At 73.2% G+C, this 57,671-nt stretch carries 46 protein-coding genes and 1 pseudogene (2 of these 47 cut by a window edge); 15 read left to right on the top strand and 32 right to left on the bottom strand.

The window, feature by feature from the left end; translation table 11 throughout:
- Positions 1-232, top strand: partial view of a TY-Chap domain-containing protein gene (locus tag ACU610_RS21345; protein WP_446769698.1) — the 3' portion only. Its footprint begins 128 nt before the window's first position; the window shows 232 of its 360 coding nt (coding positions 129-360); the start codon falls outside the window, past its left edge; the stop codon is at positions 230-232.
- A gap of 163 nt (positions 233-395) precedes the next feature.
- Here the strand turns inward: ACU610_RS21345 and ACU610_RS21340 are convergent, their stop codons facing one another.
- From ACU610_RS21340 to ACU610_RS21330, 3 genes are all read right to left on the bottom strand, one after another.
- A complete protein-coding gene (locus ACU610_RS21340; RefSeq protein ID WP_446769697.1) occupies positions 396-695 on the bottom strand; it encodes a hypothetical protein in 300 nt (99 codons plus the stop codon).
- A 143-nt stretch (positions 696-838) separates the two neighbouring features.
- Positions 839-2,227 carry a hypothetical protein gene (locus ACU610_RS21335; RefSeq protein ID WP_446769696.1) on the bottom strand — a complete coding sequence of 463 codons (1,389 nt, stop codon included), beginning with the start codon at positions 2,225-2,227 and terminating at the stop codon, positions 839-841.
- Between the two features lie 34 nt (positions 2,228-2,261).
- A complete protein-coding gene (locus tag ACU610_RS21330) occupies positions 2,262-4,070 on the bottom strand; it encodes an AAA family ATPase (protein ID WP_446769695.1) in 1,809 nt (602 codons plus the stop codon).
- 186 nt (positions 4,071-4,256) lie between these two features.
- Here ACU610_RS21330 and ACU610_RS21325 point away from each other — a divergent pair, with 186 nt between their 5' ends.
- Together ACU610_RS21325 and ACU610_RS21320 are read left to right on the top strand one after the other, a co-directional pair.
- Positions 4,257-5,510, top strand: a complete 1,254-nt coding sequence (locus ACU610_RS21325) for a DNA cytosine methyltransferase (protein WP_446769694.1) — start codon at positions 4,257-4,259, stop codon at positions 5,508-5,510.
- A 27-nt stretch (positions 5,511-5,537) separates the two neighbouring features.
- The gene (locus tag ACU610_RS21320) at positions 5,538-5,999 is read left to right on the top strand and encodes a very short patch repair endonuclease (protein ID WP_446769693.1); all 462 of its coding nucleotides are present in this window, start codon (positions 5,538-5,540) and stop codon (positions 5,997-5,999) included.
- 26 nt (positions 6,000-6,025) lie between these two features.
- On the opposite strand, the gene ACU610_RS21315 is transcribed toward ACU610_RS21320, so the two are convergent.
- Genes ACU610_RS21315 through ACU610_RS21300 form a run of 4 tightly spaced genes read right to left on the bottom strand, consistent with a single transcriptional unit; the run spans position 6,026 to position 10,308 of the window.
- Positions 6,026-6,439: a hypothetical protein gene (locus tag ACU610_RS21315; RefSeq protein WP_446769692.1), complete on the bottom strand. Its 414-nt coding sequence runs from the start codon at positions 6,437-6,439 to the stop codon at positions 6,026-6,028.
- Positions 6,440-6,468: 29 nt separating this feature from the next.
- On the bottom strand, positions 6,469-8,214 hold the full coding sequence (locus ACU610_RS21310) for a DEAD/DEAH box helicase (protein WP_446769691.1): 1,746 nt from the start codon (positions 8,212-8,214) through the stop codon (positions 6,469-6,471).
- Complete coding sequence (locus tag ACU610_RS21305; RefSeq protein ID WP_446769690.1) at positions 8,207-9,712, bottom strand: hypothetical protein; 1,506 nt, start codon at positions 9,710-9,712, stop codon at positions 8,207-8,209. Before ACU610_RS21305 ends, ACU610_RS21310 begins: the two co-directional genes overlap by 8 nt.
- 2 nt (positions 9,713-9,714) lie before the next feature.
- Positions 9,715-10,308: a hypothetical protein gene (locus tag ACU610_RS21300; protein WP_446769689.1), complete on the bottom strand. Its 594-nt coding sequence runs from the start codon at positions 10,306-10,308 to the stop codon at positions 9,715-9,717.
- Between the two features lie 497 nt (positions 10,309-10,805).
- On the opposite strand from ACU610_RS21300, the gene ACU610_RS21295 reads away from it, so the two are divergent.
- A complete protein-coding gene (locus ACU610_RS21295) occupies positions 10,806-10,985 on the top strand; it encodes a hypothetical protein (protein ID WP_446769688.1) in 180 nt (59 codons plus the stop codon).
- 83 nt (positions 10,986-11,068) lie between these two features.
- Complete coding sequence (locus tag ACU610_RS21290) at positions 11,069-11,239, top strand: hypothetical protein (RefSeq protein WP_446769687.1); 171 nt, start codon at positions 11,069-11,071, stop codon at positions 11,237-11,239.
- 59 nt (positions 11,240-11,298) lie between these two features.
- Here the strand turns inward: ACU610_RS21290 and ACU610_RS21285 are convergent, their stop codons facing one another.
- Positions 11,299-13,518 (bottom strand): MBL fold metallo-hydrolase, encoded by a 2,220-nt coding sequence (locus ACU610_RS21285; RefSeq protein ID WP_446769686.1) that lies wholly within the window; start codon positions 13,516-13,518, stop codon positions 11,299-11,301.
- Positions 13,515-19,997 (bottom strand): hypothetical protein, encoded by a 6,483-nt coding sequence (locus ACU610_RS21280; protein WP_446769685.1) that lies wholly within the window; start codon positions 19,995-19,997, stop codon positions 13,515-13,517. Before ACU610_RS21280 ends, ACU610_RS21285 begins: the two co-directional genes overlap by 4 nt.
- Positions 19,998-20,281: 284 nt before the next feature.
- On the opposite strand from ACU610_RS21280, the gene ACU610_RS21275 reads away from it, so the two are divergent.
- Together ACU610_RS21275 and ACU610_RS21270 are read left to right on the top strand one after the other, a co-directional pair.
- Positions 20,282-23,149 (top strand): hypothetical protein, encoded by a 2,868-nt coding sequence (locus ACU610_RS21275; RefSeq protein WP_446769684.1) that lies wholly within the window; start codon positions 20,282-20,284, stop codon positions 23,147-23,149.
- Positions 23,150-23,296: 147 nt separating this feature from the next.
- Positions 23,297-23,683 carry a hypothetical protein gene (locus ACU610_RS21270; RefSeq protein ID WP_446769683.1) on the top strand — a complete coding sequence of 129 codons (387 nt, stop codon included), beginning with the start codon at positions 23,297-23,299 and terminating at the stop codon, positions 23,681-23,683.
- 166 nt (positions 23,684-23,849) lie between these two features.
- On the opposite strand, the gene ACU610_RS21265 is transcribed toward ACU610_RS21270, so the two are convergent.
- The 18 genes from ACU610_RS21265 to ACU610_RS21180 form a co-directional block, all read right to left on the bottom strand.
- The gene (locus tag ACU610_RS21265) at positions 23,850-24,104 is read right to left on the bottom strand and encodes a putative dsRNA-binding protein (protein ID WP_446769682.1); all 255 of its coding nucleotides are present in this window, start codon (positions 24,102-24,104) and stop codon (positions 23,850-23,852) included.
- Positions 24,086-24,895 (bottom strand): hypothetical protein, encoded by an 810-nt coding sequence (locus ACU610_RS21260; protein WP_446769681.1) that lies wholly within the window; start codon positions 24,893-24,895, stop codon positions 24,086-24,088. The genes ACU610_RS21265 and ACU610_RS21260 overlap by 19 nt, the downstream gene beginning before the upstream one ends.
- A gap of 131 nt (positions 24,896-25,026) precedes the next feature.
- Complete coding sequence (locus ACU610_RS21255) at positions 25,027-25,947, bottom strand: hypothetical protein (protein WP_446769680.1); 921 nt, start codon at positions 25,945-25,947, stop codon at positions 25,027-25,029.
- Between the two features lie 76 nt (positions 25,948-26,023).
- Positions 26,024-27,874, bottom strand: a complete 1,851-nt coding sequence (locus ACU610_RS21250; RefSeq protein WP_446769679.1) for a tyrosine-type recombinase/integrase — start codon at positions 27,872-27,874, stop codon at positions 26,024-26,026.
- A gap of 304 nt (positions 27,875-28,178) precedes the next feature.
- Positions 28,179-28,526 (bottom strand): hypothetical protein, encoded by a 348-nt coding sequence (locus tag ACU610_RS21245; protein ID WP_446769678.1) that lies wholly within the window; start codon positions 28,524-28,526, stop codon positions 28,179-28,181.
- A gap of 234 nt (positions 28,527-28,760) precedes the next feature.
- Positions 28,761-29,000, bottom strand: coding sequence for a hypothetical protein (locus tag ACU610_RS21240; protein ID WP_446769677.1), 240 nt, complete (start codon positions 28,998-29,000; stop codon positions 28,761-28,763).
- A gap of 194 nt (positions 29,001-29,194) precedes the next feature.
- Positions 29,195-29,824 carry a hypothetical protein gene (locus ACU610_RS21235; RefSeq protein ID WP_446769676.1) on the bottom strand — a complete coding sequence of 210 codons (630 nt, stop codon included), beginning with the start codon at positions 29,822-29,824 and terminating at the stop codon, positions 29,195-29,197.
- A gap of 293 nt (positions 29,825-30,117) precedes the next feature.
- Positions 30,118-30,846: a class I SAM-dependent methyltransferase gene (locus ACU610_RS21230; RefSeq protein ID WP_446769675.1), complete on the bottom strand. Its 729-nt coding sequence runs from the start codon at positions 30,844-30,846 to the stop codon at positions 30,118-30,120.
- Between the two features lie 45 nt (positions 30,847-30,891).
- Positions 30,892-31,374, bottom strand: coding sequence for an N-acetyltransferase family protein (locus tag ACU610_RS21225; protein WP_446769674.1), 483 nt, complete (start codon positions 31,372-31,374; stop codon positions 30,892-30,894).
- 212 nt (positions 31,375-31,586) lie between these two features.
- Positions 31,587-32,684 (bottom strand): ABC transporter ATP-binding protein, encoded by a 1,098-nt coding sequence (locus tag ACU610_RS21220; protein WP_446769673.1) that lies wholly within the window; start codon positions 32,682-32,684, stop codon positions 31,587-31,589.
- Entirely contained in the window at positions 32,681-33,694 is a 1,014-nt protein-coding gene (locus ACU610_RS21215; RefSeq protein WP_446769672.1) for an ABC transporter ATP-binding protein, read from the bottom strand. Before ACU610_RS21215 ends, ACU610_RS21220 begins: the two co-directional genes overlap by 4 nt.
- A 77-nt stretch (positions 33,695-33,771) precedes the next feature.
- The gene (locus ACU610_RS21210) at positions 33,772-34,713 is read right to left on the bottom strand and encodes an ABC transporter permease (protein WP_446769671.1); all 942 of its coding nucleotides are present in this window, start codon (positions 34,711-34,713) and stop codon (positions 33,772-33,774) included.
- 118 nt (positions 34,714-34,831) lie between these two features.
- A complete protein-coding gene (locus tag ACU610_RS21205) occupies positions 34,832-35,773 on the bottom strand; it encodes an ABC transporter permease (protein WP_446770740.1) in 942 nt (313 codons plus the stop codon).
- Positions 35,770-37,302, bottom strand: a complete 1,533-nt coding sequence (locus ACU610_RS21200; protein WP_446769670.1) for an ABC transporter substrate-binding protein — start codon at positions 37,300-37,302, stop codon at positions 35,770-35,772. The genes ACU610_RS21205 and ACU610_RS21200 overlap by 4 nt, the downstream gene beginning before the upstream one ends.
- A 140-nt stretch (positions 37,303-37,442) precedes the next feature.
- Positions 37,443-39,191, bottom strand: a complete 1,749-nt coding sequence (locus tag ACU610_RS21195; protein ID WP_446769669.1) for a glycoside hydrolase family 2 protein — start codon at positions 39,189-39,191, stop codon at positions 37,443-37,445.
- 55 nt (positions 39,192-39,246) lie between these two features.
- Positions 39,247-40,104: a MaoC family dehydratase gene (locus ACU610_RS21190; protein ID WP_446769668.1), complete on the bottom strand. Its 858-nt coding sequence runs from the start codon at positions 40,102-40,104 to the stop codon at positions 39,247-39,249.
- Positions 40,104-41,447: a 3-oxoacyl-ACP reductase gene (locus ACU610_RS21185; RefSeq protein WP_446769667.1), complete on the bottom strand. Its 1,344-nt coding sequence runs from the start codon at positions 41,445-41,447 to the stop codon at positions 40,104-40,106. The genes ACU610_RS21190 and ACU610_RS21185 overlap by 1 nt, the downstream gene beginning before the upstream one ends.
- A 14-nt stretch (positions 41,448-41,461) precedes the next feature.
- Positions 41,462-42,748, bottom strand: a complete 1,287-nt coding sequence (locus tag ACU610_RS21180; protein WP_446769666.1) for an acetyl-CoA C-acetyltransferase — start codon at positions 42,746-42,748, stop codon at positions 41,462-41,464.
- 90 nt (positions 42,749-42,838) lie between these two features.
- Here ACU610_RS21180 and ACU610_RS21175 point away from each other — a divergent pair, with 90 nt between their 5' ends.
- Together ACU610_RS21175 and ACU610_RS21170 are read left to right on the top strand one after the other, a co-directional pair.
- On the top strand, positions 42,839-43,480 hold the full coding sequence (locus tag ACU610_RS21175) for a TetR family transcriptional regulator (protein WP_446769665.1): 642 nt from the start codon (positions 42,839-42,841) through the stop codon (positions 43,478-43,480).
- Positions 43,477-45,519, top strand: coding sequence for an acyl-CoA dehydrogenase family protein (locus ACU610_RS21170; RefSeq protein ID WP_446769664.1), 2,043 nt, complete (start codon positions 43,477-43,479; stop codon positions 45,517-45,519). The genes ACU610_RS21175 and ACU610_RS21170 overlap by 4 nt, the downstream gene beginning before the upstream one ends.
- 54 nt (positions 45,520-45,573) lie before the next feature.
- On the opposite strand, the pseudogene ACU610_RS21165 reads toward ACU610_RS21170, so the two are convergent.
- Positions 45,574-47,051 (bottom strand): annotated as a pseudogene (locus ACU610_RS21165) (amidase).
- A gap of 246 nt (positions 47,052-47,297) precedes the next feature.
- Between ACU610_RS21165 and ACU610_RS21160 the strand changes: the two are divergent.
- Positions 47,298-48,014, top strand: a complete 717-nt coding sequence (locus tag ACU610_RS21160) for a trimeric intracellular cation channel family protein (protein WP_446769663.1) — start codon at positions 47,298-47,300, stop codon at positions 48,012-48,014.
- Positions 48,015-48,080: 66 nt separating this feature from the next.
- Here ACU610_RS21160 and ACU610_RS21155 read toward each other — a convergent pair whose 3' ends face one another.
- Entirely contained in the window at positions 48,081-50,909 is a 2,829-nt protein-coding gene (locus ACU610_RS21155) for a SpoIIE family protein phosphatase (RefSeq protein WP_446769662.1), read from the bottom strand.
- Positions 50,910-51,126: 217 nt separating this feature from the next.
- Here ACU610_RS21155 and ACU610_RS21150 point away from each other — a divergent pair, with 217 nt between their 5' ends.
- Positions 51,127-52,179 carry an EAL domain-containing protein gene (locus ACU610_RS21150; protein ID WP_446770739.1) on the top strand — a complete coding sequence of 351 codons (1,053 nt, stop codon included), beginning with the start codon at positions 51,127-51,129 and terminating at the stop codon, positions 52,177-52,179.
- A gap of 163 nt (positions 52,180-52,342) precedes the next feature.
- Here the strand turns inward: ACU610_RS21150 and ACU610_RS21145 are convergent, their stop codons facing one another.
- Positions 52,343-52,780, bottom strand: a complete 438-nt coding sequence (locus tag ACU610_RS21145; protein ID WP_446769661.1) for a VOC family protein — start codon at positions 52,778-52,780, stop codon at positions 52,343-52,345.
- 198 nt (positions 52,781-52,978) lie between these two features.
- Positions 52,979-53,902 (bottom strand): aldo/keto reductase, encoded by a 924-nt coding sequence (locus ACU610_RS21140; protein ID WP_446769660.1) that lies wholly within the window; start codon positions 53,900-53,902, stop codon positions 52,979-52,981.
- Positions 53,903-54,096: 194 nt separating this feature from the next.
- Between ACU610_RS21140 and ACU610_RS21135 the strand changes: the two genes are divergently transcribed.
- Together ACU610_RS21135 and ACU610_RS21130 are read left to right on the top strand one after the other, a co-directional pair.
- On the top strand, positions 54,097-54,381 hold the full coding sequence (locus ACU610_RS21135; RefSeq protein WP_091223132.1) for an HU family DNA-binding protein: 285 nt from the start codon (positions 54,097-54,099) through the stop codon (positions 54,379-54,381).
- A 172-nt stretch (positions 54,382-54,553) separates the two neighbouring features.
- Entirely contained in the window at positions 54,554-55,807 is a 1,254-nt protein-coding gene (locus tag ACU610_RS21130; protein ID WP_446769659.1) for a serine hydrolase domain-containing protein, read from the top strand.
- A 122-nt stretch (positions 55,808-55,929) separates the two neighbouring features.
- Here ACU610_RS21130 and ACU610_RS21125 read toward each other — a convergent pair whose 3' ends face one another.
- On the bottom strand, positions 55,930-56,391 hold the full coding sequence (locus ACU610_RS21125; protein ID WP_446769658.1) for a MaoC family dehydratase: 462 nt from the start codon (positions 56,389-56,391) through the stop codon (positions 55,930-55,932).
- Positions 56,392-56,463: 72 nt separating this feature from the next.
- Between ACU610_RS21125 and folP the strand changes: the two genes are divergently transcribed.
- Both folP and ACU610_RS21115 read left to right on the top strand, forming a co-directional pair.
- Complete coding sequence (folP, locus tag ACU610_RS21120) at positions 56,464-57,324, top strand: dihydropteroate synthase (protein ID WP_446769657.1); 861 nt, start codon at positions 56,464-56,466, stop codon at positions 57,322-57,324.
- A 131-nt stretch (positions 57,325-57,455) separates the two neighbouring features.
- Positions 57,456-57,671: the 5' portion of a PaaI family thioesterase gene (locus tag ACU610_RS21115; protein WP_446769656.1), read on the top strand. The gene runs 210 nt beyond the window's last position; only the first 216 of its 426 coding nucleotides appear in the window; the start codon lies at positions 57,456-57,458; the stop codon falls past the right edge of the window.

Raw genomic sequence — 57,671 nt, 5'->3', positions numbered from 1 at the left:
CATCGGCAAGCTGCGGGTGGAGGTCTCGAGCAACGAGGCGCTCGGCGAACGGGTCCACTCCCCCGAGGCGCTGGCGCAACTGCTTGCTCTGGGCGTCGACGTGACCGCCCCCGACCCGAACTACGTGTATGAACCGGCCACGGCCGAGGAGGCGACCGAACTGGTCGTTCGCATCGTCCGCGAGGTGTTCGGGATGCAGGCGTCCGAGGTCGAGGGCATCGAGCTGGGCTGACGATCCACCGCACACCCGGAACGGATCGGCGGCCGCCAACTTCGCCTACGGCCCGTTCCTCGGCGGGCACGCGAAGCTGTCGGACACGCGGAAGTTCGAGGACGCGGATTGATGGACGTCGAACCTCCCGGTTTCACCAAGCTTCCCGGGCGGTCGCCTCTAATCAGACCGCGTGGACGTGACGGCCGATTGCGGCGATCGCCCGGTCGCGCAATCGGGCGACGTCACACGAGCCCACGACTTCTTCGGCCTCATCGCAGCACCGCTCGCCGTTGCGATCCTCGGTCCACGCGACCCACCCGTTCGACGGCTCCGAATCCAGATCGAGAGCGAGGAGCAGGTAGGCGCCGTCGACATCCAACTGCACACCGAAGTAGCCGCCGGCGAGGGACACCACCTTCCCGCCGGTCGCATCCGCGGCCCGGTCAACCTGCTGCAAGTACTCCTGGTACTCCAACGCCATCTCGCCTTCTCGCGTTGAGGTGGATCCAGCCGTGCGTAGGCACTGCAGAATGTCCGCCCCTCGAGCTTCGCCCGCAGTCAGGAGGGGGTAGACAATCGCCCCGATGGTCTCGGCCGAAGAGAGCCCAGCATCTTGGCTGTCACCTATGAGCTCTCGCTGAGGCGTCTGCTCGCCCTCATCACCAGAGCCGCCAGCACGGAGAACGCCTCCCGGCTCCCTGGATCATCTGCCGGATCGACACCGACAGCTTCAAGTAGGCCGACTGTCCCCTGCCGGAGGGTGTAGCGCCGGGTATCCACAGCTCGAAAGCCGGCGGGGTCGTGGAAGACGATTCCGCCTAGACGCTCCGGTCCCGCCGATGTGGGCATGTTGGCGAAGTACCCCAGGACCTTGTAGATCTCCTCGCTGGGTGGCCCCTTGCGCTGCCGCAACTTTGCATCCAGCAGGACGGATACCGACTTCCCGGCGCGAACGCACCGCACAGCAAGGTCGGGGATTCCAGCGAGCGGTCTGTCGCCTGGTTCGTACACCCAGAGAGCATCTGCTCCAGTGAGCGCCTTGAGGCTGGCCTGGAAGTAGACCTCCGCCCGGCTCTCACCGGCCGCGAACACAAACACCGGCCGCTGGTCGCGTTGGCTGAAGTCGGTGGAGGCCTCGATCGGGTCCCCGAGAACCTCCGTCAGCGCTTCGGCGAGCTTGGCGAGGCACCACAACTCGAAGAGCCGGGTGTCGAACTCCTCGCCGTAGAACGCCGCGGCAACCTCCCCAGGCTGCACCACAGGCTCACCGGCCAGAGATTCCGTCACCCACTGTGTCAGCTCCGTGTAGGCGGCAGGCCTCCCGACGTGCCCGGCGGCGAGCCGGGCCTCCACACGTTCCAGTAGGCCGCCGAGGGACTCTCTGCCGCGCACGCGGTCTGCCGCGCTTACCGCATCTTGAACCAGCGGTAAACCATGCAGTCGGAGGAGATCACTCCGCAGGGCTGCGACATCACGCGCCTCCGCACTCCCGGGGGGCGGGGAAATCAGCCCGGTAGCAGCGTCCAGTTCGCGGAGCATCCAACGCAGGGTAAAGGCGACGAGGACATTCTCTGGGGTAGCACTGTCCCGCTGAATGACGTGCACCGGATACCTTCGCGGCACAGTTACCCGTCCACGCTCTCGGAGATACCGCACTACGTCGAGCCGCCCGCGGAGTTGCCCGACATGGTCCTCGGATGCACGTCGGTAGCGGAAGTTCGGGGTGACAGCCACGTTGCGAACAATCTGCGCGAGTTTACTTCCGGCGACGAGAGCAACGCGCAGCCGGATGGCAGCGACAACTCGGTCGGCACTCACGACGTCTGCGCCAAGCAGCCCGGACTGAGTGGCGACGCGCGGTGCGCCCGTCAACGAGAACGTCGTCCCACCAACGAAGTACGTGGCGACCAGCGGAAGGGCCGCACCCACTGCCGCTGAGCGGGCGACTTCGCCTAGTTGCCCGCTAGGCGGCCTGCGCGGCTCCTGGTTGGGAACCATCACGTTGCTACCCACCCCCGCACGGGGGCAGCTCTGGCGAGGAGCAGTCTCACGCGAAGTTGGTGCTTTGCGCATCAAGGAGGAGCCGCGTGGCGGCTGTGGCCCTCTGGAACTCTGGTTGGTCGCTCAGCCACTCGGCCATGCTGCGCACAACGCTTGGGGCTATCCCCATCATCTGCGGCACGATCAAATCCGCTACCGCGGCATCGAGCGTGTTGATCAGCTCAGACCCGCCAAAGGCGCGCAGACACACAACCCGAAGGACGTCGCGAAGTTGCGCCGTCCCCAGAGGCCAACCGCCAGCGGCTTCGTACCTGAAGTGAGCAGTCATCCGATGCAGGGCAGCAATGGACTTGGCGACTTCCGGGTTGGCCGCCAGTCGGGGCAGAACCGTCTCAACATCTGTCCCCGCCACTCCGGGGTAGTTGACGGCAAGCCACTCAGCCGCTTGATGAAGAGCAGCAGCGAGTTCGCCATCGAGCTGGTCCTGACGAGGCACTCCCAGATACACGAACTGAAACCTGCGACTGAGCCCCTGAGAAAAGCTGTAGACGAACGAAGCGTCGACGTTGTTCATCGTGCCGATGATCCGAAACCGGCGCGGAATGACGATCACGCTGCGCTTCGGATCGTCAGCAAACCACAGCGGCAGCTTCCGCTCACCGCCGAGAACACTGTAAAGACCCCCGATGGCCTTGTCGATCTCGGCGCGGCTGAACTCGTCAACAATCTGCCAGTGGGCCTGCGGGGCACCTTCCGGCGATTCCGGATCCTCAGCATGGCGCTGCACCTGCTCCGCGCAGCGGACCGCCGCTCGCGTGACGTGTCCCAGCCACGGACGGAGCACTTCCTCCCCGTCCTCCCCACGACCTGGCAGGAAGCCGCCGATAACGTCGAACGTCGACCAATCGGCCGTCGCAGTCTCCAACCAGTAGGTGCAGTTGAACGCTTGAGCGAGGATCTTGGCCAGCGTCGTCTTCGCCGTGCCGGGGGGCCCCTGGAGGACCAGATGCCCAGCGAGAAGGCCGAGCACGCACCGCTCAATGAGGTCATCAGGGTCCGGAAGAACGAGGTTTTCGCGGGCTACCAATGCACGCACGCGGAGTACTAGCGCGTCCACGTCTCCGCTTTCAAGGGGTAGATCCGCCCAGGCCTCGAGTGCGACGTAGTCGTCCCCCGGCTCTTGCGTGAGCGGACCGGGCGTGGGGTCCGGAGTCACCGTTCGAGGCTGGATTGGGAGGAGCCCGGCTAGGTCTTCGTCAGCCCAGTCATCGTCGGGAACTGTGGTCAGCTGACCTTCATCCGGCTCGAGGAACACCAGGGCCCGCTCCTCCGGCGTGAGGTGCAACTCGTCCGCGAGAATCTCAACGAGCTGGCGGTGCGACGTCGCACCCGGCGGCACAGCGGAGCGGTATCGCCACACCGCAAGCTCCAGCAGGGGAACCTTCTTCTCCGCCGGCACCACCGCCTGCAGTCCGGCGAAGTACCCAGGTGACCCTGCTCGGGTCGCGATCGCCATCGTCTGGACGCCGCCCACCCGACGATCGTTGGAGGTCTCCAAGATCGCCGAGAGCTTCGCGGACATGCGGTTGGGCTTGTTCTGAGTCCAGACTGTGCCGACCGGCCACCCACCGTTTCCCGCGTCGGCGCACCACTGCGGCGTGAAGGGGTCGTACCACTTGAACGGGCCCGGACCGGTCACGCCGAAGAACCGATCGGCGAACGACTTGTAGTCATCGCTGGTTACGTCCATCGGCGTAGCCGCGGCGCCTGCCCACTTCGCCGCCAGCCAACTGATGAAGGCGAAGCTAGGGCGTCCGAGCCGAAGGTCGCGCAGCCGCTCCGCGGACTGCGCCACACGATCCCTGCTGATCCTCAACGCATCCTCCCGTGCTGAGGCTAGGGCCCCGGCCGCCGACCCCGCCGGGGCGTGGGTTGTCGGTGGTCACCCGTACGGTCCGCTCGCCGAGGTCGGAGTCGTTACTCGACGAATCGGCTTCTGTCTCATAGAGTTACACCACTGTAAGATCACGAAGGGGAACCGATGGGGGACATGGCCGACGGCCCGCGGACGATCGATCTCTTTTCCGGTGCGGGAGGGCTGTCGGAGGGGTTCCGGCAGGCGGGCTTTCGAGTCGGTCTCGGCTTGGACTTCGACGAGGAGGCCTGCAACACCCATGCGGCGAACCACCCTGACGCGAAGGTGCTGTGCACTGACGTCAGAGGGGTGAGCGGGGCAGACCTGCTGTCGGAGACCGGCTTCGGCGAGGTCGACGTGATGATCGGCGGCCCGAGCTGCCAGGGCTTCTCGACGCAGGGGCGTCGAGGCGCCTGGGCATCCGAGGACGACCCCCGCAACCTCCTGTACCGAGAGTTCGCCCGGCTTGTCGGCGAACTGCGGCCCGAGTGGTTTCTCCTCGAGAACGTGCCAGGCCTGCTCTGGTTCGACCGCGGATCCTTCGGTCGTCGCGTCTTCGCAGCCTTCGAAGCGCACGGCTACCGCGTCGCTCACAAGATCGTGCTAGCGGCGGACTACGGCGTGCCGCAACTTCGCCGCCGACTCCTCGTCGTAGGAACCCGCACAGGTGCCGCGTTCCCGTGGCCGCGCCAGACCCACATGGGTGCCGTGCGTCGCGATGCGATCGAACTTTGGGAGCGGCGACGCCAGGAGAAGTTCCCGCACCTGGCTCCGCACCGCACGTTGTGGGACGCCATCAGCGATCTTCCCGTGCTCCCCGACGGCGGAGGTGAGGAGGAGAGTCGGTATCGCACCATGCCGCAGAGCGAGTATCAGGCCCTCATGCGGGGCGAGAACTCACTCCTCTTCGATCACCAGAGTCCGGTGCTGCCACAGGTGCACTACGACCTGATCCGGCACGTCCGTGAGGGGCAGACGTGGCGCGAGATCCCTGTCGAACTCCTCCCCGAGCGGTTCGCGAAGATCCGGCGCACCGACGGCACGAACTTGTTCGCTCGTCCGGAGCGCACCCGTCCGAGCTACACGATCATCACGCAGTTCGGCAATGTGACGACGGGGGCCTACACGCATCCGATCCAAGATCGTGCCTTCTCGGCTCGCGAGGGGGCGAGAATCCAGAGCTTTCCTGACTCCTACCGGTTTTACGGAAACCTGACGTCCAAGTACCGCCAGATCGGGAACGCCGTGCCGCCACTACTGGCGCGGACGATGGCTGAGGCGCTACTGCTTGCGATCAGGGGAGAGTCGGGCGAGGACGTGCTCGCTGCCAAGCGAGATCTCCTGATTCCGGAGCAGTTGGAGCTTCCGGCAGCCGTCTAGGGCAGCTCAGCCCTTACGCTCGAGGGCATGGGAGAACGGGCGCCGGCTCCGCCGAGCCGGCGCCCGTGGGCGTCCTCGGAGCATGCCCGCAAGGTCATGGTCGGCAACCGGGGCCGAGATACGCTGCCGGAACTGCGACTCAGACGGGCAGTCCACGCTCTCGGCCTGCGCTACCGCGTATGCGCGCGCCCTCTGCCTGAGTTGCGGCGCACTGCAGACCTTCTCTTTCCCCGCCAGCACGTCGCCGTGTTCGTTGATGGCTGCCACTGGCATGGCTGTCCTGACCACTGGGCTCCGCCTCGAACGAACGTCGCGTACTGGGTAGCGAAGGTTGACCGGAACCGTGCTCGGGACAAGGAAACCGACCGTCTACTCGCAGCGGCTGCGTGGGTCAGCGTCCGCGTCTGGGAGCACGAAGACCCTCAGACCGCTGCTCTTCGCGTACGAGACGTCGTGAAGCAACGGGGAACGACGGCTCAGTCCTCCTAGATCGCCTACTCGAGCACGCACACCGGTCAAGCTGTAGAGAAGCCCGAGCCTCCTGGCGTCCCACCGCGCCGGCGCAGGTGGACACAGCTAACGAACGTGGACGCATCGAACTCCGCGGATTGCGCGGATGATGTCAGTAGGGCGGCAGACTCCGCCGCGGAGACGAGGCACGTCAACCAGTCCCCCTGAGAGACGGGCCCGTGGCAGATCCAGAGGTGGACGTCGACGCCGGCCCGCAGCCAGGCCCGAGCCGCGGCCGCGTACGCGCCCAGGCGGATCCTCGTGGCGGCGTCGGTGGGGACCTCGGTGGCCTTACCGTCACCGACGAGCAGCGATGGCCGACGAGGGTGCAGGCGGACCAGGTCCGGCCGCTGGCCTTCGTAGAGCAGCGTCTCGATGGTGTAGCCGGCCAGCGTCGCGAGGTCCGCGAGGACCGCCACTCGCGCCTCGTGCAAGGCCGACGGGGCGCTCACCGCGGCACCGGCTGGGCCGTCGACTGCAGCAGCTCATCGAGCATCATCCGCCGGGTGGGCGGCGTGTCGAACGGGTCGCCGAGGAGGTCGGCCTGGGCCTCCGCCTTCGTCCGCAACCGCTGGTACTCCGACTCCTCGATGGTGCCGTTCGCCAGCAGCGTGATGTACCGCACCTCCCGCTCCTGCCCGCGCCGGTGGATCCGGTCGAGGCTCTGCAGGTAGTGGGCCGCCTGATTGGACAGCGACTCGTAGACGGCATACCGGGCGGAGTGCAGCGTCAGCCCGGCGCCGGCCGCTGCAGGGTTGCCCAGGAAGATCCGGACGTCGTCGTCCTCCTGGAAGCGCCGGACGGCCTCGCGGCGCTGCGCGGCCTCGGTGACCGATCCGTCTACACGGACGAGGCCGTAGCGCGCGAACCGCGCGGCGATGCGGTCGAGGCTCGAGCGGTAGAACGACCAGACGATCACCTTCTCGCCGTGCTCTGCGACGAGGTTCCCGAGCAGGGCGTCGAGCGCCTCGAGCTTGGCCGGCGTCTCGTCGTATCCGGGGACGACCGGAGCGGGGTCTGCACAGATCCGCAGGAGGGCCGTGCGTCGCTCGAGGAAGCTCTGCAACTGCCGGGTGTACGCCTCGTCGTCGGTGCTCTGCAGGTCGATGATCAGGTCGTTGAGCGCGGCCTCGTAGGCGGCCCTCTGCTGGGGGCCGAGCTCGACCGGGATCTCGGTGAACGTCCGCCCGGGGAGGTCGGTCAGGACCCACTGCTTGAGGTTCCTGACGAAGGTCCCGCGGTCGTGCAGCCGGGCCCGGATCTGCTCCCGGGCGCGCTCGCGGTCCGTGTCAAGCCGGAGGCCGGCGAACGTGTATCCGAAGTCGACCAGGTCGAACTGGGCAATGACGTCGCCCGCGGTGTTGGGTGCCGGGGTTCCGCAGAGGACGAAGGCATGAGTGCACCACTCCCGGACCCGCACTGCCGCGGCCGTGCGGCGGGCGTCGTGGTTCTTGACGTTGAAGGACTCGTCCACGGCCAGGGTCAGCCGCGTCCGCCGCGCCAGCCGCACCACCTCGTCCTCGAGGGCGACGAGGGTCTCGTAGTTCGCGACGACCACGTCGGCCCCGGCGAACAGCGCCCGCGCCTTCGCGCGCCGGTCGCCATCCGCGACGGCGACCCGGTACAGGTCACCGGTGAACCGCTCGAACTCCGTCTTCCACTCGGCGACCATGCTCTTGGGTGCGACGACGAGCAGGGTGTCGGTGAGCCCGCGTTCCACGAGCAGGTCGAACGCGGCGATCATGGTGACCGTCTTGCCGGTGCCCTGCTCATCGAACACGCAGCCGCCCCACCCCCCGTCGACGGTCAGCGCCGCGACGTTGCGGGCCTGGTGGTCGTCCAGCCGGTCGGCGAGGGCGGAGTCCGCGATCTGCGATCGGGCGGCCGCCGCGTCGCCGGCGGTGATCGCCTGCCACCGCCGGCGGACGTCCTGCGCGTGCCCCCAGATTCGCACGCGGTTCTCCGCCAGCCGTCGGGCCGCCTCGTCCCACTCCAGTCCGTGGCCGCCCTTCACGAGCGCGCTCGAGTGGCCCAGGTTGACCAGGACGGCTCCTTCCCGGACCCGGAGAGGGGCCGGTACGCCGGCCGCGGTGAGGAACGCCTTCGTTGTGACGGTGGAGGCGCCGGTCACCGCGAAGTGCTGACCGTCGTGACTCAGGCCGACACGCGGCGCGCGACCGCCGGAGTCAGTCATGCCCGGTCACTGCCCTCTCGCCACGGACGACGAGCTCGGCCTCGATCGTCCCCAAGCTCGCCCGGAAGACCCGCTCGAGGTCGATGAGCAGCTTGGTAGTCAGCGACCGCCAGTTGTCCGGCGGGGCGCCACCGAGCCGGTCCACGCACGAGATGAGGAAGCCCTCGAAACCGATCTTCTTCCGCGCGGCGGTCTTCCGGTCGGCCGTGATGACGGCCTCCCTGACCAGCTCCAGCGCGCCCTTCTTGTCCTGCTGCTCGAGCAGCTGGTGCGCGGTCTGAAGCTGCTCCATCGCCCCTTCGTCGGCGACGATCTTGTGCAGACTGCGCACCTGGACACCGGTGTCCATGACTTCGAACATCAGGTCGTAGACGATCTTCTTGAGCTCGTCGTCATCGTCGAGTTGGTCGGGAGTGATCTTGTCTCCGGCCTTGCCGGCGTCAATCTCGTAGAACCACTGGAAGATCTCGTCGGCCTTGTACCGCACCTCGGAAGCGTCCATCCCGCGCTGCGCGATGTGGTAGTCCTCGAACTCGTCGGCCCATCGGACCATCCGGATGTAGCGGGTCACCTCACGGACGGTGATCGCGTACTGGTGCGCGATCTTCTCCTTGAGCCGCTTCTCCTGGGCGGCCGTGATGCTGCCGCGGATGTCGTCGCGGTCCTTGCGGTAGTCGCGGACGACCAAGCGCGCCTTGACGTACTCGGGCCACTTCTCCTTGAGGTCGTCCTCGAAGTTCAGCGCGACGACGACCGCCTCGAACTGGTCGGGCGTGGTCTCCGGCGGCGCGACCCAGACCTTCACCCAACGTGCGCGTTCCTGCTCGTCGGTGGCGAAGCCGTCCTTCGTCAGGACGAACTTCGCAGCGGCCAACCGCCGGTTGCCGTCCTTCGGCTCGCCGTCGCTGGTGAGGATGGGAGGTCGTTCGACGCCCTTGCGGGCAATGCTGTTGGCGAGGGGCCTGATCTTGAAGGGGTCCTTCTTGTCGAGGCTCGGCAGGTAGAGCTCGCCGAACATCAACTGCAGGAGTTCCTCGTCTTCGGGCTCTCGGTGGTTGCGGTCGCGGAACTCCGCCACCTGGAGTTCGACACGGTGGTTCTCTCTCCACAGGTCGATCTCGCTGACATCCACGTACCCCTCCCACATCGGCACGGAGATGTTGTTGAACGTGGGCACCGGCTGGACGAGGTGCGGCTTGAGGCCATTCCGCTCGACGAGGTTCACCTTGCCCCACGGCTTCTCGTCGTCCGCCGTGCCGAGCAGCCGGCGCACCTCGTCGGCGACGTCCTCGTCGTTCCCGACCCCGGTGGCGTTGCGCAGCAGCACGAGGATCCGGGCGTACAGCCGCTCCGCGATGTCGGCCGAGATCTCCGCGTCGCGGGCGGCCTCCACCGCTTCCTGCACCTGCGGGCCGAAATCCGCGGACAGGACCTCGATCTCCGCGATGAGGTCTCGCATGGCCCGTCGGACACGCGTGTCGTCGATGTTGATCGTCACCTTCACTCCTTCTCGCCGACGGCGCGGCGACGTTCGGACAGCTCGGCGTCCTCGATGAACTCGCGGAGCTTGCGCATCCCGCGCGCCTTCCACGTGCGCACGGACAGGGGGTTGATGTCCTCGCCGAGGTTCTGGGAGACGATCTCGGCCACCTCGTCGGTCTCCAGCACGTCGCCGGCGACGATCATGTCGACGTACACCAGCATCACGTGCTTGATGTTGGCGTTCTCCCAGGTGCGGATCTCGGCCTTGACCAGCTCGATCGCCTGCTGGCGAAGGACCTTCTCATCGGGACCGTCCGTGGGAAGGTCCGCGTGGCTTTCGACGGGGATCTCCCGACGTCTGGTGGTGATCTTGCGCAGCTCGTTGAAGGCCGACTTGGCGAGGTACGACCTGACACTGCCCACCGGTCCGCGCTCGAGACGCTTGAGCAGCTTCTCGACCGCGGCGGCGACGGCGTCCTCGACCTCGGCCGAACCGACGTTGTCGAACTGCTTCCGGAACTGCTCGACGAGCCCGAGGAAGAAGCGGTCGCTCAACGCCCGCTGGAGGTCCTCGAGACCCTCCGCACTGTCGCCCCCCGTTGTCTCCGTCACGTGAGGAAGATCCGATTCACACCCGCCGCGTGACACGGCCGCCGAAGAAGTTCTGCCGCGTCGACCTGCGCAGCAGGCTCGTCAGACGGGCGGGGCTGCACCCCGGACGGTTCATGAACGAAGGCGTCTCGCACACCGCCTGTGTACTGAGGGGCACCGACGAGGACGGGCAACCATGCACGGCGTGTCGCTCCTCCGGGTGACGCAGTCAGGTAGGGGCCGGCGGGACCCCCGCCGTGAGGCGGACCGCCGGGTGCCGACCAGCCCCGGGCCCGCCCGGTCCACACATCTGTTCACCGGGCGCGCGTGGTGAAGATCGAGCCGATCGCTACCTCGACCGCGCGAAGCTCGTCGGTCGTCATGGACGCGAGGGACCGCACGAGACGACCCAGGAGCTCGGCCTCCGCGTCGTCGGGGGGGCCCGGTCGGCATGGAGGCGCCTACCCGTGGGGGTAGATCCACGCTGTCGCGCGAGTGCGGCGAGCGGAGGAGGCGTGATGTCGGTGAGCGAGGAGTCGCTGGAGCGCATGCGCGAGGCCGGCCGGACCACCCGACGCGCTGACGGCAAGACCGCCACGGAGCGGGGGCGGGACGACATGCTCGTCTGCGTCGCGAACTCGCGGCGGTGGGCCACAGGCGCAGCCATCGAGGAGTGCCGGCGCCAGCTGTGCAAGTAGCGACTTGCCCCGGGCAGGCGGGGTGGCGGCACGGTGATCGGCAGACCCGTGCCGCCACCGCCGGCCGCCGGACCGTGGCTGCCATGTCCACCCACCAGGGCGGGTTCGTCCGCCTGCCGACGCTGTCCGCCGAGCTGATGCGCATCCCGGATGCGACCAGGGCAGTCGAGCTGCTGGACCAGCCCAGCAGCCGACGCATCCGGGTCGAGCGGCTCGACTGCCGGTGCAGGCCGACGGAGGCCGCCGACGGCTGATCCGTCCGGAACGCCTCCCTGCTGCCGCGGCAGCAGAGAGCCGCGAGCAGCCGCTTTCGTCAGGCAGCGGGGACGGTGACTGGTGGCCGCCAGAGCCCGGCGGGGGTAGTCGCCTGCTGCCGCACCGCCAGCCGCTGCCTGAACGCCGCCTGCCCGGACGGCTCCCCGTGCACGAGCATCACCTCACCGGCGCCGACCTCGGCGGTGATCCCGACGAGCTCGTCGGCGGTGGCGTGCGCGCCGAGCCCGTACCGGGCCACGTGCGCGGCGACGGTCACCGGCGACGGGGGGCCGCCGGCGGCGGTGGGCAGCTCGAACTCCCCGCCGCCAGCCTCGGCGAGCGCCAGCAGCCGTCCCCCGGGGGACTCCTCGTCCTGGTAGCCGACGATCATCAGGCCGGCCGCCGGGTCGGGCAGCAGCTCGCGCGCCCAGGACACCGCCGGGCCCGCGGTGAGCATCCCCGACGTCGCGATGACCACCCCGGACCGCAGCGCCGCGATCGCCTGCTGCGTACCACCGACCGGCACCCGGCGGACCCGGGGGCCGAAGATGCGCAGCGGGCCGCCGTCGGGACCGGCATGCGACTCGTACACGGCGGTCACCTCGCGCGCGAGACCGTCGACGAGGACTTCGACGTCCGGGAGGTGTTCGGCGAGGACGGCGGCGACCTCCTGCGCGCGCCCGAGGGCGAACGCCGGGATGAGCACCCGTCCACCGGCTGAGGTCACCGTGGTCACGTCCCGCACCAGCTGGGCGACCTCGGCCTCCCGCGGCGTGCGGCGCCCGGATCCGGCGTAGGTCGACTCAAGCAGCAGAAGGTCCGCGCCCTTCGCGGAGTCGGGGATCTCGATGCCGCCCACGGTCTTCTGCCCGGGTCGGGACACGTCCCCGGAGACGACGACCCGCGCTTCACCGACGTGCACGACGACGCCGGCGGCGCCGACGATGTGCCCGGCGGCGAACAGCTCGATCTCGCAGTCCCCCACCCGCTGCCGCCTGCCGAACGCCGTCGGCACCAGCCGGGCCAGGGCGCGTTCGACGTCGCTTCGGTCGAACGGCGCGGCCGACGCCGTGCCACCGCGTCGGGCCAACACCTTCGCGGAGTCAAACCACATCGTGGCCAGCAGGTCCGCGGTCGGTGCAGTCACGTAGACGGGTGTGTCCGGGCGGCGGACGAGGACAGCCGGCACCCAGCCGGCGTGGTCGTTGTGCGCGTGCGTGACGACGATGCCGTGCAGCGGCCCGGCGAACGCCTCCTGGATCCGGCGCGGCGCGAGCGAATCGGCGTCGGTGCCGCCGGGCCAGGACCCGGCGTCGACGAGCAGTCGGGTGTCGCCGGCGGTGACCAGCACGCAGGAGCCGCCGACCTCGGCACCGCCGCCGAGGACGTCGACGCGCAGTTGCCGCTCGTGCACCACGGCGACCGGCTGCGGAGGGCGGACGAACGCCTCGAGCAGCCGCGGCAGCCACGCCGGGGCTGTGTCGGCGACGTCGGCGGGCAGCCCGGCGACGCGGGCGGCCACCGCGAGACGGGCCGGGTCGGCGGCCGGGCCGGCGACGTCGTGGCGGGTCGGGTCGACCCGCTCGGGTTCCCCGGAACCGACACCGCGGGAGTCGGCGGGCAGGCGGACCTCGGCCGGGGCGAGGGCCGCGGCCAGCTGCCCGGCAGCGCGGACCGGGTCGGCGGCGTCGCGGCGGGCGGCAGCCAACTGCGCCTCGGCGGCCGCCGCGCGTGCCTCCAGCGCGATCAGCTCTTCGGCCAGACCGGCGTTCTCGTCGCGGAGCCGGGCCGCATCTGCCTCGGCGGCGGCGGCCTGCGCTCGGGCCCGGTCGCGAGCAACGCGGAGCTCCGTGGCCCTGCGGTCGGCGCGGGCGGCCTCCCGCTCTTGAGGGACCACGCGGTCGGCGCGCCCCGCCTGCCTGGCGGCCCGGCCGCGGGCGCGGCGGGCGGCGGCGAGCATGCCGCGCACAGACTGCGCGCCGCGGGCGGCAACGGCTGCGTCGGCCGACAGCAGCTGGGCGACGACGTCACCACCCTCCTGCTCCGGTTCGGCGTGCCCGCGCAGCGCTGCGGCCGTGGCTGCACGCAGTGGCGCCACCTGCTCCAGCAGGCCGAGCAGCCGGGTGATGCCGTCGGCGTCGGTGACCACGGCCTCGGGCTCGATCGGCTGAGCGGACCGCTCGGCGACGATCACCGCGGCCGCGTGCAGTGCCGCGCGGACCGCGCCGGGCAGTGTGAGCCGGGCGGCGATCGGGGGGTCGCTCACCCCCCCGGTCACGCCCGTGCTCCCGCCTGCCGGGCCACCGCGGCGGCGAGTACCGGCTCGGCCTGCACCCGCCCATCGGCGGCGACGGCCAGGCAGCTCAGCGCCAGCAGCGTGTCGATGACCTCCCCGACGCCGGTGAACCCGGCGGAGGCGGCCAGCGCGGTCAGGTCGGCGTCGTCGGCGAGGACGGCGGCCAGCTCGTCGGGCTGCTCCCCGGTCTCCGCGGTCAGCTCGGCGGCGGCGTCGAACACCGCCCGCAGGGCCGGCGAGTTCTCCCCGATGCCGGCGTCGGCGATCAGACGCTGACCGGCGTCGCCGGCCAGCCACGCGGCGGTGTCCTCCAGCAGCCGGACGGCCCCGGGGGCGGGCCTGCCGGTGGTGGCTCGGGCGGCGGTGTGCGCGAGCACCCTCGGCCAGCCGCCGGTGACCGCCGCCAGCCGGAAACGGGAGGACTCGTCGGGGAAGGGCAGATTGTCCTGGTCGCACCACAGCCGCAGGCCGGGGATGTCCACGCGGGCCGAGTCGATCCGTTCGGTGCGCCGCACCCACGCCGGCGCGTTGCCCGGCGCGCACACGACGGCGACGGTCACCTCCACCGGTGCGGCCGCGACGGCGGTCTCCGCGGCGACGAACAGCACCGCCAGCGCCTCGGCCGAGCAGCCGGTGGCGTCGGCGAGGACGAGAGTCGCGTCGGTGGCGGCCCTGGCTACCTCGACGCGAATGCCGTCGGGCGTGACGGTGTGGCAGCGAGTCAGCGCCCCCAGCCACCGGCCGCCGGAGCGGGCGGCCTCCACGGCGGGGATGACCGCACCGACTCCGAGGGCGGCCGACCCGGTGACCGCGAGCACCTGCCGGCGGGCATCGAACAGCCGGCCCAGCTGCCGCTCGGTCAGCGGGCTTCGACCGGCCTCCCCGAACGGGCGGCGGTGGCTGCCGGCATCGGATACGGACGGCACCGTCAGCCGGTCGGGCGCGGACAGCAGCGTCTCCAGCACCTCCTCCTCCGTCCCCAGTAGCCGCAGGACGCTGGGCGTGCGGAGCCGGTAGCGGCCGCCGTCGGCGGCGAGCACGCCGAGGTCGACGCACTCTGTGACCAGGCCACGGAAGTCGTCGGCGCCGCAGGAGGCGAACCCTGCCGGCCAGTACGCGCGGCACTCCTCCGACAGCTCCGACAGGCTGAGGCTGGCGTCGATGCCGTGCTCGTGGGCGGCGGCGGCGACGGCGTAGGCGACGACCAGGTAGCGGTGGTCGAGGTTGAGGGTGAGGACGTACTTGTCCCGGTAGGCCGCGCGCAGGTCGGCGTCGGCGAAGACAACCTCGACGTCCTCGGCGGTCACCAGCTGCGGCGGCCCGTCGGCAGGCACCGGCTGGGCAGCCATGTGCCGCATCAGCGCCTCACCGAACAGCTGCAGCAGCGCGGGCATGTTGTTGGCCAGCGCGAGGATCCGCGCCGGCAGGGTGTCCGGGTCGGCGAAGCCGAACCCGAGCGCGCCAAGCGGCTCGGTCAGCAGTTCGTGGGCGTGCTGCGGGCGCAGCGGGCCGACGACGATCGGGCGGCCCAGATGCGCCAGTGGCTGGTTGGGCAGGGACTCGAAGCGGGCGGTGCGGTGCAGTCCGGCGAAGACGAACTTCACCCGCCGCTCGGACTCGAGCATGATCCGTCGGCACCGGTCGACGTTCGGGAACAGGGCGTCGACGGCGTCCGCCTCGAGGAAGGCGTCGGCCTCGTCGAGCAGTACGAGCAGCGCCCGGCTGGGGTTGCCCTCCAGCCAGCGCAGCACGGCGGCGTGCACCTCCTCGGCGACGTCCTGGCTCGCCGGCACCTCCCCGACGATCCCGGCGCGGTGCAGGTCGGGCCACAGGGTCTGCCACAGCCGCTCGGGGTGCCCGTCGCCGCCGACCGTGAACAGGCTGGCCATGACCGCGTGCCTGGCCGTGCCGGACTCGACGAACCGGCGAGCGGCCTCGCGCAGCAACGCCGACTTGCCCAGCTGGCGACCGCCGGAGACGAATGACGGCCCGGCGAGATCCTGCACCGCGGCGAGCTCCTCGGTGCGCCCGTAGAACATCTCCTTCGGAGTGTCCCCGGGGGTGTCGCGGTACGGGCTGGCCGCGCTGAACGGCAGCGCGATCGCCTCGAACGTCGTCCGCCGTGGCTCGGGCTGACACGCCAGATAGGCCAGAGCGCCGGCGTCGAGCCACAGCAGCGGCGGCTTCGCACGGCCGCGGGCGGCGTTGGCGATGGCCCGCCGCTGGGCGGCCGACAGGGCCGTGCCGGTCCACAGCACCAACACGGTCTGGTCGCCCGCCTCGCTGCTCATCCACTCCAGCACCGTGGTCGGGCTCGGGGCGCTCTTGACGAGCAGGACCCGCAGCGTCGTCCCGTCGGTGCTCATGCCCGACCCAAGTGCAGGGGTGAGGGCGTCGCCGTAGCCGGACACCCGGTGCAGCGTCAGCCACTGCCGACCGCCCTGCCCGGCCGGCGACGGGTGTTGGCGAACGTCACCGAACTCCAGACCAGCCTGGGACAGGACCAGCCGCAACGCCCCTGCGAGCTCGACCGACCGTTGCGTGCCGCGACCACCGGTCAGCGCCGACTGCCACGCGCCGATCGCCTTGCGGGCGGCGTCGCGCCGGACGTCGGGTAGCTCGGTCACGTCCAGCCCGGCGCCCACGAGCCCGGCCACGCCGCTGCTGGCCGGGCCACCCGACAGCGCGACGTGCAGTTCGGCGAGCAGGTTGGGGTGCCTGGCGGCCACGTCGGGGACGGCGGGGAAGAACCGCTGCAGGTGCCCGGGCTCGGTGCGTGCCTGCGGCAGACGGTGGCCGGCCAGGGTCGTCTGCAGGTGCTCCTCGGCGCTCGCCACGTGCCCCTCGCGGGCCCACGCCGACAGCTTCTCGGCGGCTTCGGCGACGAGGGTGCTGACCTGCGCGTGCTCGGCGATGCGGGCCAGAGTCGCGTCGATCTTGCGTTGCTGGTGCTGGTCGAGCTCCGCACGGATGCCGGCGGCCGCGGCGCGGATGCGGCCGTAGTCACGGCGGGCGTTGTCGTCCAGCGCCCGGGCCCGCGAGGCCAGCGTCGCCCAGGGCCCGTCATCGAGGGTGCCGGCCATCCGCCGGGCGTCGATGAGGCTGCTCAGCGCGCTCACCTCGTCTCCGACAACACCGGTCATCTCGGTGATGTCGGCGGCACGCTGCCGGTCGAGGGCGGCGGCGGTGGCCGGGTCCTCGGCGCGCAGTCCAGCGGCGAGGACGGCGGTCAGGTCGTGGTCGCCGCGAGCGGCGCGACCGGCGTAGACGGCCTCGACGTCGGGTGCCTCGGCGGCGACGGCGAGCAGCGCCGGCAGCGTGTCGGCGGTCAGCCCGGTGTCGGGCAGCAGCGTGTCCGCGGTCAGCGGCAGGTCGGTGGCCAGCAGCTCGGCGTGCGCGGTGTAGGCGACCGGCGGCTCGTCCCCGCCGGGAGCGTCACCGTCGCAGATCGCGAACGCGTCGGCGAGCAGCTGCCCGGCCGCGTCGACCGTCGCCGCGGTGACCGGGGTGTCGCCGGCCTGCGCGGCGAGCTCGGCGGCCGCGGCGACGCGGACGGCCGCCAGCCGCTGCCGCAGCTTGTTCAGCGGCGCGGCCTGCCATGCGCCGGCAGAGACGGCGGCCGCCTGCCCGACCTGCTCGGCGGCGTCGGCCCAGCGGACGGCGAGCTCCAGCGCCTCCTCCCAACGAGCCAGCAGGGTGGCGCGGGCACCGGCCTTGATCTGGCGCTTCTGCTGCCGGTTGATCTCGGTGAAGGTCGTGTCGATCGCCTTCGCGGCCTTGCCGCGCAGTGACACGACGGCATTACGCACGTCGAGGACGGCGGCCGGGTCGTTCGCCGCGACCATCCCGAGCAGCGTCCCCAGCGGACCGTCGGGGTTCAGCCAGGCGCCGTACACGCCGTTGGCCGGCACGTACTTGATCGGCCGGCGGCCGGCAGGGGTGAGCATGTTTGCGGCCGCGCGGGCGGCGTCGGCGGCGTCGTTCTCCGCGGCGGCCAGCGTGCCGACGGCGTCGGCGGTCTCGGCGACCACGACGATCCCGGCACGGCTGGCGTCGGCGAGCGCGTCGAGAGCCTCGGTCAGGGCCGACTGGTCGGAGACGCACGGCAGCAGGTCGGCCAGCACGCTCGCCGGGGAAGCCGACGGCGCCAGCAGCGCGACTCGGGCGGCGGCGGTCAGCGCGAGCAGTTGCCCGGCGCGGTCGTCGGCGAGCTTTTCGCGGGTGACCTCGCCGATCAGGTCGGCAAACGCCGACGCCAGCGGGCCGGTGGGCTCGGTGAGCGCGTCGGCGTAGGCGGCCAGGCGGCGCGCGGCGACTGCCGCGGGGGCGGCGCCTGCGGCCTCGAGGATGTCGGCGGCCAGCCCGAACCGCCGGTCGGTCAGCAGCGTTGAGACGACAGCGGCAACGTCCCCGTCGGCCCGGCCGTCGCTGGTCACGTCCGGTGCGGGCAGAGCCTCGGCCGGGACGTCGGGGGTCGAGGTGGCGCCGGCAACCGGTGCGGCCGCGGGGATGGGCCGCCGGCGCGGCGCCCCCACGGCGGCCAGCGCGGCACCGGCGCCGCCCAGCAGGGCCGCGTCGAGCTCGGTGAGGTCGATCTCGGCCAGACCGGCCCACTTGTCCAGGTCGGCGCTGGTCTCGGCGGTAGTCCCTGCCTCGCCGGCCGTCTCGTCCTGCACCGGGGTCGTCCGCTCGGCCGTGTGCGCGTCGGCGGGCACCGGCTCGTCGGCGGGAGGAATCTCGGCGGCGCCGGGGAGGGCCCCGCCGGTGGGGGACTCGGAGGGGGACGCCTCTTCGGCGGAGATCTCGGCGGTGGGCACCTCCTCGGCGGGGCCCTCATCGGTGAGCTCCGGCGCCACGGCGGCAGGTACCTCGGGGGCGACGGTGGCGCCCGTCGCGTCCGTCGTCGGCTCCTCGTCGGCGTCGATGACGTGGTCCGGAGGTGAGTCGTCCTCGACCGTCGCCTCGACCACAGCGGTGCCCTCGATCTTGGCGGCGACCTCGTCAGGAAGGGTCACGTATCCCATAGCGGCGGCGGTGAACAGCGCCGCAGTCTCCGGCCACAGCGTCGCTGCGGCGCCCTGCGCCTCGGCGACCGTGGCGAAGTCCGACAGCTCCCCGCGGCGCTGGGCGGCGATGAGGTCCAGGACGTGAAGCAGCGCGGCCAGCGGCTCCCGCGGCGCATCCGGGTCGCCGAGCGCTGCCGCGGCCGCGGCGCGGACCTGCCCGATCGTGGTCCGCACGCTCTCGTGGCCCTCCAGTGCCGCGAGGCGCCGCAGCCAGACAGCATCGGAGGCGGCCGCCAACTCGGCCCGCAGCGCCGCTATGCCCTCTTCGATCCCGGCCCGCGACTCGGGCAGCTGCTCTGCGTCGATCCGCTGCCGCAGTCCCCGCAGGGCGGCGAAGGCCGCCGTGACGTGGGTGGCGACCTGTCCCAGGGTCGCGTCGTCCGGCAGCCGGCCGGCGCGCATGTCGGCCGCCACCGAGTCGGCGGCGTCGGCGGCCGTCTCCCACTGCGCCAGCACCCGCTCGCTGCTGGCGATGAGCGCCTCGTCGTCGGCGGGGATGTCACCGCTCGCCACGTTGTCGCCTGCCGTCGCGGAGGCGGGTACCGCACCGTCGTCGTCGCCCTGTGAGTCGAGGTCTTCGAAGTCGTGGCCGTCCTCGGCCGCCTCGTCGTCGGATTCGATCACCGGGAAGCGGTCAGGCAGGGCGCGAATCTCCTCGAGGATCTGCTGGAGGTCGTCGCCGTCGAGGAGATCCCCGTCCGCCAGGCCCATCGAGTCCAGCCGGGCGGCCGGGGCCAGCTCCGCCAGCTTCGCCTGCGGGACCGGCGGCAGGTCGGGGAACTGGTCAGCGAGCTGAATGTGGGCCTGCCGGGCGGCCTCCTCGGCAGTCGCCATCACCGCGAGCGCTACCGCCGAGGCCGCGGTGTCCCAGGCGATCGCGCTGGCCAGTCCGGCGCGCAGCAGCGCTGGTGGCAGCTCCCGCAGCGCCAGGTTCAGGCTGATGGCCAGCTGCGGATGCTCGGCGAACACCGCCACCGCCGGCGCGTTGTCCTCACCGAGCAGTGCCGCCCACAGCTTGGGTCCGAGCGAGTGGTCCAGCGTCGCGGCAAGGGGCGCGGTCAGATCGCGTAGAACCTCGCCACGAGCCGCCGGCTGCTCCGCGCGGGCGCGGGCCAGCAACTGGGCGGCCATGCCCCGGTTCACCGTGGCCGCGCCGCGGAGTCCCAGGACGCTCAGCACGTACTGGCGGCTCCGCTGCGGCATCGAACGCAGCACCCGGAGCACGTCGTCGGGGCTGACCTCTGTCAACGCCTCGGTGACGACCGCGTCCAGGTCGTACACGTCCGCGATGTCGCGGCCAGACGGCCACTGCTCCGGCGTCTCCGGCACCGTCGCCGACGGGCGGGAGTGCAGATGCGGGCGGGACCGACCGGCCTTGCGCCGTGAATAGGCCACGCGCGACCTCCTGAAAGCGACGGGTGAGCGGACGAGGACGGACCGTATCTGGACGATCCGACAACTCCGGGTAGCGCCGCCATCGCGACCGCGCCATGTCGGAGCCGCCGTCTTCCCGCATCGAGGCACAGGGCGCCCTCGTGCCTTCGACGGTCAGCACCCGTAGCCCCCGCCGAGCAGTGAGGGCAACCCGACTCCCACACACCCGACTACGCGGTCAAGCCTCCATGACATCCCGCCTCGCCCCCGGACCAGTCAGGCACATGGACGAGAGCGGAGACACCGTGAACGAGCAGGATCTAGACCGGCCGACACACCGGCGGCCCAAGAAGACGAAGGGCCGCCGCCGGGCCGCGAAGCAGAGCGGCGGCATCGACACGCCCGTGACCGCCGGCAGCTTCGCGCACCGGGCCCCGGCCGTCTTCGTGGCCCGAGAGTCCGACCTGTACGGGCACATGCTGCTGAGCAAGATGGTCGAGCAGACCCTCGATCCCTTCATGCACATCCCGGCAGTCCAGGCCGCGGCCGCGCTCGGCGTGACGCCGCTGCTCCGGACTCCGGAGGGCGACCGTGTCCGTGAGGAACTCAACGCGCGACTGCTGTACCCGAGCGACGGTTCCGGCCGCCGGTTCTTCGGCGTCCGCTTCGAGATCGACGGCTACGCGTTCCAGTACGGCCTCACTACCGGCGCGGGAGCCACGCTGCAGGGCGACAACGACTGGGTCGAGTCGCTGGTCGAACTGCTCGAGGACTACCGGCCGGCCAAGCTGATCGCCGGGCCGGCGGCCCGGCTCGCCCGCATCGAGCCGCTGTTCGTCCGGCTGGAGGCACCGCTGAAGGCTGCGCGGACCGCGGTGGTGACCGCGGAGACGCCCGAGGGCGGCCTGGACCTTCGGACGCAGGCCGGTCTCGACAACTGGCGCACCCTCGCAAGAGCGGCCCAGGCCGACTACCACGCCTCCGTCCTGCGGATGTTCACCGGGGTTGTGTACGAGATCAAGAACAACCGCTACCCGCGATCGCCGATCGCCCTCTACCCCGGCTACCTGAAGCGCGGCGGCAAGAAGGACGACCGGAACGACGTCCTGCTCGACGACTCCCCCGAGACGAAGGCCTTCGTCCGGCGCTTCATCGAACTGGCCGCCAGCGACGCCACCGACGACGAGATCGTCGCGGACCTGACCCCGCTGGGCCTGCGCTCACGTCACCCGCAGCTCGTCGCCGAGGGCCGCAACGCCCCCGAGCACGTCGACGACCCCCGGAGGATGCTCCGCTCCCTCTACCCCGCCCTGCGCACCTACCGGGACGGCACCTACCTGTTCCAGCACGAGATGCCGCTCCCGGACTACGACAAAATCCACGGGTTCGACGTCTTCCGCACCAACCCGCACGACCCCGGCTTCATCCAGAAGGTCCTGCAGTTCCCGCTGCCGGACGGCGGCTGGCACGACTCGGCGTTGATCGAGGAAGCGATCCGCCTCCGCGACCCGGACCCGGACCCGAATGCCACGGTGGCCGCGCCGCTCACCCGCGACACGGTCAAGCCGCTCGCCGGGCTGTTCCGGTGGACCGACGCCGGGCACGAGTACTGCCTCCTGGCGAACGACGCCGAGAGCTACGAGCTGCGGCGCCGCCCGGCCCCGGGGGCCACGAAGGCGTCGGGTGGCCGCCGCAGGTTCGACCCGAACGACGGCGAGCTGGTGGGCCGCTTCGACGCCGGCCGTCTGCACCTTGCGGTGGCCCAGCTGCTGCGTCGGCTGGGCGAAGGCGTTCCCGCGGCGCTCCCGTGCCCCGCAGCGCCCCTCCCCTCCGACCGGCTCCTCACCGACCTCCGCCAGCAGCGCGACGACGCCCAGCGCCAGGCCGACGCGGCCCGACAGGAAGTGCTTCGGGCCAGCAACGAGGACGAGAAGGAGGAGTACCGGGAGCTCGGCAAGGAACAGCAGCAGGAGGTTCGCCGGCTGAACGCGGAGATCGCCCGGGAGGAGGCCAAGCGCCGCCCGGTGCCGCGGACGACACACGACGGGACGCGGATCGCAGCCCTGGTCAAGATCCTTGAAGACCTGCCCGGGGCGGCGGACACCGCGGTCGCGCGGGCGCTGCGCGGACTCGTGCGCGGCGCTCGCATCCTCGACGCTGGGCCGACGCGGCCCCTGGCGCGGGTGGAGATGACCCTCGCCATCCGCACCGACACTGGCTCGCTGAACGTCGGGCCGATCAGCGAGCCGGTGAAGAACCGCGCCGTCGGCGGCATGCCCGGCACCGACCCGCGCAGGCAGGGCTTCGCGCGGCGCAACGTCAACCTCCTCGAGGCGTTGCTGCTCGAGGGCGCGACCGAGGACGAGCGCAAGGAGCTCTGGGAGACCGAGGGATTCACCGCGCGTAGCTACACGCGCCGCATGTTCGCCGCCCTGGAACCGGTCGTGGGCGGCCAGGTCGCCTCGGCGCTCATCCACTGCCCGATCATCGACTCGCGGCGGGCCGCCCTCGAGCCGTACCTCCGGCACGGCATCCCGCTGGGCGACGGCTTCGCGCCCGAGCTGGCCGAGGAGCTCCCCCGAATCTACGTCCCAACCGGGTTCAGCTGGACCAACGGGTGGTGCCCCGGCGGCATGGCGCGCGAGCGGCAGGTGCTGGCCCTCATCGACCGGTACGCGACGGTCCCGGACGACGGCTTGGCGACCGCCGAGGTCAAGCAGGGGCTCGCGATCGATGACACGGCCTTGTACCGGATGGCCCACGAGGGGAACAGGCCCTACGGTCGCCCGAACGCCAAGCCGTCCCCGGCGCCCTGGTACGCCCGCGTGGAGATCCTTCCGGGCCCCGGTGGCCCGCGGAGCTTGGGGTCCCGAGTGCGCATCCGGCGGTGTCCGCACTGCGGTGAGCGCAAGCTCCTCCAACCGCTCCGCGTTCCCGAGGTCGCCGGCTACCTGCTGTGCGTGAACTGCCGTAGGTCGCTGCGCTCGGCGGTCCGGTACCCCGACGAGTTCTTCCTGCCGTGGGACGGGCCGCAGTCGCTGACGCGCCGACGCCCGGACGCGGGGACCGCCTCCGAGAAGGTCTGGTTCAGCACGTCGGGACGCATCATCGTCGGGACGAGCCTGTGCACGGTGCACGTCCCGAGCCTCCACGCGCCGCGCCGGCGTAAGTGACGCCGCGGTGCGGGTACCGTCCGGCCCGGATGTACCACCCGCACCGCAGGCCGAGGCGCATGGCCTCCGTAGGTTCCCCTCGGCGAGTGGGGACTTCTGCTCGCCTGCGGCCGGCCCGGTGTCGGTGTGGTGGCCTACGGTCGCGGCGTGAGGAGTGAGCGGAGGCCGCTGCCGGCTGGATGGCTGACGTTGAGCGAGGTCGCCGCCCGCCGCGGCGACGTGAACATCGCCGGGGTGGGTGCGTGGGTCTACCGGCAGATGCGGGACCGGACGCTGATCGCGGCAGAGGACGGCGACACCATCCGCGTGCCGGCGTTCCTGCTCACCGCCGACGGTGAACCGCGACCCGAGCTGCGGCCGCTGCTGGAGGTGCTCGGGAGCGCCCGGGCGGACGGCCTCAGCAGAGCCGCCTGGCTGACCACACCGACGGACGAGCTGGGGGGCGGCGTGCCCGAGCAGGTCGCCGTCACAGATCCGGCGCGTGCGCTATGGGCTGCCGCCCGGTTCGCCGCCGCCGGTGGAGCGGCCCGGTAGGTGGCCTGCTGGGCGCTCAGCGGTGGCGCGTCCTGCTGGCGCTGGCGGTGCGTGCGCGACCCGGCGGTGCCCGAGCAGGTCACGGGTGCAGCGCGGCGTCACGGTGCGGTCGAGCCGCGACGCAGCGGACCTGCGAGCCCGGCGGCCGTCGGAGGAGGCCGCCGACTCAGGCGGCGGCGGGGTCCTCCTCGGCCGCCAGCGCTCGATACGCGGCTTCGGCGACCTCCCGCTCGGCGGCCTTCTTAGTCCGCCCACCTCCTCGGCCGTAGACGGTTCCGGCCAGCGACAACGCCTCGGTGAACGTCTTGGCGTGGTCGGGACCGTCGTCCTCGACGGTGTAGCGGGGGCCCCAGGTGCCGGGCGGCGGGGCGCCCGGACCCTGACCGGCCGCACGCGTCCCGCCTACTCGATCCGCGGCCACGCGCGCCGGAAGTCCAGGGCGGTGCGGAGCTGCGGGCGCGGGACACCGGTGTTCGTCTCGACCACGGTCAGCAGCTCGTGGTCGGACAGCTCCGGGTCCGCCACCCGCGCCCCTTCCACGGCGCGGACGATCTCCCGGACGTCGGGTCCGCCGATGACGGCGGCCCTCCGCCCAGTCGGCCCGTCCCGGAACTCGATCCCTGGGAACAGCGGCTCCAGGCCGTCGGGCGGCAGCCAGGCCGGCACCGGGAGCTCCGGGGCGGAGTTGGACGCCCACGGCGTACCGCAGGTGCCCCACATGGCCAGCGCCCAGCGGCGGGCCTCCTCGGTACTCTCGATGGCCACCTCGACGATCTGCCGCTGCCGGACGACCGACTCCTCCGCGATCCGCAGCGACGTCCGCGCCTCGTCACGTTGCCGCTCGAGCTCGGACACGGCCGCGAACGTGCGGCTGCGCAGCGGCTCGGGGACGTCGCCGGCCAGCTGGTAGAGGGCACCGATGAGGAACGCGCCAGGGTCCGCGACCGGCTGCGAGACGGCAGAGGTGCCGCTGACAGCGGCGGCGCCGGCCGGGGGCACCGCGTCCCCCTGCGCCGCGAGGAACGCCTCCATTGCGGCCAGCCGGCGCTCGTGCGCGGCGGCCTGCTCGGCCTCGACGAGGGCATTCCGCAGGCAGTCGGCGCAGCGGTGCACGTAGTCGCCATCGGCTCCTTCGAGGCGGTACAGCGGCCGGTCGCGGCCGCAGGCGTCGCACACATCCGGCGGCTGTGAGGGCTCGGGGAGGCGCGGCATGGGCGGATCGTGCCGGGTGGGTGTGACGGGCGCATCCGACTTCTCGAGGCCGCCTGGACCGACTTCCGGATGGCAGACAGCCCGTGCTCGAGGTGCCAGCGCAGGACCACCTGAACCCGGGGTTTGCCGTGCTACTCGGCCAGCGCCTCGATGACCGGGTGGCCGATCGGGCGGACGACGCTGTCGGGGCCGGCCGGGTGGTTGGACAGCGCCCCGCCGCCCTCCTGATGTTGATCGGTCAGTCCATCAGAGGCGCAGGATCTCGTGTCCTCCCGCCCCGTGCGCGGCAGGCAGGCGGCGCACGAGAGGGTGGAGTCCGTGTGCCAGAGCCGGCGGACGGTGAACTGCGGCGGCCGGTGGCAGTGGCAGCAGACCCGGATCGGTTCCGGACATGCGACGCCGGCGGTGTCGGCCAGCAGCAGCCCGTACTCCCGCATCTTGGCCGCCAGAGTGAGGCGGTCGTCGCTGTCGGCGAACCTGTGCAGCTGGATGCCCAGCCGGCGCTCGTCCGCCGTGAACGCCTCGAGGTCCTCCAGCAGCCGCTGGTGCCGGTCGTGGTCCGCGAGGCTGCCCTCTCTGGCCTGGCGGACGACAGCGGTCGCCCTCATCGCGCCGGAGACGTCCCGACGGCAGTAGGGGTGCGCGACCCCGGCCGTGGCCAGCGAGGCCAGGACCGTGGCCACCGACGGCCCGTCGGTCCAGGTGACGCTGACCTCACCGGCGGAGGGTCGCACCCGGAACCGCGTGGCCGGGTAGCCGGAGGCCAGGCGAGCGTTGGCCAGGTCGGCCTCGACGACGGTGGGGACCGGGCGGCCGTCGAGCGTGCGGAACACGACCTCCGGCCGCACGGCCAGCAGGAAGCGCTTGCCGTCCCGGCGGGTCAGCGCGAGTCGGATGTTGTCCCGCCCGCGCTTACTGCCGCGGACCTCGCACCAGTCCATGCCGGAGCGCGCCAACGGGCGGGTGTAGACGCACTGGCCGGCGACGAGCCGCTCCGCGGTGACCAGTTCACCGACGGCCGCGGATCTCTGGGACGTGGTTGTGGTGGTCATGCCCGAACTGGTCCGCGCCGCCCGGTGCAGGTCAATCAGGCGCTACCTCCGGCAGGGGCTCCGCCGGGCGATCCGGTCAACCGGCCGGCAACTGCAGCGGCTCGATGCCGAACGAACCGTGCGACCCGGCCGGCCTGCCGACACCGAGCACCTCCCTGGGGACGTGCGGACCGTAGCCGCCGAGGTGCTGGAGCAGGAGCTGGAGCAGCCCAGGGCCGTCGTTGGGGGCCGCGAGCAGCGGCAGCCCCGCGCCGACGTCGGCGCCGGCTGCGCCGAACAGGGCGACCATGCGGGCCGCGATCGCGGCCGTGCCGATGTCGACCGGCTGCGGACCCGCCCCGCTGCGCCACTCCGGCGGCACGATGTCGTCGACGTGGGCCTTGAGCTCCTCGGCGTAGCCGATGCCGCGGAGGTCCCGGACGCCCCGGTAGATGTTGTTCAGCACCCAGGTCGAGTGGCCGAGCCAGCGCGCGACCTGCGCCTCGTCGAGGCCACTCGCCAGCAGATACGTGGCTCGTGTGTGCCGCAACCCGTATGGCACCAGGGCCGCGAAGTCGTCCTGCCCTGCGAGTGCGATGCCCTTCGCCGCACGCCAGACACTGCTGATCTTGTCGGCGTTGATCGGCTTGCCGTCCGCGCCGACGAACAGCCGGTCGTCGCCGGAGAGCCCCAACATCTCGATGTGCCGGTGCAGAAGCGCGACCAGCCGCGGCGGCAGGGGCACCGGTCGGGTGACGCCGAGCGGCTGCCACTTCAGCGCCCCGTCCTCGTCGCGGGCGCCGTCAGGAGTGAACCGCCGACCGGGCGCGGCAAGCCGACCCCCGAGGATCAAGCTGCCCCAGCCCTGTTCGGGCAGGTAGAGCCACGAGACGCGCACGGCCCGGGCCTCCGCCGGGCGCAGCCCGGCGAGCCCGAGCAGGGCGAAGTACGCCACCAGCCGCAGGGCCAGGTCGTTGCCCTGCTCCCCCAGCGCCCGCACCGTGGCGAGCAGCCGCAGCAGCAGCTCGAGCGGCAGCACCCGGCGAAGGTCCAGCGGAGTGACCGCGACTGTGGTGCTGGGGCGGTCGTCCCGGTCCATCCCGTGCACCGGGTTGGCGGCCAGCCGCCGGTTCTTCACGCCCCACTCGAACAGCTCGTTGAGCAGGACGAAGCGGCCGGTGAGGGTGATCTGCTCGACGTCGTCGCCGTCCACCGAGAGCGACAGCGCCTCCAGTGCCCGCTCCACCGCGGCGACGTCGACCTCCCACCAGCGCAGGCCGTAGCGCTCGAAGAATGCCTCCCACTGGCGGTTTCGGGCCTCAACGGTCTGCTGTCGCTCGGCCCGCTCCGCGTCCGCCCGACGCCACTGATAGCGCTGCTGCGCGGTCGGCGTGACAACCGCGGCCCGCCGGGTGGTCCGCCCCGCCGCCTCCTGCTCGGCCCGCCGGTGTCGGACCTCCGCCGGGGTGAACCGATCCCGCAGGTACGCCCGGGCGGCCTTCCGCTGCTCCGCGGTCAACTCCGGCGCGTCGGCGCGCAGCAGGGCCATCGCGTTGTCGACGGCGCCGTCCAGCCGGTCCTTCGTGGTGGATCCGGAGACGGTGCCGCGCCGGCTGGGCTTGTCCCACCGGGCCTGAGTGCGCGTCCCGATGTCGACCAACAGCGGGCGCGTGGGGTCGTATCCGGCAGGGTCCGTGTTGCGGCCGGTGCGGCGACCTCCGGGCCGCTCAACGCCCGGGGGGAGACCGGTGGTCTGGTCGAAGGGCATCTCGGCGGCGCGGGCCTCGAGCATCCGGGCGCGGAAGATGTCCAGGATGTCCTTGTCCGCGTGGGTGATCGTCTTGCCGCGCTTGGACCCGTCGGGGTTCAACAGCGTCCACTGGAGGCGCCACCCCTTACCGACCTCCCGCACCTCGCCGATGGAGATGCGGACCGTCCTGGCGGTCACGAAGCCGCCCCGGCCCGGGCGTCGTCGTCCGGCCTGGTGTGGCGGCCACAGCCGTGGAGGAGACGGTGGCCGCTACGGCCGAACGTGTGCACCGGGGAGGTCCTCTTGCGGATGGGAACGCTGTCGGCAGCCAGCCTCCGTCGACACGGCGGGTTCGCGCGTCGCCCGCAGACCCGATTTCCCGTTCCCCCAAACGCCCTACAGCCCCGCCGGTCGTGACGGCCACCGGCCACGCCCCATCCCCGTCGACCGAGGTGCACGCGCCCCCCGGCCTCGCACGTGAGAAGCCCGACCCCGGCCGTGCTCAGGCCGCCCGCGGGACGGGCGGGGTGGCGAGGACCGCGAGCACTTCGGCCGGGTCGACCAGGACCGGTCCGTCCGCCAGCTGGTACGTGGTGACGGCGCTGGCCAGCGAGTGCTGCGCCGCGCCGGACGCGCCGAGGGCGGCGACCACCTCCTCCAGCGGGCGCAGCCGAGTCACCACCTCCCACGCATCGGGCACCGGCGGCGTCGGGGCGGTCGGCGCCGGCCGCGGCGGCACGGCGGCCGGCGCCGGGGAGGACGGCTTGCTCCGCCGGGGAGCGCGCTTCGTCGGCGCGGCGGAGGGCGCCGGCGGTAGCGGCGGCGGGGCCTTCGGGTCGTCCTGGGTCACGGGTCGACCGGTCCGCGACTGCGGAGGCTCGGCACTCGCCGGACCCCCCGTGTCCGTAGGGCGTCCGTACGGAGGACCTTTCGTGGCGCCGATCAGGCCGCTGACCTGGCCATCCACCGCCCACGACGGAGGGTTTCAAGACCGCCGCCATCGGCCACTAGGCGAGCCCTCCTGGCGGGTCGAGGCTATCCCCTCGGTGCCCGCACTCGAGCGCGGTCCACGCCAGGCCGCGGGTCAGTCACCCTGGTCCGCCGGCTCGTCCCGGGCGGCGTCCTGCTCGCGGCGGAAGCGGAGCGACTCGACCAGCACGTAGCCGAACAGGACGCTCCAGGCGAAGTAGAGGAACGTCTCCCCCCACGCGCCGTCGACGAGCTGTCCCACCAGCTGCACCAGGCTGTAGGCGAGCGCACCGGCGGCCAATACCTGCACGCCCCGATTGCCGAACCAGGGCGGGCGGAACGGAGCGGGAGCCACGGCGCAACGCTAGCCCGGCAGGTGAGGGCTGCCCCGACGCCCGGCCGGGCCGCCACCCGAACTGGTGTTGATCATGGGGTCGTCGTCGGCCGCCACGCCGGGCCACGGCGTGTCCTCCGGCAACAACCCCATGATCATCGGCGACGAGCGAGAGGCGACAGGCTCGTCGTCGCCGGGGAGAACGAGCTGAGCGACTACTCGGCGAGCTCCCCCACGCGGACGACGCACGCCCCACCGAGCGGCTCCACCGCAAAGCCGCGCACCGCGAGCACCTCGGCCAGCGCCCGGTTCATCACCTGCTGCACCAGCGCGTCGGCGGCGGCGCCGTGCACCTGGTCCAGGCTCATCCGGTCGTGCTGCCGCCAGCTGACGACGACGCCGTCCAGCGCCGCCTCCGGGGTCAGGCACACGCCACCGAGCTCCCCGTCGCCCCCCGAGGAGTCGTAGAGGAACAACCCCGCCTCGGCCAGCACTGCGACCACTTCGACGACGAGGCCGGGCAGCGGGTGCTCGTCGTCCATGTCGGCGTCCCAGCCCGCGGGCAGCCGGTCGACCTGCTCGCCCAGGAACGACCACCAGGCCCGGTCCTGCGGGGAGGAACGGCGGCGCAGCAGGCCGTCGGCCCGGCGGACGCCGTACACGGGGTGGGCGCCGGCCGGGGCGTCCTCGAGGTCGTCGAGGGCCCACACGGCCTCGTCGCGGTCCCCGAACGGACCGTCGAGCACGAACCCGGGGCCGTCCTCCTCGTCGACGACCAGCCACCAGCCCTGGCGGACGACGCCGCCCAGGACCACCTCGCTGAACCGGGTGCCCACGATGCTCACCAGGTCACCAACCTCCCCCGACAACGGGCCGCCACCGGGGAAGGGCGACGGTCCCCGTGCGCCGTCGACGGTGCGGACGGCGGTGCGGAAACCATAGGTCTCCCAGCACGTTTCCCCGGGACGCGCGCGACGAGGCCCGACGCCTGCGACGCCGAATCGTTGCCAATCGCCCCAGCGACCACGGTGACCCGCCTCGGCACGCACCCACATGTCGACCGTTCCGGCGTCCGGCGAGCGGAGCGGCGCCTCCGGGACGGTCGGTCACCCTCGGACGCGGCGCGCGCCCCGGCGTGTCAGACCGCGACGGCGGTGACGAACGTGCAGATGCCCTCGCCGTGCTGCGCGCGCCGTCGCAGTCCGACGAGCGCGAGCAGGGCCATCTCCACGCGGTAGGCCGCGCGGGTCAGGCCGGTGTAGAAGGTGTCGCCACCGCGCGTGACCCGGATGTCGCCGAAGCCGGCGAGCCGGATGTGCTCGGTGAGCATCCAGTCTGGGAGGATCGTGATGTGCCCGGGCTCGTGGTAGTGCCGGGGGCCGAAGATGAACGGCGCGCCGCGGAGGAACATCTTCAGCCGCGAGTGCGGGTGGGTGATGTTCGGCGTGCTGACCAGCAGCTTGTCGCCGGGCCGCAGCAGTGAGCGGATCGAGCGCAGCACCTGCCGCGGGTTCTCCACGTGCTCGAGCGTCTCGACGCACACCACCATGTCGAACGGGCCGCGGGTCTCCGCGGTCCACTGCGGGTCGTCCAGGTCGAGCCGGTGGATCCAGTCGTGCGGTGGGTCCAGGTCGGTGGGGACGACGTCGAAGCCGGCCTCGCGCAGCCGCACCGCGAGCGCCCCGCAACCGGCGCCGACCTCGAGCACCCGCCCGCCGCCCGGCAGCGCCGCCCGCACCAGCTCCACGGCGTACTCGTGCACTCCCGGCGCGGCGTGGACGCTGTGCCCCTGGTAGGACCCGTGGGCCGCCGTCCGCCGCCCGCTGCGGTGCCCGTTCGCCGACGTCTCCCCCTCGGTCGCCACCATCGGGCCAGCCTGGCACACGGGTCGTCGTCCGTGCAGGACGGCCCGTCAGCCGCGGAGGTCCTTGCGCATCTGCTGGCTGACGACCCGGTACCCGGAGGACGTGTACAGCCCGATGGCCCGGGCGTTGTCCCCGAACACGTTGAGCTCGACAGCCGGGACGCCGTGCTCGCGGACGACGTCCTCCCCCGCCGCCAGCAGGGCCCGCCCGAGCCCGCCGCCGCGGTGGGCCTCGACGACCTCGATGTCGTGGACGAAGGCGCAGTCCGGGACCCCGCGGGGGTGGGTGAGCCCGAGCCACAGCCGGCCGACCGGCGTCCCGTCGTCCCGGAGGGCGGTGAACAGCAGCATCCCCGGCGTCGCCGTCCCCCGGGGCAGCAGCTCGGCGCTGCCCTGCAGGGCCCGCTCGAGGGCCTGCTCGGGCGGCCAGCCACCCGTCGCGACCAGCTCGTCGGCGAAGGCCCGCGCCGTGGCCTGCCGGAACTCCGCGAACTCCGCCTCGGTCATCGGCCGCAGCGTCACCGTGCTCACCGCGCGATCGTGGCACCGTCCGCGGGCTCGACGGGGCGGCCGACGACGCCCCGACGTCCTCGTCCTCCCCCGGTGATCATGGGGTCGTTGCTGCCGGACACGCCGCACACGGCGGGTCGTCGAGCAACAGCCCCATGTTCGACTTGAAGGGGCGCGGGAGGGGCGGCGGCGGGCAGGGGCGGCGCGGGCGGAATCCCGACGCCGCCGGTCGGTCAGTCCGCGGGTGCCGGCACGGCCTCCTCGCGCTCGACCGGGCGGCCGACGACGCCGTGCAGGTGGCAGGCGGCGAGCTGCCCCGGAGCGCCGACCGGCTGCAGCGCCGGGTCGACGTCCGGACACGGCTCGAAGGCGTACGGGCAGCGGGTGCGGAACCGGCAGCCGCTGGGGACGGCGGACGGCGAGGGGACGTCGCCGCGCAGCACGATCCGCTGCCGGGTCCGCTCCAGCGACGGGTGCGGGACGGGCACCGCCGAGAGCAGCGCCTGGGTGTAGGGCATCTTCGGGTCCGAGCCGACCGCCGCCGCGGGGCCCACCTCGACGACCCGTCCCAGGTACATCACCGCGATCCGGTCGGAGACGTGCCGGACGGCGGACAGGTCGTGCGAGATGAACAGCAGCGTGAGCCCGAGCCGCCGCTGCAGCCGGCGCAGCAGGTTGAGCACCTGGGCCTGGACGCTGACGTCCAGCGAGGCGATCGCCTCGTCGCAGACCAGGAAGTCCGGTTCGCCGGCCAGTGCGCGGGCGATGCCGACCCGCTGCCGCTGGCCGCCGGAGAACTCGTGCGGGTAGCGGTCGGCCACCGCCGGGTCCAGGCCCACCAGCTCCAGCAGCTCGGCGACCCGCTCCGCGCGCTCGCGCCGTCCGGCCCGCAGACCGTGCACCTCCAGCGGCTCGGACACCGTCTGCCGCACGGTCCGCCGCGGGTCGAGCGAGGCGAAGGGGTCCTGGAAGACCATCCCCGCCCGCCGGCGCAGCGCCCGCATCGCGCGGCGGTCGAGGCCGGTGACGTCGGTGCCGTCGAAGGTGACCGTCCCGCCGGTCGGCTCGACCAGCCGCAGCAGCGCGTTGCCCAGCGTCGACTTCCCGCAGCCGGACTCCCCGACCAGTCCGAGGGTCTCCCCGCGCCGGATGTCGAGGTCCACGCCGTCGACCGCGCGCAGCACGCCGGTCGTCCGCCGCAGCGCGCCGCCGGAACGGATGGGGAAGTGCACCTCCAGCCCGCGCGCCGAGACGAGGACGTCGGACGCCGGGACCTCGGAGGCCGGGACGCCCACGGCGTGTGCGGTGGGCCCCTGCGGCAGGTCGGTCATCGAGGGCTCCCCTCACGACACCACGTCGCGGCCCGGTGCGGCAGGCCGTCCGTCGACGCGCCGACCACTGCCAGCGGCGGCTGCTCGGTCGCGCAGCGCGGGTCGGAGCGCACCGGGCAGCGCGGCCAGAACACGCAGCCCGGCGGCAGGTCGGTCGGCGCGGGCGGCACACCGGGCACGGTCGCGAGCTCACCGTCGTCCGTCGAGGCGAGGTCGGGCAGCGCGCCGAGCAGGCCGCGCGTGTACGGGTGCGCGGGCCGCTCCAGGACGTCGTCCACCGTGCCGTCCTCCACGCAGCGCCCGCCGTACATGACCAGCACCCGGTCGGCGATCCCGGCGACGACGCCGAGGTCGTGGGTGATCCAGATGACCCCGGTGCCGTGCTCGTTCTGCAGTTCGGCGACCAGGTCGAGGATCTGGGCCTGCACGGTGACGTCGAGCGCCGTGGTGGCCTCGTCGGCGATCAGCAGCGAGGGGTTGTTGGAGAGCGCGATCGCGATGACCACCCGCTGGCGCATGCCGCCGGAGAGCTCGTGCGGGTAGCGGTCCAGCGCGCGCCGCGGGTCGGGCAGGCCCACCTCGGCCAGCAGCCCGGCCGCCCGCTCCCGCGCCTCGGCCTTGGACACCTCGCCGTGGGCGCGGATCCCCTCGACCAGTTGCCGGCCGATGGTCAGGACCGGGTTCAGCGAGGTCATCGGGTCCTGGAAGACCATCCCGACGCCGGGGCCGCGCACCTCGCGCAGCCGCTCGGGGGACATGGTGAGCAGGTCCTCGCCATCCAGCCGCGCCGAGCCGGTGACCGTCGCCGTCCGCGCGGGGAGCAGCCCGAGCAGGGCGAGCACCGACACGCTCTTCCCGCTGCCGGACTCCCCCACCACCGCGACGGTCTCGCCGCGGCCGACGGTGTAGCTCAGCCCGTTGACGACCTCGGCCGGGCCGCGCGGCGTGCGCAGCCGCACCCGGAGGTCCGCCACCTCCAGCAGGGCGGCGCCGTCCCCCTGTCCGCTCACCGACTGCACTGGTTCGCTCCCGCGGGGCGCTCCGCTCCTCGCTCGTTCCTCGCTGCGATGCTCACGCCCCTGTCCGCTCACCGACCGCTCCCGGCCATCAGCGTGCGCTGGCGTGGGTCGAGGACGTCGCGCAGCCCGTCGCCGAGCAGGTTGAAGCAGAGCACGGTCAGGAAGATCGCCATCCCGGGGAAGAAGGCCAGCCACCAGGCCAGGTCGATGAAGCCGCGCCCCTCGGCCAGCATGAGCCCCCACGACGGGTTCGGCGGCTGGGTGCCCAGCCCGAGGAACGACAGCGCCGCCTCGGCCAGGACGGCGAAGGCCAGGCTGATCGAGGTCTGCACGATGATCGGCGGCGCCGCGTTGGGCAGCACGTGCCGGGTGAGCAGCCGGAGGTCCGACGCCCCCACCGACCGCGAGGCCCGCACGTACACCTCCTCCCGGACGCCGAGCACGCTGGCGCGGGTCACCCGGGCGAAGACGGGGATGTAGACGATGCCGATGGCCAGGGCGGTGTTGCCGGCTCCCGGGCCGCGGACGGCGAGCACCGCGATGGCCAGCAGCACCGCCGGGAAGGCGAACAGGACGTCCATGAACCGCATCAGGACGTCGTCGACCCAGCGGCCGTAGTAGCCGGCCAGCAGGCCGATGAGGGACCCGACGACCAGCGCGAAGGCGACCGCGAGGAACCCCACGCGCAGCGAGACGGCGGCTCCCAGGACCACCCGGCTGAGGATGTCCCGGCCGAGGTCGTCGGTGCCGAACGGGTGCGCCGGGCTGGGCGGCTGCAGACGGTCCTCGACCGCGATCTCGTTGGGGCCGGTGGGCGCGATGGCCTCGTCGAAGACCGCCATGAGGACGATGAGCAGCAGCACCGTCGCCGCGATCGCCGCGGTGGGGTTGCGGGCGAGCAGGGCGAGCGTCTGCTGCCAGCGCGGGCGCGGGGGCCGCGCTGTCGAGGGGACGCCGGCCTCGGTGGCCGTCGGAGAGGCTGCCGGCTCGGGCAGCGGCGCGCCGGTCATCGCAGCAGACCTCGGCTGGGTGTCATCAGCAGGCCTCGGCTGGATGTCATCAGCAGGCCTCGGCTGGATGTCACCAGCGGGACTCGGCTGGGTGTCACCAGCAGGACTCGGCTGGGTGTCATCGGCGGATCCGCGGGTCGATGGCGGTGTAGAGCAGGTCGACCACCAGGTTGATCAGCAGGAACACCACGGCGAACAGCAGGATCGCCCCCTGGAGGACCGGGTAGTCCCGGGACTGGACGGCCTGCAGGGCGAGCTGTCCGAGGCCCGGCCAGGCGAAGACGATCTCCACCACCACCACTCCCGACAGCAGGTAGGCCAGCTGCACGCCGGTGACGGTGACCAGGGGCAGCAGCGCGTTGCGCAGCACGTGCCAGGTGAAGACCTGCCGGCCGGGGAGCCCCTTGGCCTGCGCCGTCCGGACGTGGTCGGCGCCCAGGGCCTCCAGGACGCTCGACCGCACGAACCGGGTGATCACCGAGCCGGACACCACCCCGGTGACCACCGCCGGCATCAGCAACCGCTGCGCCCAGCCGGCCGGGTCCTGCGTGAGCGGGACGTACCCGCCCGAGGGCAGCCAGCCCAGCGTCCCGGCGAAGACCAGGATGAGCACGATCGCCATCCAGAACTCCGGCACGGAGATGCCGATCTGGCTGAGCACCGTGGCGACCCGGTCGACGACCGACCGCGGCCGCAGTGCCGACAGGGTGCCCAGCGGGACGGCGATGAGCAGCGCCACGAGGATCGAGGCGAACGCCAGGGTGAGCGTCGCGGGGAGCCGCTCGGCGATGAGCGAGGTGACCGTCTCCCCGGTCCGGAAGCTCACCCCGAGGTCACCGGCGAGGGCCCGGCCCGACCAGCCGAAGAACTGCTCGAACAGCGGCTGGTCCAGGCCGGCCCGCGCCCGAAGCGCGTCATAGGTCTCCTGGTCGAACCGCGTGCCGAGGGCCAGCCGGATCGGGTCGCCCGGCACCAGGTGGACCAGGCCGAACACGATGACGCTCACCCCCACCAGGACGACGAGCGACTGGCCGACCCGGCGGAGGAGGTAGCCGGTCAGGGCAGCTCCACGGACTCGAAGTTGATCGCCTTGTCCGCCCGGATCCGGTAGCCCGACAGGCCGGGCGCCCACGCCTGCACCACGTCGGGGTTGTAGAGGTACAGGTAGGAGACGTCGTCGACGATGATCTGCGCGGCCTGGTCGTAGATCTGCTTGCGGGCCGCCTCGTCGGTCTCCGTCGCCCCGGCCTGCAGCAGCTGGTCCACCTGCGGGTTGCTGTAGCCCTGGTAGTTGTTCGGCCCGTCGGTCTGGTGCTGCTCCTGGTAGTAGGCCGCCGGGTCGAGGTTGCCCAGCCAGCCGAGGTAGAAGGCGTCGAAGTCGCCCTGGCCCTGCCGGTCGAGCCAGGTGGCGAAGTCGAGCGTCTCGATCTGCACGTCGATCCCGATCGGCTCGAGCTGGCTGGCGATCACCTGCGCGGCGGTGACCGTCTCGGGGAACTCGTCGGTGACCATCAGCCCCATGGTCAGCGGCGTCTGGACCCCGGCCTGCTGGAGCAGCTGACGGGCCTGGTCGGGGTCGGGCCGGAACGGCGCGTAGTCGTAGTAGAAGAAGCTGTCCTCGGGGATCGCCGTCTGGTTCGGCTGGGCCGCCCCGAACCACGCCGCCTCGGCCACCGCCTCGCGGTCGATGGCGAAGGAGATCGCGCGCCGCACGTCGCGGTTGTCGAAGGGCGCCCGCGCGTAGTTCATGGACAGGTACCAGTAGTCGACGCTGGGCGTCGTTTGGAGCTCGACGGTGTCGTCACCCTGCAGCGACTCGATCTGCTGCGGCGGGACGTTGTCGGTCCACTGCACCTCGCCGTTCTGCAGCGCGGTCAGCGCCGCCGCGGGCTCGGTGATGTAGCGGAACTCGACCCCGCCGACGCTCGGCGCCCCGCCCCAGTAGTCCTCGTACGCGGTCAGCACGGTGCTGCTGGCGTCGGAGCTCTCCAGCCGGAAGGGGCCGGTGCCGTTGGCCTCGGTGGTGAGGTCGAGGTCCTCCGCGGCGTTCTCCGGCAGGATGGCCATCCCCTTGAAGGAGCCGATCCGCTCCAGGAGGTTCGGCGTCGGCTGGCTGAGCCGGATCACCACGGTCCGCGGGTCGGGTGCCTCGACCGCGGTGACGTTCTGGAACCGGAACGAGTTGCTCAGCTGCTCGTCGATGATGCGCCGGTAGGAGTAGACGACGTCGGCCGAGTCGAAGGTGCTGCCGTCGTGGAACGTCACGCCGTCCCGCAGCGTGAAGGTCCAGGTCAGCTGGTCCTCGCTGGTCTCCCAGCTCTCGGCCAGGCTCGGCTCCATCGTGAGGTCCTCGGCGTTCGGGACCACGAGGGTGTCGTAGACGTTCTCCAGCACCTGGAAGCTCGGGTAGGCCGTGGTGACGTGCGGGTCGAACTGGTCGGGCTGGGCGGACACCGCCGCGACCAGGGTGGTGCCCCCGCCGCCACCTCCGCCACCGCCGACGTCGACGCTCTCGCCACCGCCGCCGCCACAGGCGCTGAGCACCACGGCGCCGGCGGCGATCAGGGGCAGGAGTCGGTTGCTGCGCACGGGGACCTCCGGCGGCTGGACTGTCGCGGTCTGTGCCCGACCCTGGCCCGGGCCGTCCTGGCTCGCAGTCCGGGACGGTGATCGTTGCCGAGCCGTGACCGAAGCGGAACGACACCGCACGCTCGACGATGGCGGCGCGCTCAGTCCTCGCCGAGGGTGGCCCGGCGCAGCGCGTCGAGGTCTACCTTGGGCACCCGGTCCATGCCCAGCAGCCCGTTGACCTCCTGGTACGTGTCGGTCAGCTGCGTCCAGCAGGCGCCGGCGAGCGCGGTGCTGCCGTGCACCGCGGCCCACTGGGCGCGGTAGCGGGCCAGCAGGTCCTCCGGCGAGGTGGCGTCGGCGTAGCCCCAGCCGTCGTCCTCCGGGGAGCGCAGCGCCACGCCGCCGAACTCGGAGAGGACGACGGCCCGGCCGGCGACCCCCGCGCGGTCGAGGTCGGCCAGGTACCCGTCGGGACGGCGTCCGGTGGCCACGCGCTCGAGGTCCTCGGCCGTGGCGTAGCGCTCGCCGAGCACCGCGGGGTCCTGCTCGTAGTCGTGGACGCCCAGGAGGTCGCCGCCGAGGGTCTCCCAGCCGTCGTTGGCCGAGACCGGGCGGGTGCCGTCGAGCGCGTCCGCCGTCGCTGCCAGCGCCCGGATCAGCCCGCGCTGCCGCTCGTCGACGGCTGCCTCCTGCACGCCCCACGACTCGTTGAGCGGCACCCAGGCCACCACGCTCGGGTACCCGCGGTGGGCGACCACCACGTCGGCCCACTCCCGCAGCAGCCGGGCACCGGCCGTGGGGCCGGGCCGGTACGCCGAGGGCATCTCCGCCCACACCATCAGGCCCATCCGGTCGGCGAGGGCGAGGTACCGCGGGTCCTCGGTCTTCTGGTGCTTGCGGGCGCCGGTGAAGCCCAGCGCCCGGGTGAGCTCGAGGTCGCGGCGCAGCGCCGCGACCTCGGGCGGGGTGGCGCCGGTGTCGGGCCAGTAGCCCTGGTCGAGCACCAGCCGCAGCGGCACGGGCCGGCCGTCGACCAGGAGGCGCCCGTCGCCGACCTCGACCGAGCGCAGCGCGGTGTAGCTCTCGACCTCGTCGAGCACCTCGCCGTCGTCGGCGACCAGCGCCAGCTCGGCGTCCAGCAGCACCGGGTCGGGGCCGGGCCGCCACAGGAGCCGGCTGCGGTCGTCGATGCCGCCGTCCCCCACCTGGACGGTGCGCTCGACGACGGTGCCGTCCACCCGCACCGCGTCGTCCACCAGCAGCCGGTCGCCGGCGCGCAGCCGCAGGTGCAGCCGGGCACCGGACACGGGGACGGCGAGCTGCACGCGGACGTCGACCCGCATCCGGCGCGGGTCCCCGCGCCACTGGACGTCGGCGATGTGCCGCGGCGCGACCTGCTCCAGCCAGACCGTGCGCCAGATGCCGGTCGTGCGCGGGTACCAGATCTCGTGCGGCTCGTCGCGCCAGTCCTGCTTGCCGCGCGGCGCCTCGAGGTCCAGCGGGTCGTCGTCGGCGCGGACCACCAGCTCGGCGCCGTCGTCGGCCAGGTGGTCGGTGACGTCGACGCTGAACGGGGTGTAGCCGCCCTCGTGCGAGGCGACGTGCGCGCCGTCGACCCAGACGTCGCAGACGCGGTCGACGGCGCCGAAGTGGAGGACGGTGCGCCGGTCGCCGGCGCGGCCGGGCAGCCGGCGGCGGTACCAGGCGCGGTTGAGCCGGCCGGTCCACTGCACGCCGCTGGCCGGGGTCTCCGGGGCGTAGGGCACCCGGATGGGGCGGTCGAAGGCGACCCCGCCCACGGTGCCGGCGAGGTCGGGGTCGGCGGCGAACTCCCACTCGCCGTCGAGCGAGGTCCAGGGACGGCGCAGCAGCGGCCGGGGGTGTTCGGTCGGGTCCGTGTGCTCCACGGACCCACCTCACCCGAGGAGGGCCCCGCCCTTCCAGTCGATCACCGGCCGGGTGTCACAGCGGGCGGACGGTCCCCAGCAGGTGGTCGGCGCCGGTCTGCGCGTTGCGGACGGCGAGGTCCCAGCCGCCGCCGTCCACCGGAGCGGTCGCGAGGGTGACCGTCGAGGGCAGGAACAGCGGCTTCTTGAACACCACGTCGGCCGTCATCGCGTGGGGCAGCCGTCCCGTCAGCGCCGCCAGCGCGCGGGCCTCGACCCACATGCCGTGCGCGATCGCCCGCTTGAAGCCGAACGCCTTCGCGGTCAGCCCGGAGAGGTGGATGGGGTTCACGTCGCCGGAGACCCGGGCGTAGCGGCGTCCGGCGTCGTCCGGGACCCGCCAGGTGGCGACGGGACGCTCCAGGTCACCGACGGCCAGGTCCAGGTCGGACGCCGGCGCGCCCTCCGGGGCCTGCGCGCCGCGGGACAGGTAGGTCGACCGCGACCGCCACACCTCGGCGCCGCCGGCCGAGACCGACGCGCACAGGTCGACCGTCGCCCCGCTGCGGTGCCGGGCGAACCGCTCGGCCCAGACCTCGAGGTCCAGCGCCTCCTCGGCCCGGACCGGCCGCAGCACGTCGATCCGGTTGCGCACGTGCACCAGGCCGGGCAGCGCGAGCGGGAACGCCCGGTCGCCCATCAGCGCCAGCTGCAGCGGGAAGGTCAGCACGTGCGGGTACGTGGCGGGGAGCGTGTCGGCCAGCGGGAGGCCGCAGACCCGGTCGTAGGCGGCCAGGTCGGCGGCCTCGACGCGGACGCCGGTGCGGGCCAGCCGGGTGTCGGGCAGGTCGCCACCGCGGCCGCGCGCGGTGACCACGGCCCGGGCGAACAGCGCCGGCATCGACGGTGCCGCCTGCAGCACGGTGCGGGCCATCACGCCCCCAGGAACGACTGGCCGCACACGCGCACGACCTGGCCGTTCACCCCGGCGGCGCTGGGCTGGGACAGCCAGGCGATCGTCTCGGCGACGTCGACGGGCAGGCCGCCCTGCTGCAGCGAGTTGATCCGCGAGCCGATCTCGCGGGTGCCGAACGGCATCCGCGCCGTCATCTCGGTGACGATGAACCCGGGCGCGACCGCGTTGATCGTCGCGCCGCGCTCGGCGAACGCCGGCGCCCACGCCCGCACCATGCCGATGACGCCGGCCTTGGACGCCGCGTAGTTCGTCTGGCCGCGGTTGCCGGCGATGCCGGACTGCGAGCTCACGCAGACCACCCGGGCGCCGGACCCCAGCAGGCCCTCGGCATCGAGCAGCGCCTGGGTGGTGTCCAGCTGCGCCTGCAGGTTCACCGCCATCACGGAGTCCCAGCGGGTGGCGTCCATGTTCACCAGCAGCTTGTCGCGGGTGATCCCCGCGTTGTGGACGACGACGTCCACCCTGCCGTGCCGCTCCCGCAGGTGGGCGATCAGCCGCTGCGGGGCGTCGGGCGCGGTGATGTCGAGCTGGAACGCCGTCCCGCCGATCTCGTTGGCCACCTCGGCCAGCGACTGCCCGGCGGCGGGGACGTCGACGGCGACCACGTGCGCGCCGTCCCGGGCCAGGACCCGGGCGATCGCGGCGCCGATGCCGCGGGCGGCTCCGGTCACGACGGCGACCTTCCCGGCCAGCGGACGCTCCTCGTCCTCGCCCGCCGGGACGTCGGCAGCCGTCAGGGTGACCACCTGGCCGTCGACGTAGGCCGACCGGCCGGAGAGGAGGAAGCGGACCGGTCCCGGCACCGAGGCCTCGGCCCCGGCCGGCACGACGAGCAGGTTCGCCGTCGCGCCGTTGCGCAGCTCCTTGGCGACCGAGCGGACCAGCCCCTCCAGCGCCTGCCGGGCGGCGGCCTGCGCCGGGGAGTCGGCGTCCGACGGCGGCTCGGCCAGGACCAGCACCCGGCCGGAGGGGCCGAGCCGCTCGACCGCCGGGGCGAGGAGGCCGTGCACCGCGGCGAGGTCGCCCGGGGAGGTCACGCCGGTGGCGTCGAGCAGCACGGCGCCCAGCCGTTGGCCGTCCGCGTCGACCGAGGGGAGCACGGGGACGCCGGCGCCCTCGAGCACGCGGGTCAGGGTCTCGAGCAGCCGGCCCTCGCCGGCGGAGCCGACCACGGCCGGGCCGGTCAGCAGCGGTGCGCCCGGCTCGTAGCGGCGCAGCACGGCCGGGCGGGGCAGGCCGAGCTGCCCGACCAGGGTCGAGCCGACGCCGGAGTTGGCGAAGTCGCGGTACCAGTCACTCACGGGGTGCGTCTCCTTCAGGACTCGAGGATCGCGACGACGCCCTGGCCGCCGGCCGCGCAGATGGAGATGAGGCCGCGCTTGCCGGGACCCGCCTCGTGCAGCTGCTTGGCCAGCGAGGCGACGATCCGGCCCCCGGTCGCGGCGAACGGGTGCCCGGCCGCCAGCGACGAGCCGTTCACGTTGAGCCTGGACCGGTCGACGGCGCCCAGCGGGGCGTCCAGGCCCAGCCGCTCCTTGCAGAACGCCGGGTCCTCCCAGGCCTTCAGGGTGGCGAGCACCGTCGAGGCGAACGCCTCGTGGATCTCGTAGTAGTCGAAGTCCTGCAGCGTCAGGCCGTTGCGGGCCAGCAGCACCGGGGCGGCGTAGGCCGGGGCCATCAGCAGGCCCTCGCCACCGTGCACGTAGTCGACGGCGGCGGTCTGGGCGTCGACGAGGTGGGCGAGCACGGGGAGCCCCCGCGCCGCGGCCCACTCGTCGGAGGCCAGCAGGACGGCGGAGGCGCCGTCGGACAGCGGCGTCGAGTTGCCCGCGGTCATCGTGGCGTCGGGGTCGCCCTTGCCGAACACCGGCGGGAGCCCGCTCAGCTTCTCGAGGGACGTGTCCGGGCGCAGGTTCTCGTCGCGGGCCAGGCCCAGGTAGGGGGTGACCAGGTCGTCGAAGAAGCCGCGCTCGTAGGCGGCGGCGAGGTTGTGGTGCGAGCGGACGGTCAGCTCGTCCTGCTCCTCCCGGCCGATCTGCCACTCCTTGGTCGTGACCGCCTGGTGCTCGCCCATCGCCAGCCCGGTGCGCGGCTCGGCGTTGCGCGGCGCCTCGGGCACGAACATCCCGGGTCGCACACCGGCGAGGGCCTTCAGCCGCTGCTGCACCGTCCTGGCGCTGCTCAGCGCGATCAGCACGCGGCGCATCTCGTCGTGGATGGCCAGCGGGGCGTCGGAGGTGGTGTCGACGCCGCCCGCGATGCCGGACTCGACCTGACCCAGCGCGATCTTGTTGGCGACGAGGATCGCGGCCTCGAGCCCGGTGCCGCAGGCCTGCTGCACGTCGTAGGCGGGGGTGGCCGCCGACAGCCGCGAGCCGAGGACCGCCTCGCGGGTCAGGTTGAAGTCGCGCGAGTGCTTGAGGACGGCGCCGGCGACGACCTCGCCGACCCGCTGACCCTGCAGCCCGAAGCGGGCGACCAGCCCGTCCAGCGTCGCGGTGAGCATGTCCTGGTTGGACGCCTGCGCGTACGCGGAGTTCGAGCGGGCGAAGGGGATGCGGTTGCCGCCGACGATCGCGGCCTTCCGGGTCTGCGGAGCCATCGGGACCCTCCGGATCACTGGATGGGGGCCGGGGTGGCGTGCCACCCCGGCCAGTGTCTGAAACCCACGGTATCAGGTACTGTCGGTGTCGTGAAAGCCGAGAGGCCGAGGCGTGACCGCCGCGACTCGCGCTGGGACGAGCACCGTCGCGCCCGTCGCGAGCAGCTGGTCGACGCCACCATCGCCGCGGTCGGCCGGCACGGCGCGGGGGTGGGCATGGAGGAGATCGCCACCGCCGCCGGCACCAGCAAGACGGTCGTCTACCGGCACTTCGCCGACCGCACCGAACTGCACGTCGCCGTCTGCGCCCGGGTGGCCACGTCCCTCACCGCTCGCCTGCGCGAGGCGATGGAGCGCAGCGGCGAGCCGCGGCAGATGGTGGCCGCCGCCGTCGAGACCTACCTGGCGTTCCTCGAGGCCGATCCCGAGCTGTACCGGTTCGTCGTCCAGGCGCCGGACCGCCCGGCCGACAGCGACCCGATCGCCAACCTCTCCCACCTCGTCGGCGACCAGGCGGCCGCGCTGGTCGCCGTGGCCCTGGAGCAGGGCGGCCGCGACCCCGCGGCCGCCCTCCCGTGGGGCCACGGCCTGGTCGGCCTCGTCCGCTCGGCCGCCGACTGGTGGCTGCAGGCCGATCGTCCGATGCCCCGGGTGGAACTCGCCGCCCACCTGACCGATCTCGCCTGGGCCGGACTCTCCGGCGTCGTGTTCCGCAAGGAGGAAGAACAGTGACCACGCTCCTGCCGCACGCGGTGGACCCCAGAGCGCTCACCGAGGTGCTCGACGGCCGCTGGGGCCACGTGCGCCGCGACGCCCGCGAGAACCTGCACGACCCGGACCTGCTGCCCACGTACGGGGAGAACGTGCAGGAGGCCCGCGAGCGGGTCACCCGGACGGCGGAGAAGATCGCCCGGTCCGGCCGGGTCACCCTCGGCTTCCCGAAGGAGTACGGCGGCGAGGGCGACGCCGGCGGCTCGGTCACCTCGATCGAGATGCTGGCGTTCACCGACCTGTCGCTGATGGTCAAGGCCGGCGTCCAGTGGGGGCTGTTCGGTGGCGCCGTGCAGGCGCTGGGCACCGAGCGACACCACGAGGCCTACCTGCGCGACATCATGAGCTTCGACCTGCCCGGCTGCTTCGCCATGACCGAGACCGGGCACGGCTCCGACGTCCAGCAGCTGCGGACGACGTGCACCTACGACCCCGGGACGCAGACCTTCGACCTGCACACGCCGCACGAGGCCGCCCGGAAGGACTACATCGGCAACGCGGCGAAGGACGGCCGGATGGCGGTGGTGTTCGCCCAGCTGGTGACGAGGGGCCGGCGGCACGGCGTGCACGCCTGGCTGGTGCCGATCCGCGACGAGCAGGGCAACCCGGTGCCGGGCGTCACCATCGGGGACGACGGCCCCAAGGCCGGGCTGCTCGGCGTCGACAACGGCCGGCTGACCTTCGACCACGTGACCGTGCCGCGCGACATGCTGCTCGACCGGTTCGGCTCGGTCGCGCCCGACGGCACGTACACCAGCTCGATCGAGAACGAGACCCGCCGCTTCTTCACCATGCTGGGCACCCTGGTGCGCGGCCGGGTGAGCGTCGGCGGCTCCGCGTCGTCGGCGACCAAGCTCGCCCTCGACATCGCCGTCCGCTACGGCGAGACCCGCCGGCAGTTCTCCGCGCCGGGCGCCGACCGCGAGATCCTGCTCAACGACTACCTCGTGCACCAGCGCAAGCTGCTGCCCGCCCTGGCCGCCACCTACGCGTACTCCTTCGCGCAGGAGGAGCTGGTCGGCACCATGCACGACGTCCAGGGCGGGGACGGCGTGGACGAGGCCGCGCAGCGCGAGCTGGAGTCGCGGGCCGCCGGGCTCAAGGCCGCCCAGACCTGGCACGCCACGCGCACCATCCAGATGTGCCGCGAGGCCTGCGGGGGTGCCGGCTACCTGCAGGAGAACCGGCTGCCGCACCTGAAGGCCGACACCGACGTCTTCACCACCTTCGAGGGCGACAACACCGTCCTGCTGCAGCTGGTCGCCAAGGGCCTGCTCACCGGCTACCGCGACGCCTTCGGCTCGCTCGACGGCTGGGGCAAGGTCGGGTTCATCGCCGACATGGTCCGCGAGACCGTGCTCGAGCGGACGGCGGCCCGCGGCCTGATCGCCCGGCTCGTCGACGCCGTCCCCGGCCGGGAGGACGAGGTGCCGCTGCTCGACCGCGGCTGGCAGCTCAAGATGCTCGAGGACCGCGAGAAGCACCTGCTCGACGGCGCGATCCGGCGGCTGCGGCGCGGCGCGGAGGCTGCGTCCTCCCCCGCCCGCCCGGTCCGGCCCTTCGACGTCTTCAACGACGTCCAGGACCACGTGCTGCGGACGGCGCAGGCGCACATCGACCGCATCGTGCTGGAGGCCTTCGTCGCCGGCATCGAGCGGACGACCGACGTCGACGCGCGGGCCCTGCTCGAGCGCGTCTGCGACCTGTACGCGCTCACGACCATCGAGGCCGACCGGGCCTGGTTCCTCGAGCACGGCCGGCTCACGCCGAACCGCTCCAAGGCGCTCACCGCCACGGTGAACACGCTGCTGAAGGACGTGCGCCCGCACATGGTCACGCTGGTCGACGCCTTCGCCATCCCGGAGGACTGGAAGGGCGCGGCGATCCTGCGCGAGGAGGCCGACCGCCAGGAGGCCATGTGCACTCATGACGGGGCGACCCGGGACGCCGCGCTGCGCCGCGGGACGGCGACCTCGGTGGAGGTCCCGCCCGGCCAGTGAGAGGACCCCGGGCCCTCGGGTCGGGGGAGGAACGGCGGGGTCAGCGCGACCGCGTCAGCGGGCGGGTGGGCTCGGGAAGCCGCCGACCAGCTGCTCGAAGGCGTGCGCGACCCGGAGTGGGGTGGTGTCCTCGAACCGGCGGCCGACCAGCATCATCCCGACCGGCAGCCCCTGCGAGAGCCCGGCCGGCACGCTGGTGGCCGGGTGGCCGCTGACGTCGAACGGCGCGCAGTTGACGATCATCTCCAGCGCGCGGGCCACCCGGGTCTCCAGCGGGTCGTCCGGGGCCGGGATCTCCGGGGCCACCATCGGCACGGTGGGCATGACCAGCAGGTCGACGTCGGCCAGCGCGGCGTCGTACTGCCGGCGCACCTCGGTCGCCAGGTTCTGCGCCATCGCGTAGTGCCGGGTCTGCTCCCGCTCGTACGACCAGCGGCCGGCCAGCGCCACCGCCGTCACCGTCGGCGACCACCGGTCGACCACCTCGCGGCGCTGGCGGCCGTAGTGGGCGACCAGCTCGGGGTCGTAGCGACCCTCGTAGTTCCAGCCGTAGCCGTTGCCCTCGATCATCTGCACCGTGGCGCCGTCGGTGGCGATGACGTTCCAGACGTGCAGCGCGTGCCGGTGCCAGGGCAGGTCGAGGTCCACCACCTCGATGCCCAGCTCCCGCAGCCGCTCCGCGGCCGCCCGGACGGTGTCGTCGACGCCGGCCTCGGAGAGCTCCGCCCAGCCGAAGCCCTGGGCGACGACCCCCACCCGCAGCCCCGCGACGTCCCCGCCCAGCGCGGCGGCGTACTGCTCGGGCGCCAGGTCGGCGGGCTGGCGCGGGTCGTTGCCGTCCCGGCCGGCGAGGACGTCGAGCATGAGTGCGGCGTCGGCGACCGTGCGGGTCATCGGGCCGAGGTGGTCGAGGGTCAGCTCGATGGGGAACGCGCCGGTGTAGGGCACCAGCCCGTGCGTGGGCTTGTGGCCGACGATGCCGGAGAAGGCCGCGGGCATGCGGATCGAGCCACCCTGGTCCCCGCCGACCGCGAGGTCGACCTCCCCGGACGCACCAGCGCGGCGCTGCCGCTGGAGCTCCCACCGGTCGTCCGCGACGGGTCCCACGGGTTGCGCACGGGGCCGGTGACGGAGGTGTGGCTGCCGCCGGAGAAGCAGAGGTCCTCGCAGACGGACTTGCCGGTGATCGTCGCGCCGGCCTCGAGCAGCCGGGTGACGACGGTGGCGTCCTCCCGCGGGACGAACCCCTCGACGGTGTGCGAGCCGTTCATCATCGGGACGCCGGCGACCTCGACGTTGTCCTTGACCGCCACCGTCCGGCCGGCCAGCGGCCCGTCCGCGGCACCGCGGATCTCGGTGGTCACGTACCAGGCGCCGAGCGGGTTGTCGGCCTCGTCGGGGCGGGGGCTCGGCCGGTCGCCGGGCGCCTGCGGGGCGATCCCGGCGTAGAGCTCCTCGACCGCGTCGTAGGAGCTGAGGAAGGCCGCGACGATGGGGGTGTAGGCGGCCACCTCCTCGGGGCTGGGCTTCATGCCGTAGCTGGCCGCGAGCGCGGCCACCTCGGTCTCGTCCGGCGGGCGTACGGGCACGGCGACCTCCAGGTGAGCGGCTGGTGGAGCCGCAAGCTAGCGGCGTCCTCGCCCTCCTGTCACCGGCGGTGAGGACCTCCTCACCGTCTTGATCATGGGGTCGGCCGCGCCGACACGGCTCGACACGCCGCACCGGCCGGCAGGGGCCCATGATCACGGCGGGAGAAGGGGGCGCGGGAGGATGCGGCCGTGGAGATCCTGGCCGCGGCCACCGAGACGCTGCGGGTGCCGGCGGCGGTCGACCTCGCCGCGATCGTGGTCGGTGCGCTGACCGGCGGGCTGCTCGCCGCCCGCGAGGGGTTCGCCGTCTCGGGCGTGCTGCTGCTGGCCGTCAGCGGCGGGCTCGGCGGCGGGCTGGTGCGCGACGTGCTGCTCGGCGACCTGCCGCCGGTCGCCCTCACCAACCCCGCCTACCTGCCCACGGTGGCCATCACCGCGACGGTGACGTTCTACTTCTCCGGCTGGCTGTCCCGGCTGACCGGCCTGCTGGTGGTCCTCGACGCCGTCACCCTGGGCTTCTTCACCGTCATCGGCGCGCAGAAGGCGCAGCTGGCCGCCCTGCCCAGTGCCAGCGTGGTCTTCGTCGGCACGGTCACCGCGGTCGGCGGTGCGGTGATCCGCGACGTGCTGCTGGCCCAGCGCGCCGACATCGTGCAGCCCGGCCCGTACAACGCGGTCGCCGCGCTGCTCGGGGCCATCGCGCTCACCGTGCTCGCCGGCCCGGTCGGTCTCGACCCGATCCCGGTGGCCGCGCTGGTCATCGTGCTGGTCGCCGCCCTGCGGGTGCTCTCGGTGTGGCGCGGCTGGGAGGCCCCGGTCGCCGTCGACCTGCCCGGTCGGGCGCGCCACCGGCTGCTCCGCGTGCGCGCCGGGCGTCCGGCCCGCTGGCGCCGCCGCGACCGATGAAGGACCCCGTCCTCCTCACCGCTCGCAGGCTCGCGGCGAGCCTCCGGACGGGGCCGCGCGGCGCCCTCACCTGGCGGTGCGGGCCTCCGGGTGGACCGCGGGCGCGGGCGGGAACTCCGGTGGCACCACCTGCGGGCCGGCCTCGGGCGGCCGGGGGCGGCCCTGGGGGTGCAGCCGGACGGCGAGCAGCGCGACGTCGTCCTCGGCGTCGGGCAGGAACAACCGCTCGAGCACCCGGTCGCACAGGTCGGTCAGCGGCAGCACGGCGTACTCGGCCAGCACGGACACCAGCGCGGCGGTGCCGGCGTCGAGGTCGCGGTCACGGCGCTCGACCAGCCCGTCGGTGTGCAGGAAGACCGTGCTGCCCGCGGGGAGGACGGCCACCCGGTCGTGCCGCGCCACCGAGGGGTCGACGCCGAGCAGCAGGTCGGGCAGGTCGCCGTCGAGCACCTGCACCTGACCGTCGGGCCGGAGCAGCACCGGCGGCGGGTGGCCGGCGCTGGACCAGCGCATCAGCGTCCGGTCGGCGCGCAGGTCGTCGTCCGTCTGCTCGAGGCGGGCGACCAGCGCCGTGGCCATCGTGTCCAGCCCCAGCCCGCGGACGGCGCGGTCGACCTGGGCCAGCACCTGCGCCGGCGGGGCGCCGCTGGAGTAGCTGATCCCGCGCAGCAGGCTGCGCAGCTGGCCCATCGCCGCGGCGGCCCGGACGTCGTGCCCGACGACGTCGCCGATGGCCAGCACGGTCGCCCCGCCGGGCTCCAGGAACGCGTCGTACCAGTCGCCGCCGATCTCGGCGCCGTCCGCGGCGGGCACGTACCGGACGACGATCTCGCAGTGGTCCGGCTCCGGCGGGTCGGTGAGCATGCTGTGCTGCAGCGCCCCCGCCAGCGCCCGCTGCTGCCCGAAGAGCCGGGCGTGGTGCAGGGCCAGGCCGGCCCGGCGGCCCACCTCGAGCGCGGTCTCCACCTCGGCCGGCGTGTGCGGCCCCCGCTCCGCGCCGTTGAACAGGCCCAGCGCACCGAGGGACTGCCCGCGGGCGGTCAGCGGCACGACCACGCCGGAGGCCGGCCCCAGCCGACCCAGCAGCTCCCGGGTCGCCGGCTCGGGGATGGCCCGCTCGACCCGCGCGGCGTCGATCCGGGGCAGCACGAGCGGGCGGCCGGTGCGGGTGACCACCGCCGCGGCGGCCTCCTCGGTCATCACCGCGACCATCGAGTGCACGTACAGCTCCAGCTCGGCGCGGAGCTCGGGGTCGCGGTGCGCCGAGGCCATCTCGTGCAGGCGGCCCTGCTCGTCGGTGACCACCAACCAGCACCAGTCGGCTAGGGTGGGGACGACGACGTCGGCGAGCTGGCCCACCTGCCCGGTGATCTCCAGCGTCCCTGACAGCACCCGGCCGGCGTCGGCGAGCAGTTGCAGGCGGGCGGTCGCCGCGGTCATCGCGGCCACCGCGTCGGCGCGCACGATGTCGGCCCGCAGCCGGGAGGCGGTCAGGGCGAGCTGGGCGGTGAGGCCTTCCAGCAGTTCGACGTCGGTGGCGGTGAAGGCGTGCTCGGTCGTCCAGACGACGGTGAAGCTGCCGAGCAGCCGGCCCTCGACCCGCAGCGGCAGCGCGGCCAGCGCCCGCGTGCCCAGCATGGCGTTGACCTCGGCCATCCTGGGGAAGCGGGCCTCGACCTCGGCCGCGTCGGCGAACAGCAGCGCCTCGCCCTGCCGGGCGACCCACTGGATGGGCAGCGCGTCGTCCATCGGCGTCTGCACCCCGCCGGCCGGTAGGGCGACGTCGGCCGCGCTGGCCACGGTGTCGAGGATGCGCCGGGTCAGGTGCAGGTACAGCTCGCCGTCGCGCGGGTCGACCACCGCCAGGCCGATCGCCTCGGCACCGAGCACGGCGGCCGCGCGCAGCGCGATCTCGGCGAGCTGGGTGACCTGCGTGGCGCCGGCGAGCTCGGCGGCGACCTCGGCGATCGCGGCGGCCCGGCGGACCGCGGCGAGCTCCCGGTCGGCCTGCTCGTGCGCCTCCGTGACGTCGACGACCGTGCCCACGATCCGCTGCGGCGCGCCGTCCGGACCGGCCAGGACCCGGCCGCGGCTGACCGTCCAGCGCACCACGCCGTCGGCCCGCAGGACCCGCAGCTCGACCGTGTACTGCGCCAGGGCGTCGACGGCGGCCTGCATCTCCTCCTGCGCCCGCGCGCGGTCGTCGGGGTGCACGTGCCGGTCGAACAACCGGTCCAGGGCCATGCGGACGGTGGAGTCGTACCCGAAGATCGCCGCGCAGCGCTCGTCCCAGTCGATGGTCTCCCGCTGGAGGTCGACCTCCCAGGTGCCCACGGCACTGGCCTCCAGCGCCAGCTCCAGGCGCATCAGGGAGGTGTCCGCGGCCGACCGGGCCGCGGAGAGCTCGAGCTCCGCGACCACCGAGGCGGCCAGCTGCTCGAGGGAGGCGACCTGGTCCGGCGACCAGTCGCGCCGGACGCCGTCGAACACCGCCAGTGCTCCGACGGCCTGCCCGGACCGCGCGCGCAGGGGCACGCCGAGGTAGGCGACGAGGGCCCCGTCCACCGCCGCGGGGAGGCCGGCCAGCCGCTGGTCCTGCGCCGCGTCCGGAGCGACGACGGGGACGCCCAGCCCGACGGTCACCGCGCACGGGGAGCCCTCGAGGGGCAGCGGGCCGCTGACGACCGACGCCGGCAGGCCGCAGGAGCCCACGGGCACCTCGGCGTCGGTGACCAGGCAGACCAGCGCCGCAGGGGTCCCCGCCAGCCGCGCGGCGAGCTGCGCGAGCCGGTCGTGGACGCCGGGAGACGCCTCGGCGAGCAGCCGCCGGGCCGCAGCGACGCGCCTCGGGTCGGGGAGCACGTCGGACTGCGGGGGCGGGAGTGCCGACGCCATGCGCGCGCTCCCTCGTCCACCGTGGGCGGCCCGTGCGCCAGCCGCGTCGACCCGACATCCTGACACGCAGCGCCCCCGTGACCCCGGAACGTCCCCCGCACGTGTCACGCCCGTCGGCCACCCCCTCGGGTGAGGCGGGGCCCGTCCCGGTGGAGCCCGGCGGCGCCGGCGCCGATGGGCTGGCCATGACGGCGATCCTCACGAGCCGGCTGCCCGACTGCCGTCCGCTGCTGGCCGACCCCGACGACCTCACGCCGGTGTTCCAGCCGGTCGTCGACCTCGCCACCGCGCGGGTCGTGGGCTACGAGGCGCCGTCTGGTACGCCGCCGCCGCGGACTGCGGCCTGGCCGCCGAGCTCGAGGCGCTGGCGGTCACCAAGGCGCTGGCCGCCGTCCCACTGCTGCCCGACGACACGTCCCTCACCGTTCCTGTCCGCCCGCACCTGCTCGGCAGCGCCCCGGTCCAGGAGGCGCTCGCCACCCGGCCGGACCTGTCGCGCGTCGTCGTCCAGCTCGCCGGGCACACGCCGGTCGACGACCTCGACGCGCTGCGCCGGCAGACCGACGCGCTGCGCGCCCGCGGAGCCCTCGTCGCGGTGGACGACGCCGCCTCCGGCCTGCTCTCCGCGGCCGCCGTCCGTCCCGACCTCGTCGGCCTCGACCGGACCCTGGTGACCGGCGTCGCCGGCGACCCGGTCCGCAGCGCGCTCCCCGAGGTCGTGCGCGATCTCGCCGGCCGGATCGGTGCCCGGCTCGTGGCCGAGGGCGTCGAGACGGCCGGGGAGCTGGCCGCGCTGGCCCGGCTCGGCGTCCCGCTCGCGCAGGGCTGGCTGCTGGGCCGGCCGACGCCGGAGCCCGCCCCGCTGGCCCCCGAGGTCGCCGCGCTGGTCCGCACCTCCGCCGCCCGCGCCCGGACCTCCGAGGGGCTCGCCGCGCTCGTGCGCCCGGTGCGCCAGTGTGACGTCGGCGAGCCGCCACCCGCCGTCCCCCCGGGGGTGCTGGTGGGCCGGCACGGGGAGCCGGTCGCGCTGTGGCTGGCCTGCCCGCGCACCGGGGAACTCCACCGGGCCCCGGTCTCGCTCCGGGCCGTCCCGTCGGACGACGTCGCCGCGACCCTCCAGCGGGCGGTGGCGCGGCCTCCGGCGCAGCGCTTCGACCCGGTGGTCTGCACCGACCCGACCGGCGCGGTCGTGGGCCTGCTGCGCGTCGAGGACCTCGCCGCGGCGGTCGCGCGCCGGGCTCGGCAGCAGCCGCTGCTGGCCGGTTCCTGACCCACCGGATGCGGCCACCGTCGTGTGCGGCTCGGCCGGCACGCGGGCCCGGACGGTCGTGGTGGGCGGGTCCTCCTCGGCGGGCGTCGCGGACGTGCAGGCCGGCGTCGCCGCCTACCGAGCGGGGACCGTCACACGGTGGTGCCGGTGCTCGGGGTGTCGTTCAGCGGAGGTCCTCGACCAGCCCGATGACGATGCCGTCGGGGCCGCGGACGTAGCAGTACCGGTAGGTGTCGCCGTACTGCGCCACCGCGCCCACGAGTTCGGCGCCGTGGGCGCGCAGGCGGTCGAGGACGTCGTCGACGGCGTCGACGGCGAAGGTGAGGCGGGGGATGCCCGGGGTGTTCATCGGCGCCCTCGGCGCAGTGCCGGTGGCCACCGGCGAGCGGAACGTCGACAGCTCGACCCGGCCGTGACCGTCCGGGGTCCGCACGACGGCGATGTCCGCCCGGACGCCGTCCAGCCCCACGAGCTGGTCCACCCATTCACCCTCGACTGCTGCCTCGCCCTCCAGTTCCAGGCCCAGCTCGACGAAGAACGCGACAGCAGCCGTGAGGTCCTCGACCACGACGCCGGCGTGATCCAGCCGGTAGATCGTCATGCCACGCAACGTAGGGGACCGAGGACCGGACTGGAGTCAGGACATCGCTGACCGGTCCCGGGACGTCCTCGACCGTTGACAGTGCTCCACGGTCGGCCGCCGGCATCACCGGCAGGCCCACGCGACGCCGTGGATCCTCCTCCGGGGCCGCGATCCGGGCACCCTGGCCACCCTCCCGCCGAGGTCACCGGCCGCTGGTCACTCGCTGGCGGCGTCCAGCGCCCGCGTCTCCTCCTCGGTGAGCACGAGGTCCTGCATGGGCAGCAGGTCGGCCAGCTGCTCGACCGAGCGGCTGCTGGCGATCGGCGAGACGACGGTGGGCCGGTCGGCCAGCCAGCGCAGCGCCACCGCCGCGACCGTCACCCCGTGCCCGTCGGCCACCTGCTGCAGCGCGGACAACACCCGGTCACCCCGCTCCCCCACGTAGGCCGAGGCGCGCTCCGCCCGCGGCGAGTCGACCTGCTCGCCGGCCCGGTACTTGCCGGTCAGGAAGCCCTTGGCCAGCGCGTAGTAGGGCAGCACGCCCAGGTCGTGGGCGGCCACGACCTCGCGCAGCCCGTCCTCGTACGCCGCCCGCTCCATGAGGTTGTAGTGCGGCTGCAGCGCCACGTACCGGGTCAGCCCCAGCCGCTGCGAGGTCTCCAGCGCCTCGGTCAGCCGCTCCGGCGAGTAGTTCGACGCCGCGACGTGGCGGACCTTCCCCGCCTGGACCAGCTCGTCGAACGCGCGCAGCGTCTCCTCCAGCGGCGTGCTCTCGTCGTCGTGGTGCGCGTAGTAGAGGTCGATCCGGTCGGTCTGCAGCCGGCGCAGCGAACCCTCGACCGCCGTCCGGATCTCCGCGGCCGACAGCGGGTGCTCCTTCTCCAGCCGCGAGGCCTTGGTCGCCACCACCATGCGGTCGCGCAGGCCGCGCTCGGCCATCCAGTTGCCGAGGATCTCCTCCGAGGCGCCGCGACCGTAGGACTCCGCGGTGTCGACGAACGGCGCGAGCGTGCTGACCGTCGCGTCGGTGAACCGGTCGAGCACGGCGAAGGACGTCGGCTCGTCCGCCGTCCAGCCGAACACGTTGCCGCCCAGGCAGAGGCCGCTGACGGTGAGGTCGGTCCCGGGGATGACTGGCATGTCCCAACGCTAAGGGCGGGGGCCGTCGGGGCGCCGCGTGGGAACCGGTCCACCTCGCGGGACCGGTGGGACGTGAGGGACCCGTTCGACCCCCTCGGTGGCGGACTGTCAGGGGCGCATGGCACCGTGCCTGCGGTCCGACCTCGCCATTGGCGTGGTCCGGCACGCTCTGTCACCGACACGGAAGGAACCCCGTGAACAAGGCCGAACTCGTCTCCGCCATCGCCAAGCGGGCCGACGTGCCCACCTCGACCGTGGACTCGGTGCTCGCCGGGCTCCAGGACGAGCTCGTCGACGCCATCACCCGCGGCGAGAAGGTCGCCGTCTCCGGCCTGCTGACCGTCGAGCGCACGCAGCGCTCGGCGCGCACCGGCCGCAACCCGCAGACCGGCGAGTCGATCGACATCCCCGCCGCCAACACGGTCAAGGTCACCGCGGGCTCGAACCTGAAGAAGGCCGCCAGCAACGTGCCGGTCTGAGTAAGGACCCCCTTGCCCCCCACCGCTCGCACGCTCGCGGCGGGACCCTGCAAGGGGGCCGTCCACCGCGTCGGGACGGCGGCTGCCCCTGTGACCGGTCCCACGACCGCGTGGGTCAGGATGCCCGGGCAGTCGCCGTCCGACGGCGGGCGGCACGAGGGACGGAGGACCCGTGACGGCACTCGAGGTGGACATCGACCCGACCGAGGTCGGCTTCGACACCGGCCGGCTGGCCCGGCTGGACCGGCGGCTGGCCCGCTACGTGGACGACGGCCAGCTGCCCGGTTACCTGGTGACCGTGGCCCGGCACGGACACCTGGTGCACGTCAGCTCGGCCGGGTGCCGCGACGTCGAGGTCGGCCTGCCCGTCGAGCGGGACACCCGCTGGCGCATCTACTCGATGACCAAGCCGATCACCTCGGTCGCGGCGATGATGCTGTACGAGGAGGGCGCCTTCCAGCTCTCCGACCCGATCGCCCGGTGGCTGCCGGAGTTCGCCGAGACCCGCGTCTACGTGGCGGGCTCGGCGCAGAAGCCGGTCACCGCGCCGCAGATGGAGCCGATCCGGGTGTGGCACCTGCTCACGCACACCTCCGGGCTCACCTACGGCTTCCACCACGCCCACCCGGTCGACGCGATGTACCGGGCCGCCGGGCACGAGTGGGGCACCCCCGCCGGCGCGGACTCCGCCGAGGTCTGTCGCCAGTGGGCCGCGATCCCGCTGGTCTTCCAGCCCGGCGCGGAGTGGAACTACGGCGTCTCCACCGACGTCCTCGGCCGGCTGGTCGAGGTCGTCTCCGGGCAGCCGCTCGACGAGTTCTTCGAGCAGCGCATCTTCGCCCCGCTCGGCATGACCGACACCTCGTTCGGCCTGCGCGAGGGCGACGACCCCGAGTCCCTGGCCCGGCTGTACGGAGCCGTGCCCGGCCGGCCCGGCGGCGCCCCGACCGGGTTCGCGCCGCTGGACGCCATGGGCGCGACCGCGCTCTCCAAGCCGGTGTTCCTCTCCGGTGGCGGCGGGCTGGTCTCCACCGCCGCGGACTACCTGCGCTTCGTCGAGCTGCTGCGCCGCGGCGGCTCCTACGACGGCGGCCGGCTGCTGGGCTCGCGCACGATCGCGCTGATGACCCGCAACCACCTGCCGGGCAACCAGGACCTGGAGACCTTCGGCCGGCCGCTGTTCGCCGAGACGCCGCTGCGCGGGGTGGGCTTCGGGTTGGGCTTCTCGATGGTCGTCGACCCGGTGCGCTACGGCGTGCTGTCCAGCCTCGGCGACTACAGCTGGGGCGGGGCGGCGTCCACGGCCTTCTACGTGGACCCGGTAGAGGACGTGACCGTCGGCTTCTACACCCAGCTGATGCCGTCGAGCACGCTGCCGGTCCGCAACTACCTCCGCCAGCTCGTCAACCAGGCGCTGGTGGACTGAGAGGGACCCCGTCCCGTGATCAGCTCTGATCACGGTCCCCGGTCCTGGCTCACGGCCAGTGGTGAGCCAGGACCGGGGACGATCAGGTCAGCTGATCACCATGTGGGGCCGTGGCGGGTCGTTCAGAGGTAGCGGCGGAAGAGGATCGAGGCGACCATCGCCGGCTTGCTCTGCCCCTCGATCTCCATCGTGATGCCCAGGTTCATCTGCACGCCGCCCTCGAACTGCTTGGCCTCGTCGAGGGTCGCGGAGGCGCGGATGCGGGAGCCGACCGGCACCGGCGACATGAAGCGGATCTTCTCGGCGCCGTAGTTGACCCCCATCCGGAAGCCCTTCGCATCGATGATCTGCGCCGACAGCGCCGAGACCAGCGACAACGTCAGGTAGCCGTGCGCGATCGGGCCGCCGAACGGGCTCTCCCGCTTCGCCCGCTCGACGTCGACGTGGATCCACTGGTGGTCGTGGGTGGCCTCGGCGAACTGGTTGACCTGCTCCTGGGTGATCTCGAGCCAGTCGCTGTGCCCGAGGTGCTGGCCGACCTTCGCCAGCACGCCGTCGATGCCCTCGACCGTGGTCTGCGCCATGAGCGTCTCCTCCTGCTCCGCGGGTCTGGTTTGCTGACTCCACCACACAGCGCGACGGCGAGGGGAGCGGGGTTGCTGCGGCTCGGTGCTCTCGACGTGCCGCCCGGACGGCTGGTGGTCATGGCCATCGTCAACCGCACCCCCGACTCCTTCTACGACCGCGGCGCGACCTACGAGCTCGCCGCCGCCGTCGAGCGCGTCGACCGGGTCGTCTCCGAGGGCGCCGACATGGTGGACGTCGGCGGCGTCAAGGCCGCTCCCGGGGAGGAGGTCGACGCCGCCGAGGAGATCCGCCGGACGGTCGACCTGGTCGCCGCCATCCGCGACGCGCACCCGACCCTGCCGATCTCGATCGACACCTGGCGGGCGGAGGTCGCGCGGGAGGCGCTGGCCGCCGGCGCCGACGTCGTCAACGACGCGTGGGGCGGCGTCGAGCCGGAGCTCGCGAAGGTGGCGGCCGAGGCCGGCGCCGGGATCGTCTGCACCCACGCCGGCGGGCTGCCTCCGCGCACCCGCCCCCACCGCGTCGCCTACGACGACGTCGTGGCCGACGTGGTGGCCCGGACGACGGCGCTGGCCGAGGCCGCGGTCGCGGCGGGCGTGGACCGCGAGCGGGTGCTGGTCGACCCCGGGCACGACTTCGGCAAGAACACCCGGCACTCGCTGGAGGCGACCCGCCGGCTCGACGAGCTGGTCGCCACCGGGTGGCCGGTGCTGGTGGCGCTGTCGAACAAGGACTTCGTGGGCGAGACCCTCGACGTCCCGCTGGAGCAGCGGCTGACCGGCACGCTCGCGGCGACCGCGGTGAGCGCCTGGCTCGGCGCGACGGTGTTCCGCGCGCACGACGTCGCGGCGACCCGCCAGACGCTGGACATGGTGGCGTCGATCCGCGGCGACCGCCCGCCGGCCCGCACCACCCGCGGCCTGGCGTGAGGCGGGCCTTCCTCCGACGATCAGCTCGGCTCACCGTCACCGGTCCTGGCTCACCACCGGCGGTGAGCCAGGACCCTCGATGATCAGCTCACCTGATCATCGGGGCGCGGCCCCTCGATAGGTTGCCGACCATGGCCGCCACCGGGTTCCACACCGCCGACGAGCTCAACGCGCTGCTGCCGGGCACCCTGCCGGGCCTGCTCGGGCTGACGGTCACCGCGCACGAGCCCGGCCGGCTGGCGGCCGGGCTCGACGTCCGCCCGGAGCTGCTGGCACCCAACGGCTACCTGCACGCCGCGACCGTGGTGGGGCTGGCCGACACGGCCTGCGGACTGGCCACGCGGGCG

Source organism: Geodermatophilus sp. URMC 61, assembly GCF_052931555.1.
The sequence above is the reverse complement of the archived record's forward strand: the minus strand, read 5'-3'. Positions and strand labels throughout refer to the sequence as shown.

What these genes read in the sequence shown, in the direction of transcription:
- ACU610_RS21290 (WP_446769687.1), top strand. Translation starts at nt 11,069, where the DNA reads ATGTCCACCCACCAGGGCGGGTTCGTCCGCCTGCCGACGCTGTCCGCC.
- ACU610_RS21140 (WP_446769660.1), bottom strand. Translation starts at nt 53,902, where the DNA reads ATGCCAGTCATCCCCGGGACCGACCTCACCGTCAGCGGCCTCTGCCTG.
- ACU610_RS21340 (WP_446769697.1), bottom strand. Translation starts at nt 695, where the DNA reads ATGGCGTTGGAGTACCAGGAGTACTTGCAGCAGGTTGACCGGGCCGCG.
- ACU610_RS21210 (WP_446769671.1), bottom strand. Translation starts at nt 34,713, where the DNA reads ATGACCGGCGCGCCGCTGCCCGAGCCGGCAGCCTCTCCGACGGCCACC.
- ACU610_RS21320 (WP_446769693.1), top strand. Translation starts at nt 5,538, where the DNA reads ATGGGAGAACGGGCGCCGGCTCCGCCGAGCCGGCGCCCGTGGGCGTCC.
- ACU610_RS21155 (WP_446769662.1), bottom strand. Translation starts at nt 50,909, where the DNA reads ATGGCGTCGGCACTCCCGCCCCCGCAGTCCGACGTGCTCCCCGACCCG.
- ACU610_RS21125 (WP_446769658.1), bottom strand. Translation starts at nt 56,391, where the DNA reads ATGGCGCAGACCACGGTCGAGGGCATCGACGGCGTGCTGGCGAAGGTC.
- ACU610_RS21180 (WP_446769666.1), bottom strand. Translation starts at nt 42,748, where the DNA reads ATGGCTCCGCAGACCCGGAAGGCCGCGATCGTCGGCGGCAACCGCATC.
- ACU610_RS21255 (WP_446769680.1), bottom strand. Translation starts at nt 25,947, where the DNA reads ATGACCACCACAACCACGTCCCAGAGATCCGCGGCCGTCGGTGAACTG.
- ACU610_RS21230 (WP_446769675.1), bottom strand. Translation starts at nt 30,846, where the DNA reads ATGGTGGCGACCGAGGGGGAGACGTCGGCGAACGGGCACCGCAGCGGG.
- ACU610_RS21325 (WP_446769694.1), top strand. Translation starts at nt 4,257, where the DNA reads ATGGGGGACATGGCCGACGGCCCGCGGACGATCGATCTCTTTTCCGGT.
- ACU610_RS21295 (WP_446769688.1), top strand. Translation starts at nt 10,806, where the DNA reads ATGTCGGTGAGCGAGGAGTCGCTGGAGCGCATGCGCGAGGCCGGCCGG.
- ACU610_RS21260 (WP_446769681.1), bottom strand. Translation starts at nt 24,895, where the DNA reads ATGCCGCGCCTCCCCGAGCCCTCACAGCCGCCGGATGTGTGCGACGCC.
- ACU610_RS21310 (WP_446769691.1), bottom strand. Translation starts at nt 8,214, where the DNA reads ATGACTGACTCCGGCGGTCGCGCGCCGCGTGTCGGCCTGAGTCACGAC.
- ACU610_RS21220 (WP_446769673.1), bottom strand. Translation starts at nt 32,684, where the DNA reads ATGACCGACCTGCCGCAGGGGCCCACCGCACACGCCGTGGGCGTCCCG.
- ACU610_RS21145 (WP_446769661.1), bottom strand. Translation starts at nt 52,780, where the DNA reads ATGACGATCTACCGGCTGGATCACGCCGGCGTCGTGGTCGAGGACCTC.
- ACU610_RS21190 (WP_446769668.1), bottom strand. Translation starts at nt 40,104, where the DNA reads ATGGCCCGCACCGTGCTGCAGGCGGCACCGTCGATGCCGGCGCTGTTC.